The 41,918-nt window shown below is 41.6% G+C and carries 29 protein-coding genes; 13 read left to right on the forward strand and 16 right to left on the reverse strand.

All coding sequences use genetic code 11. The features are described from left to right. The first annotated feature begins 1,388 nt into the window (after positions 1–1,388). Positions 1,389–7,118 (forward strand): PAS domain S-box protein, encoded by a 5,730-nt coding sequence (locus RM347_RS29955; RefSeq protein ID WP_322715629.1) that lies wholly within the window; start codon positions 1,389–1,391, stop codon positions 7,116–7,118. An 82-nt stretch (positions 7,119–7,200) separates the two neighbouring features. On the opposite strand, the gene RM347_RS29960 is transcribed toward RM347_RS29955, so the two are convergent. From RM347_RS29960 to RM347_RS30000, 9 genes are all read right to left on the reverse strand, one after another. Next, positions 7,201–8,508 (reverse strand): CO2 hydration protein, encoded by a 1,308-nt coding sequence (locus tag RM347_RS29960; RefSeq protein WP_322715601.1) that lies wholly within the window; start codon positions 8,506–8,508, stop codon positions 7,201–7,203. A 168-nt stretch (positions 8,509–8,676) separates the two neighbouring features. Further along, positions 8,677–10,173 (reverse strand): NADH-quinone oxidoreductase subunit M, encoded by a 1,497-nt coding sequence (locus tag RM347_RS29965; RefSeq protein WP_322715602.1) that lies wholly within the window; start codon positions 10,171–10,173, stop codon positions 8,677–8,679. 143 nt (positions 10,174–10,316) lie between these two features. After that, entirely contained in the window at positions 10,317–11,033 is a 717-nt protein-coding gene (locus RM347_RS29970) for a carbonic anhydrase (protein WP_322715603.1), read from the reverse strand. 51 nt (positions 11,034–11,084) lie between these two features. Then, positions 11,085–12,962: an NAD(P)H-quinone oxidoreductase subunit F gene (locus RM347_RS29975; RefSeq protein WP_322715604.1), complete on the reverse strand. Its 1,878-nt coding sequence runs from the start codon at positions 12,960–12,962 to the stop codon at positions 11,085–11,087. A 450-nt stretch (positions 12,963–13,412) separates the two neighbouring features. After that, a complete protein-coding gene (locus RM347_RS29980; protein ID WP_322715605.1) occupies positions 13,413–13,598 on the reverse strand; it encodes a hypothetical protein in 186 nt (61 codons plus the stop codon). Positions 13,599–14,441: 843 nt separating this feature from the next. After that, on the reverse strand, positions 14,442–14,918 hold the full coding sequence (locus tag RM347_RS29985) for a hypothetical protein (RefSeq protein ID WP_322715606.1): 477 nt from the start codon (positions 14,916–14,918) through the stop codon (positions 14,442–14,444). Positions 14,919–15,161: 243 nt separating this feature from the next. Further along, on the reverse strand, positions 15,162–16,019 hold the full coding sequence (ypfJ, locus tag RM347_RS29990; protein ID WP_322715607.1) for a KPN_02809 family neutral zinc metallopeptidase: 858 nt from the start codon (positions 16,017–16,019) through the stop codon (positions 15,162–15,164). A 382-nt stretch (positions 16,020–16,401) separates the two neighbouring features. Next, the gene (locus RM347_RS29995; RefSeq protein WP_322715608.1) at positions 16,402–17,517 is read right to left on the reverse strand and encodes an FAD-dependent oxidoreductase; all 1,116 of its coding nucleotides are present in this window, start codon (positions 17,515–17,517) and stop codon (positions 16,402–16,404) included. A gap of 211 nt (positions 17,518–17,728) precedes the next feature. After that, positions 17,729–18,118, reverse strand: coding sequence for a DUF2600 family protein (locus tag RM347_RS30000; protein ID WP_322715609.1), 390 nt, complete (start codon positions 18,116–18,118; stop codon positions 17,729–17,731). 58 nt (positions 18,119–18,176) lie between these two features. Here RM347_RS30000 and RM347_RS30005 point away from each other — a divergent pair, with 58 nt between their 5' ends. The 5 genes from RM347_RS30005 (at position 18,177) to RM347_RS30025 (ending at position 23,969) form a co-directional block, all read left to right on the forward strand. Next, positions 18,177–18,572 carry a hypothetical protein gene (locus RM347_RS30005; RefSeq protein WP_322715610.1) on the forward strand — a complete coding sequence of 132 codons (396 nt, stop codon included), beginning with the start codon at positions 18,177–18,179 and terminating at the stop codon, positions 18,570–18,572. Positions 18,573–18,784: 212 nt separating this feature from the next. Continuing rightward, positions 18,785–21,265, forward strand: a complete 2,481-nt coding sequence (locus RM347_RS30010) for a hybrid sensor histidine kinase/response regulator (protein WP_322715611.1) — start codon at positions 18,785–18,787, stop codon at positions 21,263–21,265. A 181-nt stretch (positions 21,266–21,446) separates the two neighbouring features. Next, entirely contained in the window at positions 21,447–22,259 is an 813-nt protein-coding gene (locus RM347_RS30015) for a response regulator (protein ID WP_322715612.1), read from the forward strand. Positions 22,260–22,555: 296 nt separating this feature from the next. Further along, positions 22,556–23,392 (forward strand): sulfite exporter TauE/SafE family protein, encoded by an 837-nt coding sequence (locus RM347_RS30020; protein ID WP_322715613.1) that lies wholly within the window; start codon positions 22,556–22,558, stop codon positions 23,390–23,392. A 1-nt stretch (position 23,393) separates the two neighbouring features. After that, on the forward strand, positions 23,394–23,969 hold the full coding sequence (locus tag RM347_RS30025) for a DUF1634 domain-containing protein (RefSeq protein ID WP_322715614.1): 576 nt from the start codon (positions 23,394–23,396) through the stop codon (positions 23,967–23,969). Between the two features lie 91 nt (positions 23,970–24,060). Here RM347_RS30025 and RM347_RS30030 read toward each other — a convergent pair whose 3' ends face one another. Next, the gene (locus tag RM347_RS30030; protein ID WP_322715615.1) at positions 24,061–24,333 is read right to left on the reverse strand and encodes a hypothetical protein; all 273 of its coding nucleotides are present in this window, start codon (positions 24,331–24,333) and stop codon (positions 24,061–24,063) included. A gap of 503 nt (positions 24,334–24,836) precedes the next feature. Here RM347_RS30030 and RM347_RS30035 point away from each other — a divergent pair. Beyond that, the gene (locus RM347_RS30035; RefSeq protein ID WP_322715616.1) at positions 24,837–25,298 is read left to right on the forward strand and encodes a hypothetical protein; all 462 of its coding nucleotides are present in this window, start codon (positions 24,837–24,839) and stop codon (positions 25,296–25,298) included. Positions 25,299–25,315: 17 nt separating this feature from the next. On the opposite strand, the gene RM347_RS30040 is transcribed toward RM347_RS30035, so the two are convergent. Beyond that, on the reverse strand, positions 25,316–25,555 hold the full coding sequence (locus RM347_RS30040) for a hypothetical protein (RefSeq protein WP_322715617.1): 240 nt from the start codon (positions 25,553–25,555) through the stop codon (positions 25,316–25,318). Positions 25,556–25,695: 140 nt separating this feature from the next. Next, positions 25,696–27,042 (reverse strand): DUF58 domain-containing protein, encoded by a 1,347-nt coding sequence (locus tag RM347_RS30045; protein ID WP_322715618.1) that lies wholly within the window; start codon positions 27,040–27,042, stop codon positions 25,696–25,698. 159 nt (positions 27,043–27,201) lie between these two features. Between RM347_RS30045 and RM347_RS30050 the strand changes: the two genes are divergently transcribed. Beyond that, positions 27,202–29,526: a response regulator gene (locus RM347_RS30050; RefSeq protein WP_322715619.1), complete on the forward strand. Its 2,325-nt coding sequence runs from the start codon at positions 27,202–27,204 to the stop codon at positions 29,524–29,526. A 121-nt stretch (positions 29,527–29,647) separates the two neighbouring features. Here RM347_RS30050 and RM347_RS30055 read toward each other — a convergent pair whose 3' ends face one another. Then, entirely contained in the window at positions 29,648–30,085 is a 438-nt protein-coding gene (locus tag RM347_RS30055) for a hypothetical protein (protein WP_322715620.1), read from the reverse strand. Between the two features lie 575 nt (positions 30,086–30,660). Between RM347_RS30055 and RM347_RS30060 the strand changes: the two genes are divergently transcribed. Beyond that, positions 30,661–36,237 (forward strand): PAS domain S-box protein, encoded by a 5,577-nt coding sequence (locus RM347_RS30060; RefSeq protein ID WP_322715621.1) that lies wholly within the window; start codon positions 30,661–30,663, stop codon positions 36,235–36,237. Between the two features lie 12 nt (positions 36,238–36,249). Then, positions 36,250–36,795, forward strand: a complete 546-nt coding sequence (locus tag RM347_RS30065) for a hypothetical protein (RefSeq protein WP_322715622.1) — start codon at positions 36,250–36,252, stop codon at positions 36,793–36,795. Positions 36,796–36,973: 178 nt separating this feature from the next. Here RM347_RS30065 and RM347_RS30070 read toward each other — a convergent pair whose 3' ends face one another. From RM347_RS30070 to RM347_RS30080, 3 genes are all read right to left on the reverse strand, one after another. After that, positions 36,974–37,456, reverse strand: a complete 483-nt coding sequence (locus RM347_RS30070) for a hypothetical protein (RefSeq protein ID WP_322715623.1) — start codon at positions 37,454–37,456, stop codon at positions 36,974–36,976. A 149-nt stretch (positions 37,457–37,605) separates the two neighbouring features. After that, a complete protein-coding gene (locus RM347_RS30075) occupies positions 37,606–38,166 on the reverse strand; it encodes a hypothetical protein (protein WP_322715624.1) in 561 nt (186 codons plus the stop codon). 274 nt (positions 38,167–38,440) lie between these two features. Further along, complete coding sequence (locus RM347_RS30080; RefSeq protein ID WP_322715625.1) at positions 38,441–38,893, reverse strand: cupin domain-containing protein; 453 nt, start codon at positions 38,891–38,893, stop codon at positions 38,441–38,443. 205 nt (positions 38,894–39,098) lie between these two features. Between RM347_RS30080 and RM347_RS30085 the strand changes: the two genes are divergently transcribed. The 3 genes from RM347_RS30085 to RM347_RS30095 form a co-directional block, all read left to right on the forward strand. Next, complete coding sequence (locus tag RM347_RS30085; protein WP_322715626.1) at positions 39,099–40,637, forward strand: ATP-binding response regulator; 1,539 nt, start codon at positions 39,099–39,101, stop codon at positions 40,635–40,637. Between the two features lie 191 nt (positions 40,638–40,828). Continuing rightward, positions 40,829–41,203, forward strand: a complete 375-nt coding sequence (locus RM347_RS30090) for a response regulator (RefSeq protein ID WP_322715627.1) — start codon at positions 40,829–40,831, stop codon at positions 41,201–41,203. Positions 41,204–41,623: 420 nt separating this feature from the next. Continuing rightward, a partial coding sequence (locus RM347_RS30095; RefSeq protein WP_322715628.1) for a globin domain-containing protein occupies positions 41,624–41,918 on the forward strand: 295 nt, incomplete at its 3' end.

The raw sequence follows: 41,918 nt of genomic DNA on the forward strand, positions 1-41,918 counted from the left end.
CAGAGCAATAAGCTAAACTGCCTTCTGGTGTGCGAGTCCCATAGCTAATACGTCGGGCAATTACAGCATGGCGTAAATCCACCTACTATCTCAATTAACCAGACAAGGTTGGGCAAACTTCCGGCACATTGTACTAGCCCTTTCAAGGTGGATAAAATTTTTGGACAAGAATTGCTTTTTACTATGTGTACTATCCGCCTAAAAAAGTTAAAAAAATTACTTTTGAACCATATAGGCACAGAGAAAGTTCGGAACAGTGGCTAATCTGTGGGTTCTCCGAGAGGAGTACCGCTGTTGGTGCAGATTTTACCAATCACCTTGAAGGGGCTAGCCTTAGGTACTGTACTGTTTTACAAGGGTGTGTATTCCGAAAAATCAGTCATTCTCAGGCTTTTTTAATCATCTTTGTTCAATAGAAATCTGTGAACAAGCGACGAAAAATGAAGCTTGAATTCTTAAAACCTACATTTCATATTTGGTTTTTTGTCAATGCGTAAGTCCTACTATCTTGAAAATAGGCAACAGTTGACAGGGAATAAGGAAAGATATTTTTATACCGTTTTTGTGGGCTATTGCCCGTGGGTGTTTAGCTTGAAAATAAGGAACATCTAAATAACCCTACAATTACTACATATTAACATAGCTAGTTAGATGTTAATACACTTTTTTGCATAGTCTTTACATTATTTAGCAATAAATGTATGCATACAAAACTTAGTGTGTTCTTCATAGTTTGATACTCAATAATTTGGATAAAACAGCAAATACAGAAAAGTTCAACTGGTCGTGGCGTTCCTCCTCTACCAACTTTTTACGGCGTTGCTGAATAAGGGGATGATTGAAACTGACGCAAAGATGCAAAGAAACGAAGACATGGTGATTATTTTTATGCAAGTTCCAAAATCATCCCACTGTTCTGCAACGGCCAAATTCCGGCGTTGCAGAACAGTGGGATGAATTAAGGCAAGCGGGGGAAGCAGGGGGAGAATTTTGGAAGTTGCTAAATCATCCCCCAACTATGCAACGCCGGAATTTATTTATATAAGAACCCTCCTCCGCTCCCCTGCTCCCCCTGTTCACTCTGCGATTGATTATTTTTTTATTTGGAAGTCTCTTATGGGAGATGCCGTAGGATGCCCATACCCCTAAGGGGAAGCAAGCTACGCGTAGCGCGTCCTTTAGGAGAAGGGCTGTAGGAAGAAGATCGCATTGCTTCACCTCTTGCCTTTCTTTTTGATACCAATACTCTACACCCTGCGCCGAAGTATAGTGGTAAGCGACGATGATTTTATTTACAATCTTGTAACTAACAGAGTTTTGCTTTTTGATTTCATGTTCAGTTTGATTCAATAATTTATTCCTGATTGACAATTAACTTAGTAACTGGTATGGATGCTCAAAAAATAAAAATTTTATTAGTTGATGATAAGCTAGAGAATTTAAATTTTTTATCAGACATCCTTCAACACCAAGGTTATCAGGTGCAAAGTGCCCTTTCTGGACAATTGGCAATCAATACAGCGTTGACTTCTCCCCCTGATTTGATTTTGCTAGACGTTCTCATATCAAAAATGGATGGATATGAAGTTTGTCAACATTTGAAAGCTAACCAGAAAACTCAAGATATCCCGATTATTTTTTTCGGTATTTTAGATGAATTAGCTGAAAAAGCAAACATCTTTGATTTAGACGATATTGACTATATTAATCAACCGTTCCAAACTAAAGAAGTTTTATTACGTATACGAAATCAACTTACTCTCCAAAAGCTGAAAAAACAGTTAAAAGAAAAAAATGCCCAACTGCAACAGGAAATTAAAGAACATCAACGGGTTGCAGTTGAGTTAAATATTCGTAACAGACAAATAGAAGAGATTTTTAAAGAAATTCCGGTTAGCATTGACAAAGACTTTTGTAGACAAGTTCACCAAAGCGATCGCCTTTTAGTCGAAGCTGCTCTGAAGAAGAGTGAAAGTCAGTATCGCCACTTAGTAGAGACATCCCAGGATATGATCTGGTCGGTGGATATTGATGGACTAATTACCTTTGTTAACCCGGCAGTCAAGCAGATTTATGGCTACGAACCCGAAGAAATGATCGGGCGTGCCTTGACTGATTTCATCTCGCCTACACAAGTTGCTCAGGATAAAGTAGCCTTTGAGCGTGTTCTTCAGGGAAAGCCTATTTTCCAACATGAAACTAGCTGTGTAGCTAAAGATGGTACTTTACTTTATCTAATGTTTAATGCGATCGCATTACGCAATGAAGAGGGTGTGGTTATAGGTATGACAGGCACTGCTAGTAATATTACACAGCGTCGAGGAGTAGAAAAATTACTCCAAGAAAGCACGATTAAGCTCCGCAATGATAATTTTGTGCTAACACAATTAGCACAAAATCAAACGCTTTATCAGGGTGACTTAAAAACAGCTTTGAGTAAAATCACAGAAACAGCTGTCAAGAATATTGGGATGGAACGAGCTAGTATCTGGCTGTATGACAAAACAGGCATGAAAATCCAGTGTTTTGATCTATTTGAGGCCAGTCGCAATCAACATAGTGAAGGACTTTCCTTATCAGCAGCAGACTATCCAGTTTATTTTACAGCTTTGCAGCAAGACCAACCAATCGCCGCAGATGATGCCCATACCGATCCCAGAACTAGAGAATTTTCTGCGTTTTACTCAAGATTAAGCATTACCTCTATACTCGATACACCCATCAGGCTGGAGGGAAAGACCGTAGGAGTTTTATGTCTGGAGGCAGTGGGAGTTACTCATCATTGGACGCTAGAAGACCAAAATTTCGCTCGTTCTCTGGGAAATTTAGTATCTTTGGTGCTGGAGGCAAAAGAACGCCAACGCGCAGAAGCAGCGCGACGGGCTTCTGAAGAAAAATTAGCATCAGCTTTTCGGTCATCTCCTGATCCAATTGCCTTAATTACTCTTCCCAACAACCGCTACATCGAAGTTAACGACAGCTTTTGTCGGTTTTTTGGTTATTCTCGATCTCAGGTCATCGATCGCACCGATCAAGAATTGAATATTTGGGTGAATCCAGAAGAATATAATTTCCTCACCAACATCCTACAAGAAACAAAAGCCATCCGCAATTATGAAATTGATGTCTGCACTTCAACAGGAGAAATCAGGACAACCCTGTTGAGTGCGGAAATGATCGAGATTGATGGGCAATGGTACGTACTGGGCACAGCAAAAGATATTACCGAACGCAAGCAGGCAGAAAATGAAAGCCGTTTGCTGCTATTGACAACCCAAGCCATCACTCGCGCCAATGATGTCAACTGTGCCTTAGCAGTCGTCTTGCGCTTAATTTGTCATACCATTGGCTGGGATTTTGGTGAAGCATGGATACCTAATGAAGATGGGACTGTTTTAGAACACAGTCTCGGCTGGTATAGTGAGGAGAGCAGTTTAGCAGAATTCTGTCGCCAAAGCCAAACTGTGAAATTTACTCTGGGATTGGGACTAACAGGAAGAGTTTGGCAAAGCCAGCAACCAGAATGGATAGAAGATGTATCTAAAGTTACACAACCAGTTTTTTTGCGATCGCAACAAGCAGCAAAGGTGGGATTAAAAGCTGGTTTTGGTGTTCCCATCCTAGCTGGGAAGCAAGTATTAGCTGTTTTAGTGTTTTTTAAACGTAGCTCAGTATTGGTAGATAGACGTTTGCTCTTGCTAGTCAGTGCAGTTGCTGCTCAGTTGGGTGGGTTGATTGAGCGCAAAACCCTAGAACAAGAACTAGCACTCAGAGAAGCTCGCCTCAATGCCTTTTTTAGCAGTGCTCCGGTTGGCATGAATATTGTAGATAACCAGCTGCGGTTTGTGCAAATCAACCAACTGCTGGCGGAGATTAATGGATTACCCCAGCAAGATCATATTGGCAAAACCATCCATGAAGTCTTACCCCATATCGCCCCCTTAGTAGAACCAATCTATCAACAGGTTCTGTTGACTGGTCAACCCATTCTCAATCAGGAATTAAGCGCCGCATCAATTAAACAACCAGATATTATCCGCCACTTCTTAGCTTCTTATTTTCCCATACCTGGTGAAGACGATCGCCCCTCTGGTATAGGCACTGTTCTAGTAGAAATTAGCTATCGCAAACTTGTCGAACAAGAACTGCGTTTAGCTAACGAACGTCTGCAATATCTGCTCACTTCTAGCCCTGTGGTCATTTATAGCAGCAAAAAAAACTCAGGAGATTTTAGCACTACCTTTATTAGTAAGAACGTTAAGGCAATGGTTGGGTACGAAGCGCGGGAATTTCTCGAAAATCCTAGTTTCTGGCTCCATCGCGTCCATCCAAAAGATGTTGAACTCATCTTGGGGAAATTTAATAAGCTTATTGAACGAGAATACAGCTCCTACGAATACCGCTGGTTACACGCTGACGGAACTTATCACTGGTTTTACGAAAAGATGAGGTTAATCCGTGACGAAGCTGGTAACCCAATGGAATGTGTTGGTTATTGGGCAGACATCAACGATGCTAAACTGGCAGAACTGGCTTTGCAGGAAGGTAGGCAGCGATATCAACTTTTAGCAGAAGCCTCACCAGTTTGTATATTTTACGCAGATATAGATGGCAATTGGTTCTATTTAAATCAGCGCTGCACTCAGATTACCGGACTTTCTCTACAAGAGTCTTTGGGGAAAGGTTGGACAAATGCTTTACATCCAGAAGACCGCGATCGCGTGCTGAGTTTATGGTATGAAGCAGCCGCAGGGAAAGTCCCGTCAAATTGTGAGTATCGCTTCTTACATTCTGATGGCGCAGTTGTCTGGGTAATTGCTCAAGCATTGCCTGAAATTGGCGAACATGGAGAAATTAAAGGCTACATCGGTACAATTACAGATATTACCGAAAGAAAATTGGCAGAAGAAGCCTTGCGTGAGAGTGCAGAACGAGAAAGAGCGATCGCCCAAGTGATTCAAAGGATGCGCCAAACACTGGATTTAGAGACTATATTTGCGGCTACAACCCAAGAATTACGGCAAGTACTCAACTGCGATCGGGTTGTTGTCTATCGTTTCAATCCCCACTGGAATGGCGAATTTGTTTCCGAGTCGGTGGGTAACGGTTGGATTTCTCTAATAGAAGAACACAACAATCACTCCGATCTCACAGAAGGTGTCTTACAAGATGGGCGCTGCCTAGCGAAAATTTTGGATAGCGTGGATAACCAGTTGGAAGATCCTTATCTGCAAGCAACCCCAGGTGCAGGTTTCCGCTGTGTTCCAGACATTTATAACGCTGAGTTTCATCCTGCTTATATCAACCTCTTAGAGCGCTTTCAGGCAAAAGCCTACATTATTGTCCCCATTTTGTATGGTACTCAGCTTTGGGGATTATTGGCGAGTTATCAAAATTCGGATCCCCGCCAATGGAAACCAGGAGAAATCAACATTGTAGTTCAAATTGGTAATCAGTTGGGTGTTGCTTTACAGCAGGCACAATTGCTAGCGCAAACTCAAAGGCAGTCACAAGCATTACAAGAAGCTGTGATCGTTGCTGATACTGCCAACCGTGCCAAAAGTGAATTCCTCGCCAACATGAGCCACGAACTGCGTACCCCACTCAACGCCATCCTTGGTTTTACCCAAGTTATGAGCCACGATCATGCTTTATCCACTGAACATCAGCAAAATCTAGCAATCATCAATCGTGCTGGCGAACATCTCCTCAACTTAATCAACGACATTTTGGAAATGTCTAAAATTGAAGCCGGCAGAATCACATTAAATCTCAACAGTTTTGACTTAATTCGCCTCTTGGAAAACCTCGAAGAGATGTTGGGCTTCCGCGCTACCTCCAAAGGATTAGAATTAGTATTTGAATATACATCTCACCTTCCCCAGTACATCCAAGCTGACGAAAGTAAACTGCGTCAAGTTTTGCTTAACCTCCTGGGAAATGCAATCAAATTTACCGATACTGGGAGGGTAACGCTGCGGGTGGGGATGGAAACTGGGGACTGGGAAGCAGGGGAGCAGGGGGGCAGAGGAGCAGGGGAGCAGAGGAGAATAATTAATCCCCAATGCCCAGTGCCCAATACAACTCTTGGAGAGGCTGCGCCAACGGCTCCGCTCAGTACAAGTGCCCAATTCCTAATTTTCGAGGTACAAGATACTGGTCGCGGTATTGCCTCACAAGAAATTAACTTGCTGTTTGAAGCTTTTGGGCAAACTGAAACCGGAAGGAAATCGCAACAGGGAACAGGGCTAGGTTTAGCAATTAGCCGCAAATATGTGCAACTAATGGGAGGAGATATTAGCGTCACTAGCACTATTGGTAAGGGAAGTAAATTTGCTTTTGATATTCAAATTGGTCTCGCCGCAGCTAGCGAAATCCAGATTAAGCAAACTAGACGCCAAGTTATTAGTTTAGCGCCCAATCAAAGCGAATACCGCATTTTAGTTGTTGATGACTCCATAGACAGCCGTTTAGTGCTAGTGAAAATTCTGACATCTATCGGCTTTGTAGTACAAGAAGCAGCAAATGGCAGCGAAGCGATCGCACTTTGGCAGACATGGCAACCACACCTAATCTTAATGGATATGCGGATGCCAATTATGGACGGCTACGAAGCCACAAGAATTATTAAAGTTAGAGAAGAAACCTCAAGCGAAAATCTCAAATCACAAATACAAAATTGTAAAACCATTATCATTGCCTTAACTGCTAATGCTTTTGAGGAACAACGAGAGGCCATGATCAAAGCGGGTTGTGATGATTATATTAACAAGCCTTTCCGCGAGGAACAATTATTAGAAAAATTGAGCGAATATTTAGGAGTTCAATATGTTTATCAAGAAGAAAGCTATCAAATAGCAGATGCGACACAACAAGGCACAAAATCAATCTTGAAGCTTACGGATTTAGTTCCTTTATTATCTGAAATGTCACCGGAATGGGTGAAACAGGTGTATACTGCCGCAGCCCAATGCAGTGATGACCTGATTTTAGAATTGATTGAGCAAATCCCTTCAGAAAATGCGGTGCTACAAAATTTTATCAAGAATTTAGCTCATGATTTTCAGTTTGAAAAAATTATGGAATTGACGAGTATTGCAGGAGTCTTATCTAGTTAATAAGAATATAGATTGACTAGTAGTAATAAGATCCCCCATGAGTAAAAAAAAGCCCCCCTTTTTAAGGGGGTTGGAGGATCTCTTATCTATAATCTTGACTTTGAATACTCCCCAAACGAGCAGCATCACGAATATTATATTCGGGGCGAGTAAAGCGATTTAGCTGCATCTCAAAAAAATCCCGATTGGCTTGTAAATGCTTAGGATTTGGATCATCTAAAGGATATAAAAGTGCAGTTCGCAAGGCTTGAATTACCGCAGAAGTGACACAGTACATTGACCGTTGAAAACTCACTCCCAACTGAATCAACATATCTTCTTCACCCCGACAATGTTGGCTGTAATAATCAACAAGATATGGTGGCAAAAAATGCAACATATCTTGCATTAACAAGGTGGGGGGAATGCCAGCAGTACCGACGGGGAATACATCAGCGTAAAGAATGCCATAGTGAAAGTCTTTCTGATTTTCTGGCACTTGACGCGCTTGGGCATTATAAGATTTTGTCCCCCGGAAGGGTGCGGTGCGATAGAAAACTGCTTCTACATAGGGTAATGCAGCTTCGTATAGCCACATGAAACCCTTGGATTTGGGGACAATTTCGTAGCATTCGCCACGAATATAAACATGATGGTAAATGGGACGACCTGCGATCGCAAATATACCATTAACTAAGAAGCTCATCGCCTCTGGGACGCTGCTAATAGTGCCTTCATCATAGCGGTCGGACATTTCAAAGAACACTGGGGCCATGACTTCCCAGAATAAGCCCAGATTTGCGTAGTATGACATCTGGCGGCACTGTTCCAAAAACATATCTGGGAACAGCTTGTAAAGTCCCAGCATTACAGGGTTGCCTTGGAAGTAAGCTTTAATTGCCCGGTCAGCGTTGGCTTTGTATTCTTCAGAATCTAGGTAAGGGTCAAATTGTCCACCCATCCCTCTGTGCCACAACATCGCCCGCATACAAGCTTCCGCAAATTCCATGTTAATGCGATCGTGGAACAAGTGATGCAACAACTTTGGCATTTTGAAGGTTTCACCCTTTTCAATAAATGCCAAAAGTTCTGGATGTGCAGTAGCTTCGCCGCGCCAAATTCGCAAATCGGCATCATCGCCAGCGTAATGATTATGCAGTTCTAAATACTCTTTGGGTAAGAAGTATTTAAAGAAGGGAAGCGGGTTTAAAAATTCTTGTTCGGCAATATAAAGTAGGTCACGCCAGTAAAAATCCATCGGCACAGCATAAGCTTTGTATAAACCGATGATTTGCATCAAATTTTCTGGAGTATCGGGTAACATTGCACCGCCTGCTTCTAAGCGATGGATTACTTCAGCAAATTCGTGCTTGGAAGGAGGTAATTTAATTGCTGTTTTAATTGCTGTCATGGTAATCGTCAATTTGTAGAGACGCGATTTATCGCGTCTAAGGATATGTTTTGAGAGGTGATTTATCGCGTCTGGAGAAATAGATTTTGAGAGGTGATTTATCGCGTCTAGAGGATAGGTTTTGAGACGCGATAAATCGCCGTCTCTACAAGTGTTTTGATCTATTTCCTATTTCAGCGCTACTTCAGAGATTACGGTTTTTTCTAAGGGGGGAATTGCAGCTACCATTGTTGTAGTTGTGGATTCACTCCAACGCACTAACCAAGTGGGTTGTACTCCCAAAAAGATGATAAAGGCTGCCAAAATTAAAGCTGGTATTTTCTCAGACCAAAGAACTTTGGGATAGTAGGCGATGTTATCGAGTCTGCCAAAACAAGTGCGGTTGAGGAGGATGAGAAAATAAACTGCGGTTAAGCCACTAGCCACTATACACAAAATTGTTGGAATGGGGAAGGCAGAGAAACTACCTTGAAAGACAATAAATTCCGCGATAAATCCTGTTAAACCGGGAATACCTGCGCTAGCCATCCCACTTAAAACTAGTAAGGCGCTAATTAGGGGTAAACCGCGTATGGGACTCATTAAACCATTGAGTTTATCTAACTCGCGCGTACCAACTTTGGCTTCTACAACTCCCACCAGATGGAAGAGAATCGCCAAAATGATACCGTGGCTAAACATTTGGGCGACTGCACCAACGAGTGCTAAGGGAGTACTAGCAGCACCAGCTAACAAGATATAGCCCATGTGACCGACGGAACTGTATGCTACCATGCGCTTGATATCTGTTTGAGCGATCGCAATTACTGCCCCATAGATGGCGCTGACTGCTCCCCAAATTGCCAGAGTCGGTGCAATAATACTCCAAGTATGGGGAAACATACCCAACCCAAATCGCAGCAATCCATAAGTTCCCAGCTTTGCTAACACGCCACCGAGAAGAATGGCAATTGGCGCTGAAGCCTCAACGTAAGCATCTGGTAGCCAAGTGTGGAAGGGAACTAAGGGAATTTTAATCCCAAAACCTAACACTATTCCTGCTAGTAAAAGGATTTGTTTTGCTGTTGACAGGTTGTCTGTAGAGACTGCATCAAAAGCAAAATTGGTAGAACCACTCAGCCACACCATACCCAAGAATGTTGCCAGAATTAATGCTCCCGAAACAGCAGTATAAATCAGGAATTTAATCCCAGCATAACCCCGTTTTGCTCCTCCCCAAATGGAAATTAGTAAGTAGAAAGGGATTAATTCTAGTTCGTAGAACAGGAAGAATAGCAGCAAATTCTCTGCTAAAAAAGCACCTGCAACTCCTCCACTAACTAATAAAATCATGGAGTAGAACAGCCGGGGACGTTCAGTTTCTTGACTACTGCTGTAAATAGCAATCCAGGTGAGCAGGCTATTTAACACCAACATCAAGATAGAAAGCCCATCAACACCTAATTCATAGCTCAAGCCAAGGGTTTCATTCCAAGGTAAATACTCTTGAAATTGCATTCCAGGATTGCTAATGTCAAATTTTAGCAGTATAAAAAGATTCCAAAAGAGAACTATCCCGGAAAAGATTAATGCTATTAAACGAATGCGATATTTAGGAAAACTTACAGGTAATATTGCTATGAGAGCAGCGGCTAAAATTGGGAGCCAAATCAAAACACTTAACATGGTAATTTGGGATTTTAGAAAATTTTCCTCGTTCCCAGTTTCCGGCTGAAAACGCATGTTATTGTACTACTGCCGCGAATTCGTGAGGGTTTGCCTCACGAATTAGCATTCCTAGCCGGAAACTAGGAACGAGATTTAAAAAGCTAAACGACTCTAGTGATTCTGCCAGTATCTAAATCGTAATAACCACCAGCTATTTTCAGCTTGTCTGTACTAATTAACTCAGATAAAACTGGCGAGGATTTCAATTTTTTAACTTGTGCTATAATATTTGCTTTACAAGCATTTTCTAGCTTATCTCCTGGTTGATCTTTTGAACTTTCTACACTTGGTTTAATCGCCTCAAGCAAACTGCCAATTTGTCCTGGTACTTGAGCGCCTTTGATTGCAGCATCTACCGCACCACATCTTTTATGTCCTACTACCAGTATGACTTTGGAACCTAATACTAAACTACCAAATTCTAGGCTACCAATTTCTTCTGGCGTGGCAATATTACCAGCTACACGGCAGACGAATAAATCTCCAAGTCCTTGGTCAAAAATAATCTCTGAAGGCACTCGTGAATCTGCACAGCCTAGAATAGAAGCAAAAGGCTTTTGACCTTTGGCAACTTCGACTAAACGTGAATAGGTTTGGTTGGGACTGCGACGTTTTGCTTTGACAAACCTTTCATTTCCATATAATAACTCTTGCAGTGCTTTATCGGGAGTAATATTATCTTCTGCTGGGGCTTTTTTTTCGGCTGCAAGTAAGTTTGAGCTAAGTCCGGCTGTCAATACACCTGTACCGATCGCACCTGCACCAAACTTGAATAAACCTCTTCTGGAAAAATTAATCTGGGGACGTTGTATGCTCATGGAATTATCCTCACAATATTAAACTGTTAACTTTTAGTAGGATAGTTACTGCTACCCAAGTGTCGAAATTTGAAAAATCAAACTTAAAAACTGCACTCCCCAAAATGGCCAAGTTGCCCACATTCCTAAAACGCCTACTCCTAAAAGAACAGTTAAGGCATAAAACTGGGTTTGTCCAGAAGTGCTGTATTTGAGACCTTCGCCACCTAAGAGCGAAAATAAACCCACGAAATTAATGATGCCATCGACTACAAAGCGGTCAACCATATCGGCAATTTGGGAAATTTTGGCAACGCTGAAAATAATGGTCATCCGATAGAGTTTGGGGGTGTAAAAGTCGTATGCCAGTAAATCTTGTAAACCTTGCCAAGGGAGGCGAATCGGTTTAGGAATATTGCCTAAATAAATCACGCCAGTTATACTGCAACCGAAAATACTCGACCAAATTAAAAGTAGTGCGACATCTTTATTTAGAGTTACCCAATCGGGTAAAAGTGATAAGCTTTGCAACACTAAAGGAAGATGTAGACTGAAGCCAAGTAGAATCATCATTGGTAAAATCATTGGCCAGTGTGCTTCAGGCGATCGCTCGCTCATTTGTGTAGCTTTACCACCAAAAACTAAACCGAATTCTCTGGTTAAACTTACGGCTGTTAAAGCATTTACCGCTATCACTACTCCCACTAACCAAGGTTGTGTTTCCCACAATCCGTCTGCTAGTTGCATCAACGCCCAAAAGCTACCCAAGGGTGGAAAACCAATTAATCCTAAAGTACCGATGATAAAGCCGATCGCAGAAATCGGGCGACGTGTCCACAATCCGCCTAATTGGGTAACATCTTGAGTGATGCTATTCCAAATAATTCCCCCGGTACTCATCACCAACAAGGCTGCGGATATGGCGTGAGTGAGGACTAACAATAGCGCCGCTTCATATTGTTGCGTTCCCACGGCGATGAATACTAAACCCATGTATGCGCTGACAGAATAGGATTGGCAGCGTTTAAGATCGATTTGAGCGATCGCAATTAAAGAAGCACCTAGCGCTGTCACTACCCCAATCGCCACCATAGCGGAGGAAACTATGGGCGACAGGCTTAACACAGGTTGCAATTTAATCAGCACCCATGCACCACTAGCTACTACTACCGAGTTCCGCAAAATTGTACTGGGAACTGGGCCTTCCATCGCCTCATCCAACCACAGATGCAGAGGGAACTGGGCACATTTACCCATCGGCCCGGCAATTAAGGCTAAACCTACAAGTGCAATTGCTGTCGGGTTAACGTTCGCAGTAGTCGCCCACTCAGCTAATTCTGTATAATTCCAAGTTCCGGCGAGGGGCCATAATGCCAACACGCCCATCAGCAAGAATAAGTCTCCCACCCGTTTGGTTAAGAAAGCATCTCTTGCACCTGAGACTACTAAGGGCTGGCTAAACCATAAGCCGACTAGTAAGTAGGTTCCCAGCGTCAGGACTTCCAGAATTACATAGCTGAAGAACAAGTTATTACACAAAGCAAGGGCACATAATCCCGCTTCAAATAATCCTAATAAGGAATAGAAGCGTCCCCAACCCCAATCCATTTCCATGTAGCCGATCGCATAAATCTGCGCCAGCAAATTCAAGCCAGTAATCACAACCAAAGCGCTGACACTCACCGAGGATATTTCCAAAGCAATGGTGAGGTCTAAACCAGCCGTAGATAACCAAGGAATAAATACTGCTTGGGGTGGCTGATTCCAAGTTGCTTGTAAGGCGATCGCACTATGCACAAACGCCAAAAATGTCATCACCAAGTTTAGATAACCCGCCGGTCTTGGCCCTGTGCGACGAATGATCCCCGGCGACCAAGGTACGGCTAACAAGCCACCGATTAAGGCATAGCACGGAACTAGCCAAACAGTCTCAAGTAGAAACTGAGCCATCAACTTACCTCTAGATTTTCATTAAAAATTATGGGTTTTAAATCAACTGGCGTTGATCCCTGTTACCCAGCGATTGCAGGTAAGGCAAATTTATCTTTGCTTAATTTTGTTAGAAATAGCTTACCGTTATATCTGTCCAAATGGAATTATTTAACTAAATAAATTTGAGATAACAACTCTAATTATTTCTTATATAATGAACTATTCAAGCAATGAATAATAGGTATTTATTCTTATTTATGCATTGAGTGAGGGATGAATCAATAGTTATCATTAGTTTTATCAATTGATATAGCGGTTATTGGCCCTTGTGAGGTGAAAGAACCCCACCCCCAACCCCCTCCCCGCTTGCGAGGAGGGGGCTATGAGGTAACTCATTTGGTTAGGAAACGCTATATAAATGACAAAAGACGCGATTGATTGCTTCTCTACAAATCGACTAGATGCAAATTATATTTGTGTGATTTTGTCAACCGGCCAGTGAGAGATAGTAATAGCAGGTGGCGAGACAACTTGACTAATGGGGGCGGGTTTCATGTCCCGGTAGTCTAGGAGTTGGACTAGGATGAGGTAGGCGATCGCTAAAATGACAGAAATCGCACCTGTAAGAATGGCAATTAATTTTGAACGTTCCATCAGTATTTCCTGTAATGCAAGTTGTTGTGCTGTCCCTATATCCACATTAATACTTGAGACACACCACACACTTACCGATATACATTGCTCCGATGGGCTACCAGTAAAATAGTAATTAGCTACTGTTCTTCATCCACCTGATAAACAACTCACCAGTTACCAACTCGATAGCGAAAAAGACCCGCAAAATCACCTTTAATCCGCTTGATGTTTTTTACCGTCGATTTACTCCGTCCTTATATATGCTAAAGGCAGCTTGTCGTCAGATATCGCCCTAGACTTGATTAAATAGTCATTAGTCACTTGTACTGAGCGACTCATGCCGATCCTGTTCTGAGCGCAGCCTCTCGTAGAGAAGGGCGATGCCGAGGTAAACCTTGGCGAGCGGCTGGTGAGCGGCTTGCCCTGAGCGCAGTCGTACCCCTCCGGGGAAGCAAGCTACGCGTAGCGTCCCGTAGGGAAGGGAGTCGAACCATGTCGAAGTGCAGTCTCTCCAAGAGTTGTATTGGTCATTAGTGCATACCCCGTCCCTAATGGGCGGAAAAACTTTCTGATTAGGTTGAAGTTATTGCCATAACGGGCTATTTACTGTTGTGTCACGCTCTTTTAAATAAAAACTTTCTGGTAATGAAGGACGTAAACACAGATATATTAATGGCCCTAACAAGGGAAAAAGAGCAACTACCCAAAAAATACGTATATCCTTGATCCCTCGGCGTGCCATATCATCAAATAATGAACCTAGCGATGACATTATGCTAGGCTATGCCGCAAAAATTAGGACTGGTCATATCAAGTGCCAAGGTCTTTGCCATCGCTAATAGACATAAGAAGGTCGTGATTTTAGTCTACATAATCTGTTGGTATTTCCGAATCAACAGTGTTATCTGAAACTATTGGGCGACTACCATCTATCTCTAGAGTATCCTGAACTTGAAAATTACTTTTAGCGATCGGACGTTGACCGTCTATCTCAAAAATGTCCTCAACCTCTAAATCACTAGGGTCAATTGGACGTTGACCGTCTACATTTAGCATGTCATGTTCTTGAAAAGCGCTCTTAGCAATCGGGCGTTGACCATCTATATTAATTGTTTTATCATAATGGTTTTCATCCTTCGCAATTGGGCGCTGACCATCTATATTAATTGTTTCCTTAATTTGAATGTCACTTGGATCAACTGGACGCTGACCATCTATATTAATTGTTTTATTTATCTCTATCAGTTCGTTAGATGATGAACGCATATCAGTTTTAGTCTCTATTGTCTCCTGATCCAAATTATTTTTAGTATTATCAGCTTTGTTCGTGTTATCCATGTTTGCCATTGTTATTCTAAGACTATTTATCTACTAACAAGATAACCTTAAGAGTTGTTTCTCTCTAAGTAAAAGGGACAGGGAATTAGGTAAAGAGCGGAAAATTTCTGATTTTTCTAATAATTTGTTTACCTAGTAGAATCAAAAAATCCTCCACAGCATAGGATGCATCTATAACTTGAGAGAGTTTTGTCTTTTTATTAACCTAAATCAAAGCAAAACTCTTCGTCTCTTGAAAATGTGTTAGGAGTTTTTATTAGCAAAAGTATTACATTGCTGAGGATCGCCCGTTTGGATACCTTGTTTAAACCAACGAACCCTTTGGGCTGAACTACCATGTGTAAAAGATTCTGGCACAGCATAGCCTCTAGATTGTTTTTGCAAGCGGTCATCTCCAATACTGCTAGCAGCGTTCAATGCTTCTTCAATATCGCCTGTCTCCAGAATTTGCCGTGAGCGTTGAGCATGATTTGCCCAAACGCCTGCAAAACAATCTGCTTGTAATTCTAATCGCACAGAAAGCTGATTTGCTTGTGTCTGATTCACTTGGTTCTGCAAGGTTTGAACTTGCTGCGAAATCCCAAGTAAATTTTGAACATGATGCCCAATTTCATGAGCAATCACATACGCTTGAGCAAAATCTCCAGGTGCTTGATATCGAGTCTTCAAATCGCGGTAAAAACTCAAATCAATATATACCTTTTGATCGCGCGGACAATAAAATGGCCCAACTGCTGAACGTGCAAATCCACAAGCAGACTCCACCGCTCCTGAGTAAAGAACTAACTTTGGTTCTACATAAGTTTCTCCGTCTTGCCGAAACAACTCACTCCATGTATCTTCTGTATCAGCCAGTACAACAGATACAAAATCCGCCATTTGATCTTGAGCTTGAGACCCTGTTGTTTGAGGTGACTCAGCTATCGGGCTATCACTTGGTGGAGAATCTTGTTGCCAAAGAACACTCGGATCGCCACCCAATAGTAAAACCAGTAGCGATATGAGTGTTGCTCCAATACCTCCACCCACGACAGGAGCGGAAATCTTCATCCCACGCCGATCTTCAACATTCGTACTCCGACGACCTATTTGCCAACGCATAATTACTACTTACCAAACTCATAAAGAAACACGGCTTCAACCAGCTAGGATGAAATCCACACAAGCCTTTTAGCGAGAGCAAATAAATATTACTCTTTTTATGTATCGATATCGTCTGCCTACGGACAAAGCAAAAATAAAGAACAGTCAGCCTTTAGGAAGGTTATTAACTAAATAGTCTTATTCAGTAGATGAAATACTTGGTTTATGAACGATTCCTAAGGCGCAATGCTCAGACGGCGCGATCGCTATTACAGTACAGTTCGTCAAGTAACAGTTTATGTGTTATGTACTAGCTACTAGAATATTGTTGTGTATTATGATGCCGAATACTGAAATGCAAGGGAGATTTTGAAGAGAAATGATGGCTTCATCACGTGAGTCAAGGAAGTAGCCTTTTATAAGGAATTAAGCCCGCAAATGTATAAGTTACCTGCTCTGCAAATGGCTTATTCCTATTCATCAGCCAGATTAATAACTTATTTATAAATGAGAATTTCCTAAAAGACTTTATCTGTAAACCAGCATCGAGGTCTGGCTCAAAGTACAGCTGATAAAGACGCTGCCAATTTTCAGACGCTAATTCTGGACTAGTACTCATATTAATCGCTTGTGTCACGTATAAGCCGCTGAGAATAGCATTTGCAATTCCTTCACCAGTCAAAGGATCTGTCAGATTAGCAGCATCACCAATTTTGAAAACCTTGCCATAGCTGACTGTGTTAGCTCGTTTTGCAGTAGCTAAGGGATAAGCTTTAGGTTGTTGCTGACTAACTACTAGGCTTAAGAGTTCTTTTGTAGCCTGATTACGCTGCACAAATTCATTAAAAAGCCGAATAATGTTTGTGTTGTTCTTTTGATATTCATCTAGCCACACTCCCACACCAACATTAAGCTTGACTAATTCTGAGTCTACCGCTACGGGAAATATCCAACCATATCCATTAACCCCAAAAGCTTTATCAAAGTAAATTTGAGCTTTTGAGAGATAGGTTTTGGGAAAATCTGCCACTCTTATACTCCAGTAAGCTCTAATTGCGATCGCATTGGCTTCTCCTGCATAGACACCGCGTGCATCTATTATGTAATCAAAATCACTATGAAGTTCTTGGTGATAGCGTTCAATATCGCTAATCCTCTGCGTTCGAGCCACACACCCTGCATTGATTGCTTTTTCATAAAGAAGATTATCGAATACAAATCTAGGTATGCAATAGCCTTTAAGCTCAGTGGGACACAGATGGCTAATCTCGTTTGAAACTCCGAGCAGAAACCCATCGATTTGAGCGTACTCAGAGGCTAAACGTTTGATATCCTGTGGATATATTCCCATTGTGGATAATGCTTGAACCGATCCAAGGCTGACTCCATCTCCACAAGTCTTATCTCTCGGAAAACAGTCTTTATCTATAAGCATGACTTGATGCCCGCTTTTAGCCAAGTGATAACCTGCGGAACACCCTGCTGGGCCTGCCCCAAGCACTACAATTTTAGACATGAGCAAATTATCCTTATCTAATTAAAATTTGTTTTTATGCATGAACATCTTTTCAAAAGGATACCAATAATTTTACAGATTCATGAATTGCTTTCTTATTTTTTAGACAAGTAATAAATAACAAACTTATATTGAACTTTCAGATGATGGATATGATTGGTTATCTATAACCAATGTCTAGTTAGTTATATCGTTTAATACATCAAACTACTTATGCTAAGATTTTTCGATACCGAATCCGAGCCATAATCATAACATTCCACAGAAAAAAGAGTGATGAACCGCCACATGAACGGAGAATTTTCTTTGCAGTTTTTTTGATATTTTTTTGTTCGTTAACTTTTTCATCAGCCAGATAAACACCTAATAAAGCTCGATTAATCATTCGATGAAAGTGCTTATGTGGTAAATGAGAAACAGCTCGATCAGCCTGTTTAAGAAAATAAGCAAACCGTTCGCTTATTTCTTGTCCATCATTATAGTAAGCACAGAAATTTAAATCCCCACCTATGCGGTCTTCTTCTTGGTCGATAAAATAGTCAAGTAGGATATGAAGCCCCTGAACCCAAGGAAAGTAGCTGTTTTTAACTTTTGTAGCCAACACCTATCGTCATAAGCTTGGCATCTTAAAATTTCCTAACAAACCCAACGGCCAGCCAATGCGTTATCTACTCACACTTAGACAAGCAGTTTTGTTCGCCAATTCCCAGCAACAGAAAAAAGCTTTGGATTTTCTTGCATATCTCATCCAATCACAGGTGATAGGTAAGTATCTGAAAGCTGCTGGAGGCTGTAATTTACCAGTCATAAAAACACTTTGGCAAGACCCGTTTTGGAAAGATCCAACTGACCCACACGTCTCAACTGCGGTCAAGACCGTGACTGAAGGTTCAACCCGGCTGTTTTATTATGTGCAAAACCCAGCATACAGCGTAGTTTTAGAGGAGAATATCTGGGGAAAAGCTCTGAATCGAATAATTGGAGATAAATTTTCTCCAGAGCAAGCAAGTGATGAAGCAATTAAGCGGATCAAACAAATTTTTGCTCAATGGTAATCAATCATTATTTACAGCAGTTTCCAAGTAAGTAAGGTACAAAATGCAGGACTCAAAATTAGATATAAAGAGTTCTATCTCCTGCCTCAAAACTCATAGCTTTATATTTCATGCAAAAGAAAACTGCTGTATATTAACTAAAGAAGTAAGCTGTCTGCATGAATAGGAAAAAAGAGAAATATCTTTAAAAAAAAGAAACAATTTGTAAATATATGAAGTTCTGGAATCAGCACCTAACTATTAAAGTTGCCAGTTCCTTCTTATTCCTATCCTTGATGACTGTAGGTGTAGTAGGAGGCTTTGCCTTCATCAATGCAAGGGAAGCTTTAAAGCAAGCTGCTTTTGAACGACTTAGTGCTGCTGCCACTCTTAAAGAAGAAGAAATTACTCGTTGGTTTGAAGACCAACAACGCGACTTTCTCTTAGTCACTCAGTTTCCAGACGTACAAAGGAATTTTCAAATACTTTTAAATTCCAAAGCCTCCGATGCAGATTATCGTAAAGCTTACAAAGTTCTCTCAGATTACCTCGCAAATATGGCTAAAATCAAGCCAAGCCTGGGAGAAATTTCCATTCTTGACCGTAGCAATCGGATTATTTTATCTACTAACAAACAGCGTGAAGGTCAATATGAAATTTCAGCTAATATTACCTATATTGAACAGATTCAACCAGGAGACTCCTTTGCCCCCATTTTTTATGTCTCACCTATTACTGGCAAGCCATCAGTTACTTTTGCAACACCTCTACGTGACGCAGCCAAGGTACGCCAAGGCGTTCTCTTAGCTGATTTAAATTTAGACCGAATAGATCAGATTGTGCGGGAACGTACAGGCTTAGGAAAGAGTGGCGAAACTTATTTAGTTGGTTCTTTAGTAACTAAAAACGCTTTTATTTCTAAAGAGAAAGACAAAACACCAGACTTTCCTCAAGGAGTTAGCAGCCAAGGCATTGATGCAGCAATGAGTGGAATTAGCGACCAGGGACTTTATCCAAACTATGCCGGAGTGCTAGTAATTGGAGTATATCGCTGGCTCAATGACCAAGACCTTGCCTTAATGGTGGAGATGAACCAGGAAGAAGCCTTTGCCCCGGCTCGTCGATTGGCAGGGACGATGATGCTAGTGGGGTTCTTATCAATGGGATTTCTCTTGATTGGAGTGTCTTGGCTAACGCGACAGTTAAAAATCTCTGGCGAACAGTTAGAGAATTACAGCCATAGATTGGAGGTAAAAGCCAAAGAAGCCGAAACTGCTAACAGTGCCAAAAGTGAATTTCTCGCAAACATGAGCCACGAACTTCGTACTCCTCTTAACAGTATTCTTGGTTTCACTCAGCTAATGACCCGCGATTCCTCTATTAATGCTTCCCAGTTGGAACATTTAGAAATTATCAGTCGCAGTGGAGAACATTTGCTGACCTTGATTAATGATGTGTTATCAATGTCCAAAATTGAGGCGGGTTTAACAACACTAAACAATAATAGCTTTGACTTGTACACTCTACTTGATTCACTTGAAGAGATGTTTCAACTCAAAGCAGAATCCAAAGGTTTACAGTTGATGTTTGAGCGTATGCCTGAAGTTCCTAAATATGTGCACACAGATGAAAGTAAATTGCGTCAAATCTTGATTAACCTCCTTGGTAACGCTGTCAAATTTACTCAAGAAGGCGGCGTTAGTTTGCGAGTTAGGATGAAGGAAGAAAGTAAACTACAGCAGCAAGAGGGGGCACAAGTAATAAAAAACTCCCACCCCTCATTCTTCTGGCTTCATTTTGAAGTCGAAGACACCGGGACAGGGATTACACCTGCTGAAATTGAAAAGTTATTTAAACCCTTTGTCCAAACAGAAGCAGGTCAGAAATCTCAGCAAGGAACAGGTTTGGGTTTAACCATTAGCCAACAATTTGTGCATCTAATGGGAGGAAGTATTACTGTTAGCAGTACTTTGGGCCAAGGAACGATTTTTTCTTTCGATCTCCAAATTAGCCTAGCAGAAGTAGCTGAAGCTCCGATTCGACAGCTAAAACGACGAGTAATTGGTTTAGAGCCTAATCAACCAAAATACCGAATCTTAGTAGTTGAAGATAAATGGGAAAATCGCGAACTCCTAGTCAAGATGCTGGTATCCCTCGGCTTCGAGGTACGTCACGCTGAAAATGGTCAAGAAGGTGTGACCCTTTGGGAAGCTTGGGAACCACAACTGATTTGGATGGATATGCGAATGCCTGTGATGGATGGGTATGAAGCCACTAAACAAATCAGAGCTACTTTAAAGGGTCAAGCTACTGTCATCATTGCTCTAACTGCTAGTGCTTTTGATGAGGAACGTTTTGTAGTTTTATCGGCAGGCTGTAACGATTTTGTGCGTAAGCCCTTCCGAGAGGAAGTAATCTTGAATATGATGTCTAAATATTTGGGGGTGCGTTATGTATATGAAGAGAAACCCCTCCAAAAAGACGAATTTGCCGAAAATTCAGACCTTAAACTTTTATCATTAGAAGAGATGCTGGCTCAGATGCCCACTGAGTGGGTGACACAGCTACACCAAGCAGCACTGTGTACTGATGAAAAGCTGATTTTTAGCTTGCTTGAGCAAATTCCTGAAGAATCTGCTCTTTTGGTAAACACTCTGTCTGATTGGGTTAATAACTTTCGGATTGATAAAGTTATTGATTTAACACAACCGTAAGAAATGATTTATAAAGTGAATCTTAAGAGGTGAGACGATTTAGTATAAGCTGTAGCGTGGCTATATAAATGGGTTTTTAGACATCTGTACTCTGCTCATGTTCTTTATGCAAAGTCATGGTAATAGCTTCTTTTCTCTAAGACTTTTTAATATTTACTTTTATAAATTAGTTCTAATAAATATGGATAACCATCAAGTTCAGCTACCAAAAGCAAACATTCTTGTTGTTGATGATACGCCTGATAATCTGCGACTTTTATCTGCCATGCTAACTCAGGTTGGGTATGAAATTCGGAGAGTGATTAACGGGCAAACAGCTTTGAAAACAGCACAAGCTGCGCCGCCCGATTTAATTTTGCTTGACATTATGATGCCAGAAATGAATGGCTATGAAGTCTGTCAACACTTGAAAGCGTCGGAAAAAACCCGCGACATTCCGGTAATTTTTATTAGCGCTTTGGATGAAGTATTTGACAAAGTTAAAGCTTTTGCAGTTGGAGGGGTAGATTATATTACCAAACCTTTTAGTGAAGAAGAGGTTTTTGCCCGTGTAGAAAATAACTTGACTATCCGGAGGCTACAAAAACAACTTACTGAGCAAAATATACTTTTGCAACAGGAAATTAGCGATCGCCAAAAAGCAGAATCAGCACTGCGGTTAAGCCAATTTTATTTAGACAGGTTTAAAGATTCAATTTTTTTTGTTAATTCAAATGCCCAGTTGGTTTATGTAAATGAAGCGGCTTGCCGGATTTTAGGCTATTCTCGCGAACAATTGCTGACCATGACTGTTCACGATATCGATCCAAATTTTCCCGCAGAAACTTGGCACTCACAATGGCAGGAACTTAGACAAAAAGACTCTTCCAGTTTTGAATCTATTCACCTAACTCAAGATGGTCGAAATCTACATGTGAAAATAAGCTTTAGTCATCTAGAGTTCAAAGATCATCAATATTTATGTACTAGTGCTTACTATAGCAATTCTATCTGAGTTATGAAAATTAGTTTGTTTAACGTGGGTATAATATCAAGTTTGGGTGATTACTTCGGTAGACATAGCCGAGACCGTTATTTTTCTTAGATATTTTTAGTCTCGGTGTTTTTTTGTGATTTTTTTGCTGATTTTAAATGAATTAATTCACTTGTGAATACTCAAGTAAGAGGGTATTACACACAATTATGAACAGCTATATCTGTAGCCAGTAGTAAACTTGCCAATTAAGTTTTAAAGAATACAAAAAATCTCTTAGCATCTTGATATACATGTAAAAAAAAGAGGAATTAAATTTGACTATTTTAGAATTTTCATTACTGATTTGGATTGGTTCATTCAGCGCTGGCTTGTTAGGGGCGCTAACTGGGTTAGGGGGTGGAGTAGTAATTGTTCCCTTATTGACTTCAGTATTTGGCGTTGATATTCGATACGCTGTTGGTGCTTCGCTGGTATCTGTAATTGCTACGTCTTTGGGTGCAGCATCTACGTATATTAAAAAAGGCTATACTAATTTGCGATTGGGAATGTTTTTAGAAGTAGCGACAACGATTGGTGCGATCGCAGGAGCAATGATTGCTACTTTTGTCTCTGTCAAAGCCCTAACTATCGTGCTAGCGATCGTCCTCATTTATTCAGCATACCTTTCACAACGACCCAGAATAGAACATGCTGAAGATGAAGCAGCAGATCCAATCGCAAATTATCTGAAACTGAATAGCAGTTATCCAACTCCTGATGGAGTGATGTCTTACCAAGTTCATTCAGTACCAATGGGATTTGGTGTGATGTTAATAGCTGGGGTGCTTTCTGGGTTGCTTGGTATTGGTTCCGGGGGATTCAAGGTATTGGCGATGGATCAAGCCATGCGTTTACCCTTCAAAGTTTCTACCACTACTAGCAATTTTATGATCGGTGTGACAGCAGCAGCATCAGCCGGAGTTTACCTAGCACGAGGATACATCGATCCAGGACTATCCATGCCGGTGATGTTGGGGGTATTACCTGGTGCTTTTTTGGGCGCACGAGTCCTGACAGGCGCTAAAACGCAAATATTGAGAATTATCTTCAGTCTTGTGCTAGTGGTAATGGCTTTGAAAATGGTCTACAACAGTTTAATAGGGGGGCTGTAAAATGTATAAATTTAATAGTAGCTTTCGCTGGACATTCCTGGCACAGCCTGATCGGGAAGTGGTTACACTCACCTTACCGCAGAAAGATCCAGACTCTAATATCGAACAATTAGAACAGTCCACTAGCACAGTAGCACAATTGCCTAATAGCTGTGAGATTGATGCTAACAAGAATGTGACAAAAACATCAAGTGAGCAGCAATTAGAATATTTGCTCAGTAACCTCATGAAATATGGCGTTTTGATAGCTAGTGCTGTCGTTTTGCTGGGGGGTATACTCTACTTGATTCATCACGGTGCTGAACCTGCTGGTTATCACTTTTTTCGAGGAGAACCATCGGAATTTCGCTCACCAATAGGTGTAGTAAAAGCAGTTTTATCAGGTAGCGATGCCTACGATGGGCTACGCCTACGCGGCATTATTCAATTCGGACTTTTACTACTAATTGCTACTCCAATTGTGCGTGTTTTTATTTCTCTATTGGCTTTCCTCTTACAGCGAGAATTTATCTATGTGATTGTTACTTTATTAGTAATGGCTAGTCTGATTTACAGTCTTGTAGGAGCGTATTATTAGGAATATTCTCAAAGGTTAAGGAGTCAGTTTAACCTTTTATCCTTAACCTAAAAGTATTGTAATGCACCCGGCAATAATCTTTTTAAACCTATTACGATCCTTGCAAAAGGTCATTTATTGAACTTATACTCTGTTTAATTTGTTCTGTCAGAGAAGTTCTTAATAAGTCAAGGGTTCCGGCTGAAAAATTGAGTATCCCTAAAGCATATAATAGACTAGAAATCCCAATCAATAGAGCCAAAAATCTGCCAAAGCAACCGGGATTAATTTCAATAAAACCTAATTTAGATTGCCCAATGACAGCAATCGTTATAAAAACAATTCCTGCTATTAAAAATGTGCTATTTGGAGTTAAATCTGTCATTTTCCTATTAAGATGCCTCAGTAATTTTATTGTAGCTATTATTAGTTCAAATTTCTGCTCCGGCTATATACAAAAACATAAAAATTTTGCCACTCAACATTTATGCACCTCTACCCTAAGGAGGGTCTGGCTATTGCAGTATCGGTTTTAAATCTCATCGTGTGCTATGATTTAAAAAGATATATTTTGATTTTGCAACTTATTGAGCGATAAATAGCTTTGATTGTGTCAATTGTCTATAAATCGTTCTATTTCACTTAAATACCGAAGGAAAAAACCAGATTGTGCAAGAAGCGAACTGACTCATGCTTCTCTGGTAGAAATCAGATATTGTCAAGTTTGTAGCTGATTTAAACCTTAATTTTGCTTTTTACTATTTTGCTGAAACTAGGCAGTGGTAAAACTTTCAGCATCAAAAAGCCAAAATCTTATCACTCCTGTACTAGACTTTGCTTTAGTTTATATATTAAACTACACTAAGCCGATAGGAATAGTGGGTTTTTATGGAAAGCGTCCAAAACGTCAGTCAAGAGTTGAATGTAACAGGAGATACAGCCCTAGGGCAATCACAACAGTCTACTCCAGAAGAGTTCAAAAAAGACATTTTCAAAAAACTCAGAGGTGGATTTTTTCTGGTACTGGGATATCTGTTGTCACCATTATGTTGGTGGAATGACCTACTATTCAATCTGCCAATAGCTTATGGTTTTGGGTATGTATGTAGTTTACTTTCCCCAAAATTACTTCTACCTTGTTCAATTATAGGATACTGGCTCTCTAATATTGTGGGAATTCTCTTGATGCAATTCGGTTCTAAGGATATTTTCCAAAAAGAACCTCAAGAGCATAACCTCAAAAAAGAATTAGTCACGGGTCTAATTTCTTCAACAGCTTATACCCTGTTGATTATGCTATTGATCCAGTTGAAAATTCTCGATTCTCCCATTTTATTCTCCAACGGTTAATTTAGTTGATTACGTTTCTACAAATGAATCGATTGTAGGGTGATATCGTGTCCGGGTAAAGACTTGTCATTTAGCCGGCAGGGGACAGGGAGCAGGGCGAAAAAGGAAACGTAGAGGTGATAGCGTCCTGCTTCTGCCTTAAACCCGCTAGAACCATCGGCGGTTACGCGATCGCGAAATGTTGTCGGCGTCTCATTGAACTTACCGCTGGGATCTGATTTATTCCCATCGGTTGTCCATTTGCCTTTGATCATCATTGCCTCCTAACACAGGGCCTGTCTGTATACAAAATCTATGATTCTGAACTTTTGAGGATTATTTCAGTATTACGTCTTTGCTTTTCTGAAGGATGTTAATTTCTTAAAAATTCTTTACAAGCGAAGGCAGGAGTCATAATCTAAAGTTGATTTCGCGCTTTGAGTTGCAGATATCGCTCAACTAACTGATCGGCAATTTGATTGGCTGGTGCATCTAGTACCAATACACCTTTTTGTTTCAGTTGGGCAAATGCTACTTGTCGTTGCATTAATAAATCTAGTGCCACTGCACGTCCATAAGCACCTGTAACATCATCTGTGAAAGTGTGTGCTAAACGATCAACTTGCGGATCTCGCAGAGTCACGCAAAATGGAAGATAGCGGGGTGCTAGTTTGGAGAGTGCGGCTAGGAGTTCTGTAGAGGCAGTGACATCAACTAAATCGGTAATCACTACTACAAGCGCCCTCCGAGTTTGTCGCTGCAAAACATTTGTCACCGCTCCCAAATAATCAGATTCAAATAATACTGGTTGAATTGGAGTTAAGCGATCAATTAGCTGATTCAAATGATGTTGACCGCGTTCTGGGGGAATCCACGTATGCATCTGGCGGTCAAATACACCAACACCCACGCGATCGCCTCGATGTAAACCTGCCAAAGCCAAGGATAAAGTTGCATTCAAACCCCAGTCAAATCGCTGCAAACTCTGCACTTTTGCCGTCATCAACCGTCCGCGATCGAGTAAAATCAGCAATGTTTGTTCCTGTTCTGGTTCCAGAACCCTCACCAGTGGCGTTGCATTACCATAAGCGCCAACCCGACGGGCGGTAGCTTTCCAATCAATAAATCGCAAATCGTCACCAGTGCGATAATTTCGCAATTCGGCAAACTCTGTACCAATACCAGTTTTACGAGATTGGCGCATTGATCCCGATGATTGCAGTGTCAGACGAATTGTGAGCGATCGCAATCCCACTAAATCAGGATAAACTTTCACTGGCAGACTTTGAGGAATTTGCCAATCATCCCAAGCTAATCCCCAAATTCCCAACTGTCGGACTTGAATATTTCCCCAAGGAAACTCTCCCCGCTGTCTTGGGTGGACGGTATACTTCAATTCTTCGGTGCTGTTACTGGGAACAATAGCGCTCAGTGCAGGTGCAGACACGCCAAACCCTGTTGGGTAATAGTCGCGGATTTCAATTTGGGCGTTGGCATTCTGTGAAGTTATTTTTAGCACTACGGGATTATCCCGCCCAATGGATAATCGTGAGGGTAATTCGCGGGTAATTTGCACGCGAGAACGCCGCACCTGTAAACTATCTACGACCATTAATCCGAGAACGATGGCATCAAATAGCACAGTGATGGCGATGGTTGCTCTAATAGTGAGAAATAAGGATAGGATCGGGGCGTAGGCGTAGCCCGTCGTAGACATCGCTATACCTAAAACCAACAATAAATAAACTCGTTTGGAAGGAACCATTTTTTAGAGCGAGAAGTTAAGAGTTAGATATAAGGTGAATTTCAATGTAACCGAAATAAGAAGACTTGCTAACTTGTTATATTTTTTTATTGTAGAAAAATAGCCAACTACTGTACTATTTTTCTGGGTGAAGTAGCAAGTTATATTTTGGACGGGTGTATGAGAATCTTGCTAATCGAAGATGAAGAGATTTTAGCAAGTGTCTTGTTGAAGTCTCTTACTAAGCAACACTATGTTGTTGATGTAGTACAAGACGGACAAATGGGTTGGGAATACACGCAAAGTACGAACTACGATCTGCTCCTCATAGATGTAGGACTACCGAAACTGGACGGTATTACATTGTGTCAGCGGTTGCGTTCAGGTGGTTGTTTCACTCCCATTCTGCTGATGACGGCGAAAGATGGTAATAGAGAGCGGATTCAGGGACTTGATGCAGGTGCAGACGATTATCTGATCAAACCTTTAGATTTGGAAGAACTCCAAGCACGGATACGGGCGCTGATCCGTCGAGGCGATCGCCCTTGTACCCCAATACTGGAAGTAGGCGCACTGCGATTAGACCCTAGTAGTTGCGAGGTTACATATAACAACAAACCGCTGGAATTAACAGCCAAAGAATACAGTCTACTGGAGCTATTTTTACGGAATCCATCGCGTGTTTTTAGTCGGGGCGATATCATCGAGCACCTGTGGACTTTTGACGATCCACCCCAAGAGGAGACTGTAAAATCACATATCAAATACTTACGACAAAAGTTGAAAGCAGCTGGAGCAGTAGACTGGATTGAAAACGTTTATGGTTTGGGATATCGGCTGAAACCCGCTGCTGGAGGAGGAGGGCAGGGGGGCAGAGGGGCAGGGGAGCAGGGGGGGAAAGAAAAATTTATCCCTAGTCGTGATGTTGAGGAGCAGTTTCAGCAAGCAATGGGTGGCTTGTGGAAACAATATGAAGGGTTGATGGTGCAGCGGTTAACGGTACTGGAAGAATTAGCAGCAGCACTATCTGGTAAAACGCTGACTAAGGAGTTACGCCAATCGGCAGAACGAGAGGCGCACAAACTAGCTGGTGTCTTGGGGATGTTTGAGCAAGACAATGGCACTCAGATAGCGCGGAAAATTGAACAGATTTTAGGGAAAGATGGCGATTTGTCACCAAGTGAAAAACGGCAATTGCTGACGCTGATTGAAGATTTGGGTAATTTAATCAACCAGATGGGGCAAAATGTAGATAACCAAACTTCTGGTGCGATCGCAGAAGAAATTTGTACCCAATTAATATTGATTGACCCAAATCCGCAACTAGGTTCTCAGTTGCAACAACTCGTTGAGTGCATGGGTATGTGTTGGCAGCAAATCACCAACTTAGAGGATGCAAAAAACTTTCTACAAACCACATCACCAGACTTAGTGGTGCTAAATGTCGATGATTTAGGCTGGCGTAAAGAGAGTTTGGCACTACTTTCGGACTTAGCAACGCGTACCCCACCCGTACCCGTTCTGGTGCTGGCTGCAACTGATGAGTTAGTAGAACGCGTAACTTTGGCTCAGTACGGGGCGCGGGGTTTTTTGGTCAAGCCTGTAACAGCTGCTCAAGTTTGGGATGTTTCATCTCAACTATTACAACGAACTCGTTCTTTGCGCGTAAATATACTGGCAGTAGATGACGACCCACTAATTTTAGCAGCACTACGCCCAATGTTAGAGCCGTGGGGTATGCGGATGACAGGATTGGAAAATCCCCTACGTTTCTGGGAAGTACTGCAATCTACGACACCAGATTTGTTGATTTTGGATGTGGAAATGCCTCACATAAATGGTATCGAACTTTGCCGAGCAGTTCGTACAGATCCTCAATGGCAGGAATTACCGATTGTGTTTCTGACTGCTCACCGAGAGATGGAAACTGTGCAGCAAGTGTTTGCTGTTGGAGCAGATGATTATGTGGTTAAACCTGTTGTTGGGGCAGAACTGTTGGCACGCATTACCCATCGCTTAGAACGCAGCCGTTTACTTCAGTCACTTTCTACCAAAGATCCCTTAACCGGACTAGCAAATCAGTTTCAGTCTAACCGCGATTTGCAGCACCTAATTGCTCAAGCCGAGAAAAATCAGCAATCTGTTTGCTTAGTAATCTTAAGCGTGACTGATTTTCGTCAAATTAATCTTAAGTACGGTCATCAGGCTGGAAACCAGGTATTGCAAAGATGGAGTCGTTTATTCCAATCGGCATTTTGCAGTGGTGAAGTGCTAGGTTATTGGGGTAACGGAGACTTTGTAGTGGGAGTTTCTGGGTTAACAAAAACAGAAGTAAACCATCGCCTCAATGAGATTTTAACTACTATCCGCCAGCAAATATTCACGGGCTTCGATGGCGATCGCTTTCAGGTAATGTGTAATTTTGCTGTAGTTGAATACCCCAGTGATGGACTAACGATCCAATCTTTATACCAAGTCGGTAGTAACGCTGGGCGTAATTCGTAATTCTTCATACTCTTAGTAAAATTTATTAAATCTGATTCATTTGCTTTTTTAAGCATAAAGGGAGCGATAGAACCAGAATTAGACCATTAGTGCTATGGCGCTAATGGCCTAATTCTATGACCTATTGAAAATCAAAACCCTGAATTTGAATGGATGAAACCTTTCCATCAAGCCCATTGTCATGCGAATGTTCTACCTTGACATATTCATTTTCAAAAGAATTTTCAAAAGTACCTACAACCAAATCCTTGGGAGTTTTTTGTTTGACTTTAATTGTGGTGTAATCATCATCTAAGGCAGCATCTGGGCTGTCATAAACTCTAATTATTGTGAATGGTGCAACCTCACTGAGTTTTAATGAACGAGCTTCATCATTTGGGCTAACTCTACCTGCATAATCAGGTCTATCAGAATAGCTACCTAGAGTATCTTGTTGTCCTCCATTACCTTCATATAGCGTAATTGTACCCGCATACGCTGGTGTAGAAATGGCTAAACTCAAAGTGAAAATAAGTAATGCAAGACCAAAAACAGCTAGTTTAATACTACGTTTTAGCATGAAACAGATTCTCCTTTGTAGATAACACAATCAGTGAGCTTTAGGATTAGCTCTCATGTTCATTACCATTTCAAATTTTTAATAAAAATACAAGAGCTATCCAACAAACATGCAACAAACTTATAAAATGCTGTTAATAGCACAATCGATCTTTAAGTCCGTTGACAGGGCATCTTATTGCTCTTATTCGGAGAGCGTTGTTATGCCATTTCACGAAAACCTTTTTACATAATAAATTTCTCATAGGGATGCATTTAGAGCTATGCACCCCTAGAAATGTATTTGTATCAGCTTCAAGTCGATAGTATTAATTGTTGCTTTAACCATACTTGTAGTTGGCTACGCTTACGCATTTGCTATTTCGGCGTTCGGCACTGTCCACCTTGCACTACCAAGATTTATCCTACGTAGGTAAAATTTTAAAGATAATATGTAGTTTTGCTGTAGTTGAATATTCCAGTCATGGACTAACGATACAATCACTATACAGATTTATTAGTTACTTACATAGCACATAATCATTATTTTGTAAAATATTTAATTCATAATAATTACGAATTTAAGAGGAATCGTTGATGAGTACACAACAGCTAGAGCAAGTAAAGCAATTGCAAACCACTGTGAACAAGATGGAAGTAACACTGGGTGCGATCGCTGATGCTGTAGTCTGGGTGGGAGAAGACCGACTCATTCAATGGTGCAATTCTAGCTTTGAGTCTCTGGTAAACCAATCTCACAGCACTGTTTGTGGTGCGAAGTTAACTGACTTACTACCCCTAACACAGGCTGGACAACCAGTTGCTTTGCCCTGCTATCCTGATGTGCAGATACTCAACGGGGAGTATGAAACAACAAGTTATCAGCTACAGCAAGATCAGCAAATAACACTACAAATCTCCGGTAGCTGTACCGGACTGACTGACGATCGCTGTGCAATACTGGTGATTCGGGATATCACGCTGACTCAACGAACCCAAGAATCGTTACAAGAGATTGAGGAGCGGTTGCAAACATTAATTAACGCTACACCCGATATTATCTGTTTAAAAGACGGCGAAGGAAAATGGTTGCTGTCAAATCAGGCTAACCTGGAATTTTTAGAGCTACAAGGCGTTGATTATCAAGGCAAAAAAGACTCAGAACTGGCAGAATTTAGTAATTTTTATCACGATGCTTTGCTCAACTGCGATAAAACAGATGAACAAGCTTGGCAATTGGGATGTGTGCATCGGGTAGAAGAAGCTGTTCCTCGTCCTGATGGGACAGTGAGCAGTTTAGATATGATTAAAGCTCCCCTATTTCATCAGGATGGTAGACGAAAAGCTCTGGTGGTTTTAGGGCGGGATCTGAGCGAACGCAAACAAACCCAAGTAGCTTTAGAAAACTCTCTGTCTTTATTAAGCGCTATCTTTGAATCGATTCAAGATGGTATATTAGTAGTCGATAGCTCAAGTAATATCACTAGTTACAACCAAAAGTTCTTAGAAATGTGGTCAATTCCACCAGAACTTTTGACGGAACCAGATCATCCTCAGCGACTAGCGTATCTGGCAAACCAACTAAAAGACCCTGATGCGTTTTTGCAACGAGTCCGAGAACTATACTCACAGCCGGAATTAGTTAGTTACGACTGGTTAGAATTAGAAGATGGCAGAGTATTTGAGCGCTACTCTTGTCCTCAGCGCATCGGCGAACAGATTATTGGTAGAGTGTGGAGCTTCCGCGACATCACCCAACGTCAAAGGGCAGAAGCAGCACTGCGACAAAGTGAATTACAATACCGCAGTATTTTTGAAGCAATCAATGATGGACTATTTATTACTGAGATAGAGACTGAAAAAGTTGCCGAAGTTAATCCCGCTGCTTGTCAGATGCACGGTTACTCTTATGAAGAATTTCTCTCTTTACATCCATCTGTTTATATTCACCCAGACTCACATTCTGTTTTTGTAGAGTTTGTAGAGAAAACACGATCTGGTGAACAATTTTATGGACAAGCAGTTGATATCTGCAAGGATGGCACTTTAATAAATGTGGAAGTCAAAGGCACGACTTGCATTTATAATGGCAAGCGACACATCTTAGCAATAGTGCGGGATATTACTGCTCGCAAACGCACTGAGGAAGCCTTACGTCAAAGCGAAGTCCAGTACCGCGATTTGGTGCAAACAGCCAACTGCATCATTCTGCGTTGGGACGGCAATGGTGACATCATATTTTTAAATGACTACGGTCAAAGGCTTTTTGGTTTCGATATAGATGAGATTACAGGACGTAATGTTATCGGTACAATTGTTCCAGAAACCGAAACTTCTGGGCGCGATTTACAGACATTAATGGTTGATATTTGTCAGCACCCAGACAACTATCTATTCAACGAAAACGAGAACTTATGTAAAAATGGCGATCGCGTCTGGATAGTCTGGGCCAATAAACCCATTTTAGATGCACAAGGAAACTTAATTGAAATTCTTTCAGTAGGCACTGATGCTACAGAACGCAAACGTGCCGAAGCAGCCCTGCAAGAGAGTGAGTTAAAATTCCGTAGCATTGTCGAAAATGCCAACGATCTAATATTTGTCCTCTCGCCAGAGGGAATTTTTACTTATCACTCGCCGAATGTGACTGCACTTATGGGTTACAGGCTAGAGGAAATCGAAGGTCATTCTGTGGTGGAGTTTACCAAACCTGAAGATTTAGCAATTAGCGTCACCGCCTTACAAAGGGCTTTAACTGGCGAAAAGCTGACTGATATTGAAGTGCGATTGCGGCACAAAGATGGTAACTGGCGATGGTTCAACTTTAACACTTCAACAATTAACACTCCCAATGGTGAAATGGCCATTGCGGGTGTCGGACGCGACATCACAGAACGCAAGCAAGTAGAAGAAGCTTTGCGTCGTAGTGAAATGAAATACCGCAATATCTTTGAAAATTCCCAAGTGGGAATTTTTCGTACCTGCCAAAAAGATGGATTGATTATCGATGCTAATCAACGTGGTGCTGAGATATTAGGTTTTACCTCTGCTGCTGGCTTAATTGGCAAGTATTTCACAACTGATTTATATGTCAATCCAGAAGATCGGGTGCAAATGTTAGCAGAGTTAGAAGAGTCCGGCGAAGTTCGCAATTTTGAAGTAGCACTGCGACGCTTGGATGGATCTGTTGTTTGGGTACTGTTGTCACTCCGTCTCAACGCCGAAGAATCCTGTTTGGATTCTGTTTTTACAGATATTAGCGATCGCAAACAGCAAGAACAAGCTTTACGCTTAATTGTTGAGGGCACAGCAGCTAAAACAGGTGATGAATTCTTTAATTCTTGCGTTCGTTACCTTGCCGAAGTCTTGCAAGTTCAATATGCCCTAGTCACTGAGTTTGATGATGAGCCAAAAACTAGAGTCCGCACTTTGGCATTTTGGTGTTGTGGGGCTATTAACGAGAACTTGGAGTATGATTTGCACGGTACTCCTTGTGAACATACCTTGCGAGGCAACCTCTGTCACTATCCTCAAGCAGTACAAGCTGCTTTCCCAGAAGATGCAGATTTAGTGAAGATGAATGCCGAAAGTTTTTTTGGCGTTCCTCTCACCAGTTCATCCGGCGAAATCATCGGACATCTAGCAGTGATCGATGTCAAACCAATGAAACACGATCCTGGAAGAGAACTGATTGTCAAAATCTTTGCTGCCCGTGCCGGTGCCGAATTAGAACGGAAACAAGCAGAAGCAGCTCTACAGCAAAGCGAGTTAAAGTTTCGCACTATCGTCGAAAAGGTCAACGATGTGCTGTTTGTCATCAATCCTGATGGGGTATTCAACTATATTTCTCCTAATATATTGAATACTACCGGATTTGCCCCCAGCGAAATGGAGGGTAATTCCTTGGCATTCTTTACTCACCCAGATGATGTGCCAAAATGTTTAGAAGTCGCCCAAAGTATCCTGGCAACAGGTGAAGGAGTTTCGGGTACTGAATACCGCGCTAAACATCGTAGTCGGGACTGGGTTTGGCTAACTTCTAATGCAGTCCGCACACAAGATGCCCAAGGTAACTTCCAGATTGTGGGTGTAGCTCGTGATATTAGCGATCGCAAACAAGCAGAAGCAGCCTTGCAACGTCGCGCCCAACTAGAAAGTGTCCTCAGCAGTATTTCCCGCCATTTTATCGATCAAGATATAGATACAGCAATTGATTTTACCCTCCAAGCGATCGCTCAATTCATTAATGCTGAACGGTGCGCCATTTTTGAGTTATCTTATGAGCCACACGAAGTCAACTTAGTCAATGAATGGTGCGCTGCTAATATTGAACCATTAATCGGCAATGCCAGAAAGGGGAATTTAGAAGTTTTTCCCCTACTTGCGCCAATGCTTGTAGGCAAAAATTGTGCGCTGCCATCTATCGCTGATTTGCCACCCGATGCTCCTGAGAAAGAATTCTTTAAAAGTCAGTCAATTAAATCTGCGCTCGGTGTTCCAATGGTTCATTCTGGTAAAGTAGTTGGGTTTATTGCCGCAGATACGATTAACTATACGAAAACCTGGAACCAAGAAGATATTAATCTATTAAAACTGGTAGGTGAAATAATTGCGATCGGTCGAGCTAGGCATCAAGCAGAAGAAGCGCTGAGAATTGCCAAAGAAGCCGCCGAAACTGCCAACCGAGCCAAAAGTGCTTTTTTGGCTAATATGAGTCACGAACTCCGCACCCCTCTAAATGCGATTCTGGGTTTTTCCCAATTAATGGAGCGAGACACTGGTCTGAACTCAAAACAGCGTGAATCTTTAGCTACCATTAACCGCAGTGGAGAACACTTGCTCAACCTAATTAACGATGTCCTAGAAATGTCCAAAATTGAGGCTGGACAAATCATTTTCAACCCTGAAGACTTCGACCTTTATCTGCTATTGCAAACATTACAAGAAATGTTCCAAGTGCGGACGCAAGCGAAGCAATTGTTTCTCAGATTTGAAATGGCTGCCAATCTCCCCCGTTACATCCAAACAGATGAAGGTAAACTCCGCCAAGTACTAATCAATCTTTTAGGTAACGCCGTCAAGTTTACTCAGACTGGGGGAGTAACGTTGCGGGTAAGAATGGGGACTGGGGAGCAGGGAGCAGGAGAAGAAGCAAGGGAGCTCTTAGCTGGGAGCAAGGGAGAAGAATTTTCCCCTCTGCCCCCCGCACCCTGCCCCTCTGCCTCTTCCCAATCCCTACACTTTGAAGTCGAAGACACTGGACGGGGAATAGCACCAGAAGAAATGAATAACCTGTTTCAGCCTTTTGTCCAGACCACAAGTGGTATTCAAACCAAAGAGGGAACTGGACTAGGACTGACTATCAGCCGTCAATTTGTGCGGTTGTTGGGGGGCGATATTCATTTGACGAGTAGCGTTGGGGAAGGATCTACTTTTAGCTTTGACATCCAAGTGAATTTAGCTGGAGCTTTAAAAGCTGCACCAAAATTGAGTAAGGGACGAGTGCTCAAGCTAGCAGCAGACCAACCTTCTTACCGTATTCTCGTAGTGGATGACCGTAAAGAAAACCGCGATCTAATTGTGCAACTTCTTGGTAGCATTGGTTTTGAAATCGAAGCTGCGACTAATGGACAAGAAGCGATCGCAATTTGGCAAACCTGGCAACCTCACCTAATTTGGATGGATATGCGGATGCCTGTAATAAACGGCTACGATGCAACTAAAGAGATTAGAGCCAGGGAAAAAAATACAACTACAAATTTCCGCACTGTAATTATTGCTCTAACTGCGAGTGCTTTTGAAGAACAACAGGCAAGTATCTTAGCCGCAGGTTGCGACGACTTGGTTCGTAAGCCATTCCGAGAGCAAGTGATTTTTGAAAAGATCGCTGAATATTTGCACGTGCGCTATATCTGTGCAGAAGACAGCAGTGAAGATGCAATAGACAACAACCTAAACAATATTCAATCTACTATCTTGGATCTTCGCTCTGCAATTACCATTATGCCTATCCAATGGGTAACAGAACTTAATCAGGCAGCCATTGAAGTCGATGCTGAAAGGATTTTCCAACTAATTGAGCAAATTCCACAAACTCATTCTGCTTTGGCAGAAAAATTGGCAAACTTAGTACGCAGTTTCTGCTTCGATGAAATTATCGACCTAACTGAGTAAAATATACAATTTATGAATAGCAAAACTAAACTTTTGACTTTTGCCACCGTAATACTGGCAGTTTCTTCTCTGACTGTCAGCACAGTTGTAGCAAAAGCGAAACTAACGAATCAGTCAAAACTTTTTATCAACGGCATCGGCACAGTACAAGTTGGCATGACTGTCCCCCAAGCGGCAAAGGCTGCTGGTACTAAGCTAGTGGGCGATTCACCAAATAACAATTGCTATTATGTTAAGCCACAAAATGAACCCAAAAATCTTTCGTTCATGGTGACAGGAGGTCGCATTTCTAGAGTAGATGTGCGGGAAAATACCCAAATTACTACCCTCAAAGGTGCAAAAATTGGCGACACCGAAGCGCAAATCAAGTCCCTTTACCCAGGACAGATTCAAGTCACACCTCATAAATACGTCCAAAATGGACATTATCTAACTTTCATCCCGAAAGACCGCAGCGATCGCAACTATCGTGTAGTCTTTGAGACTGATGGTAAGCTTGTGACTGAGTTCAGAGCGGGTAAATTGCCAGAAGTCGAATATGTTGAGGGCTGTTCTTAATTTAACTATTTCACCGTCAGTCCTTTTAACCGAAAAATGGAGATGTAGCAATCTTGAATCATTAGACTTCTTGTAGAAGTGGGGAAAAGGGTAAGCGGGAAAGGGGAAAGGGATGGAATTTTTTTTCCCTTTCCCTGCCTCACTTCTCCTGTCGGAGACGCTGCGCGTGTCTGCTTCATCAAGTTGTTGCTAAAGCTGGTTCTGCCAAAAAATATTTCAGATTTTCTTGCTGAGTGGCAAATTTTAAATATTGAGCTGCCATTTCTGGTGTTAGCAATTCAATCATTAATCTGTTTTCCACCCAAAACTCAATCACATCAAAGAAAGAATCGCGGTTACAGCGCACTACACGCCAACCTTCACGGACACCGATTTGTTCAATTTCTTTCTGGCTGATGGGCACAGAAATAGCTGCATGAATATCTGTATAAATAGAGGTAATTGCAGTACGGACAAATACGCATTCTTCATCATTTTCACCAGGTTCAATTTGAGAGCCTAAAGGATATAGTTCAATGGCTGTACCGTATTCATCAAAAGGTATAACCATATAACTTCCTGGGTTAGGAGGAAAGGGAACAGCTTGCGCTTTTAAGATTTCCGCCAGAACTTGAGCAACGTGGCTAGGGTTTTTAACAGCAATTGAAATATGGTGAATCATGGAATAACCTCAGTTCGATATTTTGTAGATTAGAAAACAATCGGGGAGAACTAGGGGAGTTAGGGGAGGCAGGGGGCAGGGGAGGCAGGGGAGGGAAAAAATGCTTAACCTAACGTATTGGGTTATATGCAACTTGAATGCTCATTAGCTTACTGAGGTCGTCCGTAATGAGCGCGACCCTGGCCATCGGCAGTCTCAAGTACTAATACTTGCTGTCCATATTCATTCGTCTCAATCGACCACTCGTAAGTCTCAGGCTTTGCTGTATTGCGGCTGGAGTAGGTGCGCCCGCTATTGCAGATTTGCCCTTTGGATGTGCTGTCGCTAGGTTGGAAAGTAAGGCGTTGAGCCTCAATCTTAACTTTGCCTTTTTCTTCTATGAATAGGTTAGAAGCACAGTTGTAGGTGTTAATCTGAATTAGCCTATTTCGCTTGTACTCACCGTTAGATGTAAGTTGGAATTGATCGCTAGAGCCGTTTGGAGCTGCTGACTGCCCTGTGTAACTGTCTTGGTATTGGATGGACGAAATTCGACCATACCGCCACTCGCCCTGGAGTTCAGCAGGCACTCCAGTATCGTTTTTACCCGCCTGACTCGCGTTTGGGTAAAAAACAAGGCTAGCGGTGAGGCCCAAACTTAGGGCACTAGCAGCAAAAAGGCGGACAGCTTTTGGCATGGAATAGAGTTGGTTGTTTGTTATTGAGTACATAAGACTTTTCTAGAAAATAGATTTATTTATTAAGGAAAGCGATTTAGAATGCGAAGTCTGCGTGTTTATATATAGCCTTTCCCAGCATGGATTTACAGATGTGCATTGGTGTCAACTTAAGCCTAAATCCCTTTAAAATCTCGTTTCCAGCCTCTGGCTGGAAATGCTCATCATTGGATTGAGGCGGAGCCTGCTATAGGCATTCCCAGTCAGAGACAGGGAACGAGAAGTTGACATGTATGACAGATGTGCGCCCCGCATCCAAACGAAAAGTTCACGCAAGAAACTGCAATCCATACTTGTTCAAAACAGGCTGTACTTTTTCCATGTTTAACGATGAACTATCTGCTACTTGACCCATTTCTTCATAAAAGTTTTTTGCACCTTTAGGTGAAATTAAAGCCAGAAATTTAGCAGTAGCAGAACGAATCTTGAAGGCGTGTGGTGCATTGTGAGGAATATTAACGAAAAAGCCTGGTGATGCCAAAATTGTTTCTGTACCAACTTGGATGTCTAGTTCTCCTTCTAGAACATAAAATGCTTCTTCCCAAGGGTGAGTATGCAGTGGCGGCCCATTTTCTTCTGTATCTGTAATTTCATAAATTGTCCAAGCTTGATTTGTCTCTTCACCGGTTACTTTTGTTGTGAAATGTGTACCAAGAATTGAGAATTGATTACCTTCTCCTGGTGCAATAATAGTTGCTTTACGGATGGTTGAACTTTGCATACAAGTTACTCCTTGTTCTGTAATTTGGTAAGTTTAATTTGCAAACTTGATTTGATGCTTTTAACATTAGAAATTAATCGGGGAGAACTAGGGGAGATAAATGGGTAATTAAAATTTTTTTTGTAACTGATTATTAAGACATTGAACTAAGGTTAAAATCTCTAGAAAGAATTAGTAGCCTATTCTGGCTAAAGTCGATATTGCCATGCCTAAAGAGTCACTCAACTTTCCCAAAGCAGACATACTGGTGATTGATGACACGCCAGAAAACCTGAATCTTCTATCTGCCATGCTGACGGAACAGGGATATAAAGTTCGGAGTGTAACTAAAGGTTCTACAGGGTTACGGGGAGCAAATGCAGTTCCTCCTGACTTGATTTTGCTGGATGTGAATATGCCTGAGATGAATGGCTATGAAGTCTGCCAACACCTGAAGGCAAGCGATCGCACGCGCGAAATTCCGGTAATTTTTATCAGCGCTTTGGGTGATGTACTGGATAAGGTGAAAGCCTTTGCAGTTGGTGGGGTGGACTATATCACTAAGCCTTTTCAACTAGAGGAGGTTTTAGCACGAATTGAAAATCACTTGACGATTTGGAAACTGCAACAACAACTCCAAGCTCAAAATGAGCGGTTGCAGCAGGAAATTTCTGAACGCGCCAAAGCAGAAGAGAAGTTTGCTAAAGTATTTCGCTCTAGTCCCAATCCGATCGCGATCGCTACAATTTCAGAAGCTCGTTTTATTGATGTCAATCCCAGTTTCTTGAAGATGAGCGGCTATTGTCTAGAAGAAGTGATTGGAGATACAGCTGCTGATCTTAATTTGGGTAAAAACACAGTCGCGATCGCCCAAACAATTCAACTTCTGCCGGAAACTGGGTCACTATACAATCTGGAATTTGAATTTTCTACTAAGTCTGGAGAACTCAAAACCATACTAATATCTCTCGAATTGATTGATTTAGCTGGAGTGCCGTGTGCTTTATTAATTGCCAATGACATCACCGAACGCAAACGCCTAGAAAACGAATTTATCTCTTTAGTTAGTCATGAATTGCGTACACCTTTAAGTTCCACAATGGGAGCATTAGATTTACTAGGTTCAGGACAACTAGGAACTCTGACCGAACAGGGACAAAAAGTCTTGAGTATTGCCACCACTAATACTGAACGCCTGATTCGTTTGGTGAACGATATTCTCGATTTAGAGCGGATGAAATCGGGCAAAATCTTCACGCGGAAGACAAAGTGCAACGCCGCAGACTTGCTAATTATGGCAACGGAAGCAATGCAAGCAATGGCAGATAAATTACAAGTCAGACTGATTATAAGTCCTGTAGCAGTTGAACTTTGGGCAGATCCCGATCGCCTCCTACAAACCCTGACTAATTTACTGAGCAACGCGATTAAGTTTTCTGAACCAGGCGATACCGTGTGGATAAGTGCTACTCTCTCAGAATCTAAAGGCGTTGAGTCTGAAGAAAATCAGCTTTCATCACCCAACTTCCTTCTGATTACTATCCAAGATGAAGGGCGAGGAATTCCTGAAGATAAATTACAAATAATCTTCGAGCGCTTTCAGCAGGTAGATGCATCCGACTCCCGCAACAAAGGAGGAACAGGTTTAGGACTTGCCATTTGCCGAGATATCATACAGCAACATGATGGGAAAATCTGGGTTCAGAGCATTTTAGGCAAAGGTAGCACCTTTTATGTGCTGTTACCCTTACCAGTCTCTCAATAGCAGCTTTTAATCAGGGAACTTCAAAAATTAAATTACTCAATTTCTCCATCCAAGACGACTATTCAGATATCTTCTCCCCCTGCTCCCTGCCTCCTCTTCCCCCACTTCCCCCACTTCTCCCCGATTGCATTCTAGAATAGCTGAAGACGAATCAAGCTAATCAGCATCACATATCATGCGAGAGTGACAAAATGAGCAGAAATATCTTGATTGTTGATGATGAAGAAGATGTACAAGCGATCGCAAAATTGGGATTAGAAATGGGTGCTGGTTGGAACGTGTTGACTGCTTGTTCTGGTCGGGAAGCGTTGAATGTAGCTGCCAACTCTAAACTTGATGTCATTTTACTAGATATGATGATGCCTGATATGGATGGGCGTGCCACCCTGCAACAACTGAAGGCTAACCCCGTCACTAAGTCAATTCCAGTAATTTTACTAACTGCCAAAGTCCAAGAGTCGGATCAAGAGAGTTTTACTGGTTTAGATGTAGCTGCTATATTTGCCAAGCCTTTTCGTCCCCTGAAACTAGCAGCGCAAATCAGTGAAGCATTGGGCTGGGGCTGATCATGAATTAGATAGTTACAACTGCATCTATACAAAAAAATTGAATTCTATAAGTCATATCATGTCCGCATAACTAGTTACGATTTCCACAGTCATTGCACCCCACCCCCAACCCCTCCCCGCTTGCGGGGAACTCGGGGCCCCCTCTGGGGATTAGGGGCAGGGAGACAAAGCATAGCTTTGGCGGGGTGGGGAACTCCTGGTTTAATAAGCAATCAAGCGGACATGATATCAATGTAACTTTTCAACGGAAGTTACCCCCAGAGAACAATACTACAAGAAATACAGCGATTGGGACATTAGTTATGTATCAAATTGCTGTATTGCTTATAAAATAAGGGTTTAAGCCATTTTCTACTACAATTATCTAAGGAAACTTCCATTAAAATATGGTAAATAACCATAACTACGAATATAAATATGACATCATCTTATTCAAATTTACGCATTGAACTTGTTGAAATTAGCTTTGAGAAAATCAAACCTCTTGCTGAAGGATTTGCCTCTAGTTTTTACCAAAATCTCTTTGAAACTTATCCCGAAACTCAAGGTTTGTTTGGCAAAACTGATATGAATAAGCAAGAGAAAAAACTTATTAGTTCTCTCGTCCTATTAGTAGAAGGTTTACGCACGCCCGAAGCTTTAGTTCCAGTTCTCAAAAATTTAGGTGCTAGACATAAAGGCTATGGCACACTCACAGAATATTATCCCCTTG

Origin of the sequence: Nostoc sp. ChiQUE02 (assembly GCF_034531305.2) — a bacterium.
GTDB lineage: Bacteria > Cyanobacteriota > Cyanobacteriia > Cyanobacteriales > Nostocaceae > Nostoc.

What these genes read in the sequence shown, in the direction of transcription:
- RM347_RS30045 (WP_322715618.1), bottom strand. Translation starts at nt 27,042, where the DNA reads ATGGTTCCTTCCAAACGAGTTTATTTATTGTTGGTTTTAGGTATAGCG.
- RM347_RS30080 (WP_322715625.1), bottom strand. Translation starts at nt 38,893, where the DNA reads ATGCAAAGTTCAACCATCCGTAAAGCAACTATTATTGCACCAGGAGAA.
- RM347_RS30065 (WP_322715622.1), top strand. Translation starts at nt 36,250, where the DNA reads ATGAATAGCAAAACTAAACTTTTGACTTTTGCCACCGTAATACTGGCA.
- ypfJ (WP_322715607.1), bottom strand. Translation starts at nt 16,019, where the DNA reads ATGCGTTGGCAAATAGGTCGTCGGAGTACGAATGTTGAAGATCGGCGT.
- RM347_RS30040 (WP_322715617.1), bottom strand. Translation starts at nt 25,555, where the DNA reads ATGATGATCAAAGGCAAATGGACAACCGATGGGAATAAATCAGATCCC.
- RM347_RS30035 (WP_322715616.1), top strand. Translation starts at nt 24,837, where the DNA reads ATGGAAAGCGTCCAAAACGTCAGTCAAGAGTTGAATGTAACAGGAGAT.
- RM347_RS30030 (WP_322715615.1), bottom strand. Translation starts at nt 24,333, where the DNA reads ATGACAGATTTAACTCCAAATAGCACATTTTTAATAGCAGGAATTGTT.
- RM347_RS30025 (WP_322715614.1), top strand. Translation starts at nt 23,394, where the DNA reads ATGTATAAATTTAATAGTAGCTTTCGCTGGACATTCCTGGCACAGCCT.
- RM347_RS30015 (WP_322715612.1), top strand. Translation starts at nt 21,447, where the DNA reads ATGGATAACCATCAAGTTCAGCTACCAAAAGCAAACATTCTTGTTGTT.
- RM347_RS30070 (WP_322715623.1), bottom strand. Translation starts at nt 37,456, where the DNA reads ATGATTCACCATATTTCAATTGCTGTTAAAAACCCTAGCCACGTTGCT.
- RM347_RS29955 (WP_322715629.1), top strand. Translation starts at nt 1,389, where the DNA reads ATGGATGCTCAAAAAATAAAAATTTTATTAGTTGATGATAAGCTAGAG.
- RM347_RS30085 (WP_322715626.1), top strand. Translation starts at nt 39,099, where the DNA reads ATGCCTAAAGAGTCACTCAACTTTCCCAAAGCAGACATACTGGTGATT.
- RM347_RS30050 (WP_322715619.1), top strand. Translation starts at nt 27,202, where the DNA reads ATGAGAATCTTGCTAATCGAAGATGAAGAGATTTTAGCAAGTGTCTTG.
- RM347_RS29960 (WP_322715601.1), bottom strand. Translation starts at nt 8,508, where the DNA reads ATGACAGCAATTAAAACAGCAATTAAATTACCTCCTTCCAAGCACGAA.
- RM347_RS29980 (WP_322715605.1), bottom strand. Translation starts at nt 13,598, where the DNA reads ATGGAACGTTCAAAATTAATTGCCATTCTTACAGGTGCGATTTCTGTC.
- RM347_RS30060 (WP_322715621.1), top strand. Translation starts at nt 30,661, where the DNA reads ATGAGTACACAACAGCTAGAGCAAGTAAAGCAATTGCAAACCACTGTG.
- RM347_RS30055 (WP_322715620.1), bottom strand. Translation starts at nt 30,085, where the DNA reads ATGCTAAAACGTAGTATTAAACTAGCTGTTTTTGGTCTTGCATTACTT.
- RM347_RS30005 (WP_322715610.1), top strand. Translation starts at nt 18,177, where the DNA reads ATGCGTTATCTACTCACACTTAGACAAGCAGTTTTGTTCGCCAATTCC.
- RM347_RS29975 (WP_322715604.1), bottom strand. Translation starts at nt 12,962, where the DNA reads ATGGCTCAGTTTCTACTTGAGACTGTTTGGCTAGTTCCGTGCTATGCC.
- RM347_RS29995 (WP_322715608.1), bottom strand. Translation starts at nt 17,517, where the DNA reads ATGTCTAAAATTGTAGTGCTTGGGGCAGGCCCAGCAGGGTGTTCCGCA.
- RM347_RS30090 (WP_322715627.1), top strand. Translation starts at nt 40,829, where the DNA reads ATGAGCAGAAATATCTTGATTGTTGATGATGAAGAAGATGTACAAGCG.
- RM347_RS29965 (WP_322715602.1), bottom strand. Translation starts at nt 10,173, where the DNA reads ATGTTAAGTGTTTTGATTTGGCTCCCAATTTTAGCCGCTGCTCTCATA.
- RM347_RS30075 (WP_322715624.1), bottom strand. Translation starts at nt 38,166, where the DNA reads ATGTACTCAATAACAAACAACCAACTCTATTCCATGCCAAAAGCTGTC.
- RM347_RS29985 (WP_322715606.1), bottom strand. Translation starts at nt 14,918, where the DNA reads ATGGATAACACGAACAAAGCTGATAATACTAAAAATAATTTGGATCAG.
- RM347_RS30010 (WP_322715611.1), top strand. Translation starts at nt 18,785, where the DNA reads ATGAAGTTCTGGAATCAGCACCTAACTATTAAAGTTGCCAGTTCCTTC.
- RM347_RS29970 (WP_322715603.1), bottom strand. Translation starts at nt 11,033, where the DNA reads ATGAGCATACAACGTCCCCAGATTAATTTTTCCAGAAGAGGTTTATTC.